This window comes from Achromobacter sp. RTa (assembly GCF_000757485.1).
In the GTDB taxonomy this organism is placed as follows: Bacteria; Pseudomonadota; Gammaproteobacteria; order Burkholderiales; family Burkholderiaceae_B; genus Achromobacter.
In genome coordinates, this window is record NZ_JPYO01000036.1 from 114225 (window position 1) to 156630 (window position 42406).

The window sequence follows — 42406 nt, forward strand, 5'->3', positions numbered from 1 at the left end:
GCGGGCTGACGGAGCCGGCCATCCGGCGTATCATGGCGGCACAGGCTGCGCGGGCAAGCCGGCTGGAAGTCGCGGACGACGTCATCATCAACGACGGCGCGACGTCGCCGGAACAATTGCGCGCGCAGGCGAAGACCCTGCATGAACGCTGGCTGGCGCTGGCGAGCACGACGGGCCGGCAAGCCTAGGCCGGCACCCCTGAATAACATTGGCCTGTCGGCCAACCACAGATGGGCCTGTAAAAAAGCGTGATTGTTTACGAATACCCCTTCAATGAGCGCATCCGCGCTTATCTGCGGCTGGAATTCCTGTTCGACAGGTTGTTTTTCTTTGCTCGCGAAGGGGATTCACGCCAACACCAGGTTGCGGTCACCTCCCTGTTCGATCTGCTCGACGCCTGCGAGCGCACCGACGTCAAGGGCGCGCTCCTGCAGGATCTCGAGCGCCAGCGGCTGGCGCTGGTCGGACTGCGGGATCATCCCGGCGTGGCGCAGGACGCGCTGGAAGCGATGCTGCGCGAGATGGAAAAGGTGGCCACCGCGCTGGCCGCGCCCGGCAAGACCGGCCAATCCCTGCGTGAAAACGAATGGCTGACCAGCCTGCGCGGGCGCCTGTCCGTGCCGGGCAGCGCAACGCAGGTCGACATGCCCTCGTACTTCGCCTGGCAGAACAAGTCCGAAGCCGCCCGTTGCGCGGACCTGCAATCCTGGGTGGCGCCGTTCATCCCCCTCTACGACGGGCTGACCCTGGCGCTGCGCCTGCTGCGCGAGTCCGGCCGCAAGACCGACATCGTGGCGGAGCAGGGCGCCTACCAGCAGATGCTGGGCGGCAAGCAGTTCCAGCTGCTGCGGGTCTGGCTGGACCCGTCCCAGGGCGTATTTCCAGAGATCAGCGCCAATAAGTACATGATCTGGATACGTTTTTCCACCCAGGACGGCGAATTCAAGCCCCAGCAGGTCGCGCGCGACGTCGCCTTCCAGATGACCCTCTGCAACTCGTAGGATGGGTGTAGCGCGAGGGTTCTTGAGGAAGAACTCAAGTATCGAACGCGCGTAACCCATCAGGCGGCGCGAGCCGCCGTTTTTCGTGGCAAGCGCAAATGCCGGCTTGCGCCGGCCGATAGGTTTCGCGCGTCCAGCAATAGCGTTCTTTGTTAAGAACTCTCGCGCTACACCCATCCTGCTCCTGGCGCGATTCCTGTTGCGGCAAGTTTCAACTGCGGGCCTCGATGCTGGAAACCGGGACGGTCTAGTAGACAATACGGCTTTCCCCGCCAGTGCCAGAACCGTTCCATGCCTGAAAGCCGTCCTGTCTCTCCACCCGCCCGCCGGACCCGCCGCCTAGTCGGCCTGGCGGTGTTGTTGCTTGTCGTGGCGGGCATCGCCTGGCTGGTCCTGCGGCCCTCGGCCAAGCCCGGAGGCGCGGGCGGCCCCGGAGGGCGTCCCGGCGGCAGGCCGCCGGCGGGGGCCATGGCCAGCATGGCGGTGCCGGTGCGCGTCGCCACGGCCACCCAACAGGACATCGACATCTACCTGAAATCGCTGGGCACCGTCACCGCGTACAACACGGTCACCGTCCGCAGCCGGGTCAGCGGAGAGCTGGTCGAGGTCGCCTTCCAGGAAGGCCAGCGCGTGAAGGCGGGCGACCTGCTGGCGCAGGTGGATCCGCGCGCCTTCCAGGTGGCCCTGGACCAGGCGCGCGGCACGCAGATGCAGAACCTGGCCCAGCTGGAGAACGCGCGCCGCGACCTGCAACGCTACCAGGCCCTGTTCAAGCAGGATTCGATCGCAAAGCAGCAGGTCGATACGCAGGCTGCGCTGGTGCGCCAGTACGAGGGCACCGTCAAGAGCGATCAGGCCAATGTGGATAACGCCCGCCTGCAGCTGGACTACGCGCGCATCACGGCCCCCATCAGCGGCCGCCTGGGCTTGCGCCAGGTGGACCGGGGCAACCTGGTGTCCAGCTCGGACACCAACGGGCTGGTGGTGATCACCCAGACCCAGCCGATTTCGGTCGTGTTCACGCTGCCCGAGACCCAGCTGCCCGAAGTGCGCGCCGAGATCGCAGCGGGCAAGACGCTGGCCGTCGACGCCTACGACCGCGCCGACACCCGGCGCATCGCCACGGGCCAGCTTGAAACGCTGGACAACCAGATCGACGTGACGACCGGCACCCTGAAGCTGAAGGCTCGGTTCGACAACGCGGACGACGCGCTCTTCCCGAACCAGTTCGTCAACGTGCGCCTGCACGTGCTGACGCGCAAGGACGTCACGGCCATCCCCACCGCCGCCATCCAGCAGGGCTCGGCCGGCGCCTTCGTGTTCCTGGTGCAGCCGGACGACACGGTCCAGGTGCGCCAGGTGAAGCTGGGCGCGATCAACAATGGCATGGTGGCGGTCAACGAAGGCCTGCAACCCGGCGATCGGGTGGTCGTCGAAGGCACCGACCGCTTGCGCGCGGGCGCCAAAGTGGAAGTGGTGGGCGACGCGGGCGTGATCCCGGCCACCCGCGACAAGACGCTCGGCGCAGGCGCCCCGGCCGGCACCACGCCGCCGTCCAAGTAAGCCAGGAATCGCCGTGAGTCCGTCGCGCCTGTTCATCCTGCGTCCGGTGGCCACCACCCTGTCCATGGTGGCCATCCTGATCGCGGGCTTCATCGCCTACCGGCTGCTGCCCGTTTCGGCCCTGCCGGAAGTGGACTATCCGACGATCCAGGTGGTGACGCTGTATCCCGGTGCCAGTCCCGACGTGATGACCTCGCTGGTCACGTCTCCGCTGGAGCGGCAGTTCGGGCAGATGCCGGGCCTGAACCAGATGTCGTCCACCAGTTCGGGCGGCGCGTCGGTCATCACGCTGCAGTTCAACCTCAGCCTGCCGCTGGACGTGGCCGAGCAGCAGGTCCAGGCGGCCATCAACGCCGCGTCGAACCTGCTGCCCAGCGACCTGCCGGTGCCGCCCACGTACAACAAGGTGAATCCGGCGGACGCGGCCGTCCTGACCCTGGCGATCACCTCGCCGACCATGCCGCTGCCGCAGGTGCGGGACCTGGTCGACACGCGGGTGGCGCAGAAGCTGTCGCAGATTCCCGGCGTGGGCCTGGTCAGCGTGGCCGGCGGGCAGCGCCCCGCGGTGCGGGTGCAGGTGAATCCGCAGGCGCTGGCGGCCAATGGCCTGTCGCTGTCCGACCTGCGCACCGCCATCGTCGGCGCCAACGTCAACCAGCCCAAGGGCAACCTGGACGGTCCGCAGCGTTCCACCACCATCAACGCCAACGACCAGCTCAAGACGCCCACCGACTACAACGACCTGATCATCGCGTACAAGAACAACGCGCCTCTGCGCCTGTCCGACGTGGCGCGCGCAGTGGAAGGCGCCGAGGACACGCGGCAGGCGGCCTGGGCCGGCGACAAGCCCGCCATCCTGCTCAATATCCAGCGCCAGCCGGGCGCCAACGTGATCGACGTGGTCAACCGGATCCAGGCGCTATTGCCGCAGCTGCGCGCCGCCTTGCCGGCCACGCTGGACGTGACCGTGGTGTCCGACCGCACCCAGACCATCCGCGATTCGGTCGCCGACGTGCAGTTCGAAATGCTGCTAGCCGTGGCGCTGGTGGTCATGGTGACCTTCGTGTTCCTGCGCAGCCTGACGGCCACCCTGATCCCCAGCGTGGTCGTGCCGCTGTCGCTGGTGGGAACCTTCGGCATCATGTACCTGGCCGGCTTCTCCATCAACAACCTGACCCTGATGGCGCTGACGATCGCCACCGGCTTCGTGGTGGACGACGCCATCGTCATGATCGAGAACATCGCCCGCCACATCGAAGAGGGCGAAACGCCCTTGCAGGCGGCGCTGAAGGGCGCCGCGCAGATCGGCTTCACCCTGATCTCGCTGACGTTCTCGCTGATCGCCGTGCTGATCCCGCTGCTCTTCATGACGGAGGTGGTGGGGCGGCTGTTCCGCGAGTTCGCGATCACGCTGGCCGTGTCCATCCTGATCTCCCTGGTGGTGTCGCTGACCTTGACGCCCATGATGTGCGCGCGCCTGCTGCGCGCCGAGTCCGAGCAGAAGCACGGCCGCTTCCACCAGGCCACCGGCGCCTTCATCGACCGCGTCATCGCCGGCTACGACCGCTGGCTGCAGGTCGTGCTGCGCCATCAGCCGCTGACGCTGCTGGTGGCGCTGGCTACGTTTGCGCTGACCGCGCTGCTGTACCTGGCGATACCCAAGGGTTTTTTCCCGCAGCAGGACACCGGCCTGATCCAGGCGATCACCCAGGCGCCGCAATCCATTTCGTTCAAGGCGATGGCCGAGCGCCAGCAGGCGGCGGCGCGCCTGGTGCTGGAGGATCCCGACGTGCAGGCCGTGTCCTCCTTCATCGGGGTGGACGGCAGCAACGCCACGCTCAGCGCGGGGCGGCTGCAGATCGCGCTCAAGCCGCAGGCCGAGCGCGACGGGGACCTGCGCACCGTGATGGCGCGGCTGGACGAGGCCCTGGCCAAGCAGGACGGCCTCACGGTCTACATGCAGCCGGTCCAGGACCTGACCATCGAAGACCGCGTGAGCCGCACGCAGTATCAGATGACCCTGTCCAATCCCGACCTTAAGGTGCTGAGCGAATGGACGCCCAAGCTGGTGGAGCGCCTGCGCCAGGTGCCCGGCCTGAAGGACGTGACCGACGACCTGCAGGACGACGGGCTCCAGACCTGGGTCGAGATCGATCGCGACGCGGCCTCGCGGCTGGGCATCACGGCGGCGGTGATCGACGAAGCGCTCTACAACGCCTTCGGCCAGCGGCTGATCTCTACCATTTTCACGCAGTCCAACCAGTACCGCGTGGTGCTGGAAGTGCAGCCGCAATTCCAGATGACGCCGGCCTCGCTGGGGCAGATCCACGTGCCCACCTCGGCGGGCGGCCAGGTGCCGCTGTCGTCCGTGGCGCATATCTCGGAAGGCAAGACCGTGCTGGCCGTGAACCGGCTGGACCAGTTCCCTATGGTGACGGTGTCGTTCAACCTGGCGCCGGGCGCATCCCTGTCCGGCGCGGTCGAGGCGATCACGGCGGCCGAGGCCGAGATCGGGCTGCCCGCGGGCGTCGAGACGCGATTCCAGGGCGCGGCGCTGGCATTCCAGAATTCGCTGTCCAGTACGCTGTGGCTGATTCTGGCGGCGGTGGTCACGATGTACATCGTGCTGGGCGTGCTGTACGAAAGCTATATCCATCCGATCACCATCTTGTCGACCCTGCCCTCGGCCGGGGTCGGCGCGCTGCTGGCGCTGCTGATCAGCGGCACCGAGCTCGACATGATCGGCATCATCGGGATCATCCTGCTGATCGGCATCGTGAAGAAGAACGCGATCATGATGATCGACTTCGCGCTGGACGCGGAGCGCAAGCGCGGCCTGAGCCCGCGCGCGGCCATCCATGAAGCGGCGCTGCTGCGCTTCCGCCCGATCCTGATGACGACGCTGGCCGCCCTGTTCGGCGCGCTGCCGCTGATGCTGTCCACCGGCACGGGCGCGGAGCTGCGCCAGCCGCTGGGCCTGGTGATGGTGGGCGGGCTGCTGTTGTCGCAAGTGCTGACGCTGTTCACCACGCCGGTCATCTACCTGATGTTCGACCGCCTGTCGCACCGCTGGCGCGGCGCGCGCGCCTCTTCGGCGGAGGATGCGTCATGATCCTGTCGGCGCCATTCATCGTCCGGCCGGTGGCGACCACGCTGCTGAGCCTGGCGGTCGTGCTGGCAGGCCTGCTGTCTTTCTTCCTGCTGCCCGTGGCGCCGCTGCCGCAGGTGGACATTCCCACCATTTCGGTCTCGGCCAGCCTGCCCGGCGCCAGCCCGGAGACCATGGCGTCCAGCGTGGCCACGCCGCTGGAACGGTCGCTCGGCAGCATTGCCGGCGTCACCGAAATGACGTCCAACAGTTCGCAGGGCTCCACCCGCATCACGCTGCAGTTCGACCTTTCCCGCGACATCAACGGCGCCGCGCGCGACGTGCAGGCGGCGATCAACGCGGCGCGCTCGCTGCTGCCGACCGGGTTGCGCAGCAACCCCACGTATCACAAGTCCAACCCCTCGGATGCGCCTATCATGACGCTGGCGCTGACTTCCGACACGCTCAGCCAGGGCCAGCTCTACGACATCGCTTCCACCATCGTGGCGCAGAAGCTGTCGCAGGTGGATGGAGTGGGCGAGGTGACGGTGGGCGGCAGCTCGCTGCCCGCCGTGCGCGTCACCGTGCTGCCTGGCGCCCTGGCCAACCGCGGCGTGTCGCTCGACGAGTTGCGCGCGACGCTGGCCAACGCCAACGCCAACCGCCCCAAGGGCGTGCTGGAGAACGACCGCTACCACTGGCAGATCATGGTCAGCGACCAGCTCAGCCGCGCGGAGCAGTACCGGCCGCTGATCGTGGCCTGGCGCGACGGCGCGCCCGTGCGGGTGTCGGACGTGGCCAAGGTGGAGGACTCGGTCGAGGATCTCTACCAGACCGGTTTCTTCAACGACCGCAAGGCCATCCTGATGATCGTGCGGCGCCAGGCCGACGCCAACATCATCGAGGCGGTGGACGCGGTGCGCGCGCAGCTGCCCGTGCTGCAGGCCCTGATGCCGGCGGATGTGAACATGACCGTGGCGCAGGACCGCACGCCCAGCATCCGGGCGTCGCTGCACGAGGCGGAGCTGACGCTGATCATCGCGGTGGGCCTGGTGGTGCTGGTGGTACTGCTGTTCCTGCGGCGCTGGCGCGCGGCCATCATTCCCAGCGTGGCGGTGCCGGTGTCGCTCATCGGCACCTTCTGCATCATGTATCTGTGCGGCTTCACGCTGAACACCATTTCGCTGATGGCGCTGATCGTGGCGACGGGATTCGTGGTGGACGACGCCATCGTGGTGCTCGAGAACATCATGCGCCATGTCGAGCGTGGCATGTCGCCCATGCGCGCTGCCCTGCGCGGCTCGCGCGAGGTGGGGTTCACGGTGCTGTCGATGAGCCTGTCGCTCGTCGCGGTGTTCATTCCGATCCTGCTGATGGGCGGCGTGGTCGGGCGCCTGTTCCGGGAGTTCGCGGTCACCCTGTCGGCCGCGATCCTGGTGTCGCTGGTGGTGTCCCTGACCCTGACGCCCATGATGTGCGCGCGCCTGCTGCGCAACGAGCCCGAGGAAGAGCGGCCGCCCGGCAGGCTGGCGCGCTGGTCGGAACGCGGCTTCGAGGCCATGCTGGGCGGCTATCGCCGCTCGCTGCGCTGGGCGCTGGAGCACGGCCGGCTGATGATGCTGACGCTGGCGATCGCCGTCGGGCTCAACGTCTATCTCTACACGGTCGTGCCCAAGGGCTTCTTCCCGCAGCAGGACACCGGCCAGTTGCTGGGCTTTTTCCGCGTGGACCAGGGCACCTCGTTCCAGGCCACCGTGCCCAAGCTGGACGCGCTGCGCAAGGTGGTGCTGGCGGATCCGGCGGTGCAGAGCATGACGGGCTATGCCGGCGGGCGCGGCGGCAGCAACAGCAGCTTCATGCAGATCCAGCTAAAGCCCCTGGAAGAGCGCAAGGTGTCGGCGGAAGTGGTCATCAACCGCCTGCGCGGCAAGCTGCAGAACATGCCGGGCGCGCGCATGTTCCTGGTGTCGCAGCAGGACATCCGGATCGGAGGGCGCCAGAGCCAGGGCTCGTACGACTACACGCTGATGTCGGGCGACCTGCAATTGCTGCGCACCTGGATGCCGAAGGTGCAGCAGGCCATGGCGAAGATTCCCGAGATCACGGACGTGGATACGGACGTCGAGGATAAGGGCCGCCAGATCAACCTGGTGATCGACCGCGAGGCGGCGACACGGCTGGGCGTGAGCATGTCCACCATCTCCACCGTGCTGAACAACTCGTTCAGCCAGCGCCAGGTGTCGGTGATGTACGGGCCGCTGAACCAGTACCACGTGGTGCTGGGCGTGGACCCGAAGTTCGCGCAGGACATCGAGTCGCTGCGGCAGGTCGAGGTCATCACGGCGGCGGGCGCGCGCGTGCCGCTGTCGGCGTTCACGCGCCTGGAGAATGGGAACGCGCCGCTCAGCGTGCAGCACCAGGGCCTGTTCGTGGCCGACACCGTTTCGTTCAGCCTGGCGCCCGGCGTGTCGCTGGGCCAGGCCACCAGCGCGATCGACGCCGCGGTGGCGCGCATCGGCCTGCCATCCGACCAGATCCAGGCGGGCTTCCAGGGCACGGCCGCGGCCTTGCAGCAGACCCTGGCGCAGCAGCCCTGGCTGATCCTGGCGGCGCTGGTCACCATGTATATCGTGCTGGGCATCCTCTACGAGAGCTTCGTGCATCCGCTGACCATTCTGTCCACCCTGCCGTCGGCCGGGCTGGGCGCGCTGCTGGCGCTGCTGCTGGTGCGCTACGACTTCACGCTGATCGCGCTGATCGGGGTTTTCCTGCTGATCGGCATCGTCAAGAAGAACGCCATCATGATGGTGGACTTCGCGCTGGAGGCCGAGCGGGGCCAGGGCATGAGCCCGCGCGAAGCCATCTTCCAGGCCTGCCTGACGCGCTTCCGTCCGATCATGATGACGACCATGGCCGCCATCTTCGGCGCGCTGCCGCTGGTGCTGGCTTCCGGCGCCGGCGTCGAGATGCGCCAGCCGCTCGGCATTACCATCGTGGGCGGCCTGGTCCTGAGCCAGATCCTCACGCTGTACACCACGCCCGTGGTTTATCTTTACCTGGACCGATTCCGCCTGTGGGCCGAGCGCGGGCGCGCCCGCAGGAACGGATCCGCCGCTTCCATAGAACAATCATGATGCGCAACGCCAAGCTTTTTCCGTATGCCTTTCTGCCCCGCGGCCTTGCCGCCGCGGCGCTGTGCGCGCTGTTGGGCGCCTGCGCGGTCGGGCCCGACTACCAGCGGCCCGCGCTGGACATGGGCGCCGCCTACAAGGAGGGGCAGGGCGAGGTCGAAGGCTGGAAGCCCGCCCGACCGCAGGATGAGGCCGATCGCGGCGAGTGGTGGCGGGTCTATGACGACGCCACGCTGGACGGTCTGGTGGCGCGCCTGAACGCCTCGAACCAGACCATTGCGCAAGCCGAGGCCAACTACCGCCAGGCATTGGGGCTGGTGCGCGGCGCCCGCGCCGGCTTCTTCCCGACAGTGAGCGCGGGCGCGGGCATGACGCGCGCGGGCAGCGGCAGCGGCCAGGGAGGCTCGTCTTCCGCGTCCGGCAGCACGGTGTCGAACCAGTATTCGCTGACGGGCAGCGTCAGCTGGGAAGTGGACTTGTGGGGCCGCGTGCGGCGCAGTGTGGAATCCTCCGAGGCCAGCGCCGCGGCCAGCCTGGCCGACCTGGGCGCCACGCGCCTGAGCGCGCAGGCCGCGCTGGTGCAGTCCTATCTGCAATTGCGGGTGCTGGACGAACAGAAGCGCCTGCTGGACGCCACGGTGGCGGCATACGAGAAGTCCTTGCAGTTGACGCAGAACCGTTATGCCGTGGGCGTGGCGGGCCAGGCCGACGTGGCGGTGGCGCGCACGCAGCTGGAAAGCACGCGCGCGCAGTCCATAGACCTCGATTGGCAGCGCGGGCAGCTCGAGCACGCCATCGCCGTGCTCATGGGCCAGGCGCCCTCCCAATTCAGCCTGCCGCCCACGGTGTTCGCGCTGCGCCTGCCCCAGATCCCGGTAGGCCTGCCCTCCGAGCTGCTCGAGCGCCGTCCCGACGTGGCGGCGGCGGAACGCCGCGCGGCGGCGGCCAACGCGCAGATCGGCGTGGCCCAGGCCGCTTGGTTTCCGAGCCTGATCCTGTCCGCCGACGGCGGATTCCGCAACGGCCAGTTCGCCGAGCTGCTGACCGCGCCGGCCCGCTTCTGGTCGCTGGGACCGGCGCTGGCCATGACGATATTCGACGGCGGCGCGCGCGCGGCCCAGGTCGAGCAGGCTCGCGCGTCCTACGATGCGCAGGCCGCGGCGTACCGCCAGGCGGCGCTGATCGGGCTGCGTGAAGTCGAGGATTACCTGATCCAGCTGCGCGTGATGGAAAACGAACAGGTCGTGCAGCGGCGCGCGCTCGAGTCCGCGCGCGAATCGCTGCGGCTGATCCAGAACCAGTACAAGGCTGGCCTGGTCGACTACCTGAGCGTGGCCGTCGTGGACGCCACGGCGCTCAGCAGTGAGCGCAATGCGCTGAGCCTGCTGGGCAATCGCCTGACCGCCAGCGTGAACTTGATCGTGGCGCTGGGCGGGGGCTGGGATGGGCGCTCCCCCGCGGTGGCGCAGGCGAGCGCGGACAAGCAGGCTCCGGCCGCAGGCGCTGCGCCCACGCAGCCCTGACGCGCCGTCCCGCGGATGCGCAGCGGCGCTGGCGCAGCGCATGCCCGCCGCGCTTCAGCCGCGCGGCAGGAGGGCGATGAGCAGCCAGGCCGCCGCCGCGGGCACCGCGAACACCAGCAGCAGAATCGGCAGTTCCTCGCGCACCGTGTAGCCGGCGCGCGTGACCCCGACCCACATGTTGACGATGGCCATCAGCAGCCAGGCCGGCAGGAACAGCTTGGCGGCGGCAATCGAGCCGGCCGCGTCGCCGCCCCATTGCTTGCCGAACAGCGCGAACACGGCCAGCAGGAGCAGGCCGCCGACGATGGTCAACAGCACGTGCATGGCGCCGCTCCTACTTGGTGGTGTAGCCGCCGTTGATCAGCAGCGTCTGTCCGGTGATCCACCAGCCGTCCGACACCAGGAACCGGATGAACGGCACCACGTCCTCGATGTCGGTCAGCCCGGTCTTGGAAAACGGCGACAGCGCGGCGGCGGTCTTGTGGTACGCCACGGCGTCGGCGCCTTCGGCAGGATAGAAGAAGGGCGTGTCCATGGGGCCCGGGCCCACCGCCGTCACGGAAATGCCGCGGGCGCCGTACTCCTTGGACGCGGCGCGGGTGTAGTGTTCGACCGGCGCCTTGGTGCCCGCGTAGGCTGCGTAGAACGGGGTGTAGGCGCCCAGCAGCGAGGTCACCAGCGTGCAGATCTTGCCGTTGTCGTTGACGTGCCGGCCCGCCTCGCGCAGGAAGAAGAAGGCGGACTTGGAGTTCACGGCGGCCATCTCGTCGTACTCGGCCTCGGTGATCTCGGTGAAGGGCTTCTTGAGTACCTTGCCGACGGTATTGATCGCGATGTCGGGCCTGCCCACCGCGGCGACCGCATCCGCAAAAAGCCGTTCCATCGCGCCTGCCGTGCTCAGGTCGGCCTGCAGCGCCACCGCTTGCGCGCCCGCGTCCTTGACCGCCGCGACGGTGGCCTCGGCGTCCGCCTGGCTGCCGGGGCTGTTGTAGTGGATAGCCACCGCCTTGGCGCCTTGCTGCGCGAGGTCCCGCGCAATCAGGCCGCCCAGGTTCTTCGCGCCGCCCGCAATGATGACGGTTTTGCCTTTGATGCCATGGTCTGCCATGTTCTTCTCCACTGTCCGGGCCGCCGGATGCGGACCCTTCTTCGGACGATGATATATTCCAAAAAAACAGGATAAAACCTGGATTTCTGGTATCTATATCCAGAAATCACGAACAATAGAATTCCCCTTCCCAGTCAGCGCCGGAGGCCATCCACATGGATCGCATCGATCTGTTCCGCGTCTATGCCCGCGTCGTCGAATGCGCGAATTTCTCGCGCGCGGCGGACACGCTGGGCCTGCCGCGCTCCACTGTGTCCGCCGCAGTCCAGGAGCTGGAGGGCCGGCTGGGCGCGCGGCTGCTCAACCGCACCACGCGGCAGGTAGCGCCAACGCAGGAGGGCGCGGCGTTCTACGAGCGCTGCCTGCGCCTGGTGGCCGACATGGAGGAAGCCGAGAACCTTTTCCGCCATGCCGCGGGCGGGCCCAGCGGCTCCTTGAAGGTCGATGTCCCGGGGCGCGTGGGCCGCCTGATCGTGGCGCCGGCGTTGCCGGATTTCCTCCGGGCCTATCCACAGATCGACGTGACCCTTGGCGTCACGGACCGGGCCGTCAACCTGATCGAGGAAGGGGTGGATTGCGTGCTGAGAGTCGGCGCCTTGCCCGATTCCGGACTGGTGGCGAGGCCGTTCGGCGTGCTGCCGCTGATCAATGTCGCCAGCCCGGCCTATCTGGCGCGCCATGGCGTGCCCATGGCGCCGGCCGACCTGGCGCGTCATAGTTGCGTGAACTATGCCTCGCCGTCCACCGGCCGGCTGGCTCCCTGGGAATGGCTGGACGGCGGGGTGCCGCGCAGCCAGCCGATGCGCGGCCGCGTCACCGTCAACAGCGCGGAAGCCTATATCGCCTGTTGCGTGGCGGGGCTGGGCCTGATCCAGATTCCCGCGTACGACGTGCAGCCGCAGATCGCCGCGGGCGAGCTGGTCGAAGTGATGCCGGACCACCGGCCGGCGCCCATGCCCATGACGCTGCTCTACCCGCATAGGCGGTCGCCGTCACGCCGCGTGCAGGTATTCGCCGACTGGCTGGAGGCGCTGTTGAAGCCGGCCTGCGGCTTGCGCTGAAGCCGCGCGGGCCAGGCCCTCGCTCGGTGGGGGCGCCTTGAGTATTGCCCGGCCATCGCTTACCATCGCAAATAATTCTTATTTATATTTAAAAGTTCACGTCGGCAATGCCGGGGCGATGGGCAGTGACTGAGCAATCCTCTTCTTCGATCGTCGAAACGCTGTATTCCAACCACCACGGGTGGCTGCAGGGCTGGCTGCGCCGCAAGCTGGGCGATGCCCCGGAAGCCGCCGACCTGGCGCACGATACATTCGTCAGGATCCTGGGCAAGCGCCAGCGCGATCCTATCCACGAGCCGCGCGCCTATCTGGCGACCATCGCCAACGGGCTGGTCGTGAGCCACTGGCGGCGCCGGACGCTGGAGCAGGCCTGGCTTGATGCGCTGAAGGCGCAGCCAGAGCCGCTGGCGCCATCTCCCGAGGAGCGCGCGCTGATCCTCGAAACGCTGGAAGAGATCGCCCGCCTGATCGACGGCCTGCCCGCGCGCGTCCGGGAGATCTTCCTGTATTCCCAGATCGAGGGCTTCACGTATCCGCAGATCGCCGAAAAGCTGGCACTGAGCGTGAACGTGGTGCAGAAGGCGATGACGCGGGCGGTGGCGCACTGCTACAAGGCGCTGTATGCGTAGGGCCACGGTCGATTGCCCGCCATGCGGGCCCGCCGCGGCGTGAGCGCTTCTTCCCTGCCGCCGGACGAATCTCCCATCCCCGCTCATGTGGTGGACGCGGCCATCCATTGGTACGTGGTGCTGGCATCCGGCACGGCCACCGCGCAGGACCACGCGGCGTTTGCCTGCTGGCGCTCGGAAAGCTCCGCGCATGCCGCGGCATGGTCGCGGTTCGAAGCCATGGGAGGCAGGCTGCAAGGCGGACCGGCCCGCCTGGCACCGGCGGCGACGCACGCCGCGCTGACAAAAGCCGTATCCGCTTCCGGCCGGCGGCGCGCGCTCAAGACGCTGGCCTGGGGCGGGCTGGGCGGCACCGCCTTCTATCTGGCGCAAGCGCAACTGCCGTGGCGCGGCCAGCTCGCCAGCGTGCTGGCCGACGTGCGCACTCGCGCAGGCGAACGCCGCGATCTGGTCCTGGAAGACGGCACCCGCCTGAGGCTGAACACGGCCACGGCCGTCGACCTGCGATTCAGCGATTCCGAGCGGCGCATCGTGCTGCGCGAAGGAGAGATCCTGGTGGAGACCGGGGCCGACGCCAGCGGGCGCCCGCTGGTGGTCGAGAGCCCGGCGGGCACGCTTCAGCCCGTCGGCACGCGCTTCATCGTGCGCCATGTCGCCGACGAGACGGACTGCGCTCCAACGCAACTGGCCGTCCTGGAGGGCGCCGTCCGCATCCATGCGGACGGCCGGCCCGATGGCGAGACGGCGCTGCTGACGGCAGGCCAGCAGGCCCGGTTCACGCGCAGGCGCATCGAGGCGCCCGTCCCTCTGGACGAGCCCAGCCACGGCTGGATCGCGGGCACGTTCAGCGCCGAGGGCATGCGGTTGGCGGACCTGCTGTCCGATCTGGGCCGCTACAGGCCCGGGGCCCTGCATTGCGCGCCCGAAGTCGCGGAACTGCGCATTACGGGCGCCTGGCCGCTGGACGGCCCTGACGCCACGGACCGCATCCTGGATACGCTGGAACGCCGGCTGCCGGTGCGCATCCGGCGCTACACGCGCTACTGGGTCACCGTCGGGCCGCGATGAGTGGCGCTGTCCCTTTTGATTTATTTAGTAACAAAATAACCGGCAGGTTTTCCGGTCTGCTGCGGCCTCCCTTGTAGAAGCCGAGCCTGACTGCGCCTCGTACGGGAATGTTCTGCGGTGCTTCTGACCATCAACAAGCATCTGCAAGGAATCCGTATATGGCTTTGGGTCATGTTTTCGCTCCCGCCGTGCTGTGCGCCGTCATCGGCGTCGCGGCGGCCACGCCGGCCTGGGCGCAGGGCGCGGAAGCCGCGGCGTCCGCGCCGCGCAGTTTCGACATCCCGGCGGGCACGCTCGACCAGGCGCTGAGCCGCTACGGGCGCCAGGCCGGCGTGTCGATCTCCGTGAACGCCAGCCTGACCGCCGGCCTGCGCAGCGCCGGCGTCAGCGGCAGACATGCCCCGGCCGAGGCGCTGGACCTGCTGCTGGCGGGAACCGGCTTGCAGGCCGTGCGCGACGGGCACGGCGAATACACGCTGCGCCGGATCCCGGATGCGCAGCGCGAGGAGCCCGGCGTCGCGGCGCTGCCGGCGATCACCGTAACGGGCCATGGCGCGGGCGAGCTGCCGCCGGTCTATGCCGGCGGCCAGGTAGCCACCGGCGGCCGCGTAGGCATGCTGGGCGAGAAGGACTTCATGGAAACGCCCTTCAGCACCATCGTCTACACCGATACCTACATCCAGGACATCCAGGCGCAGGACGTCTACCGCGTGATCGGGCTGACCGACCCTTCCGTGTACCTCAATGGCAGCAGCGGAATGATCACCGAGTACTTCAACCTGCGCGGCTTCGGCGTCTCGGCGAACGATCTGGCGTACAACGGCCTGTACGGCATGATCCCGTACTACCGCGCCACGGCCGAACTGGCCGAACGCATCGAAGTCCTCAAGGGGCCTTCAGCCCTGTTGAACGGCATGCCGCCGGGCGGGTCGGTCGGCGGCAGCATCAACGTCGTGCCCAAACGGGCCGGCGACAAGCCGCTGGCCCGCGTCACGGGCACCTACGCGTCCGATTCGCAGTTCGGCGTGCACGTGGACGTGGGGCAGCGCTTCGGCGACGAAAAACTGTTCGGCATCCGCTTCAACGGCGTCTACCGTGACGGAGACACCGCGGTGAACGATCAATCGAAGCGGACCAAGCTGGCCGCGCTGGCCCTGGACTGGAGATCGCAGCGCGCCAGGCTGTCCGCCGATTTCTACACCAGCGAGGACCACCTGAACGGATTGAACCGCGGCGTATCGCTTGCGCGCGGAATCGGCGTGCCCAAGCCGCCCAAGCCCGATACCCTGCTGGCGCCCGACTGGACGTTCACCAACACCAAGGACGAGGCTGTCCTGCTGCGCGCGGAGGTCGATATCGCCGACAACCTCACCGCCTATGCGGCCTGGGGGAACAGCGAAACCGATTTCAATTCGCTGGCCTCCTCGACCAACACGATCTTCAACGACAGCGGAGACTACCGCAACAACTTCTCTTTCCAGCGCATCCAGATCGCCAAGAACTCCGCCGAGATCGGCACCCGCGCGCGCTTCAATACGCTGGGCGTGGGGCACGAACTGGCGCTGACCGGAACCTACTATCAGCACGACTACAAGTTCGGCTTCATGCGCAACATGCTTGCGAAGGACTGGATCACCAATATCTATGACCCGGTCTGGGGCCCCTCCGTGGACACCAGTTTCAGGCACGCCGCGCTGCCCAAGACGGCCGCGCTGCGCACCACCAGCTACGGCATCGCCGACACCCTGTCGTTCGCCGACGGCCGCGTCCTGTTCACCGCGGGCGTGCGCCGCCAGAACGTGGTCAGCGACACCTTCAGCCCCGTAACCGGCGAGCGCACCGCGCGCTACGATGCCGGCGCCAATACGCCCGCGTTCGCGCTGCTCGTCAAGGCGACGGACAGGCTCTCGCTCTACGGCAACTACATCGAAGGCCTGAGCCAGGGCGCGATCGCGCCGGTGGCGGCGGCCAACGCGGGGCAGGTGTTCCCTCCCTACAAGACCAAGCAGCGCGAGGTCGGCTTCAAGGTCGACCTGGGCAGCTTCGCCGGCACCTTCAGCGCATTCCAGATCGAACGGCCCAGCGCCTATACGGATCCGTTCACCAATGTCTATTCCTTTGGCGGGCGGCAACGCAATCGCGGGCTGGAGTTCGGCTTCTTCGGGGAGCTCGCGCCCGACCTGCGGCTGTTGGGCGGCATTTCCTATACGCAGGCCAAGCTGACCAAAACCGCGGGAGGCGTCAACCAGGGACTGTCGGCCACCGGCGTGCCCGCCTGGCAGGGCAAGCTGGGCGTGGAATGGGACGTGCCCGGGCTGCAGGGCCTGACGCTTACCGGCAACGTCGTCTCGATGTCCAAGCAGTACATAAGCGCCGACAACACGCTGTCGGTGCCCGGGCACACGGTCTACGACGTCGGCGCGCGCTACCGCGCGACCATCGTGGATCACCCCGTCACGCTGCGGGCGAACGTGCTGAACCTGACCAACAAGGCGTACTGGGCCGGCAACCTCGGCAACGGCCTGGGCGCGCCGCGCACATTCCTCCTGTCCGCAAGCGTCGAATTCTGATTTTTCCCCCTCGTCTGGAGATGTGCATGAAGAAAACCCTTACCTTGATCGCCGCCACGCTGTGCCTGGCTGCAACGGCCCAGGCGCATCAGGCCTGGCTGGAGCAGGCCGATGACGGCAAGGCCGTAGTGCTGCGTTTCGGCGAGTTTGCGGAGAACCTGCGCGAAGCGTCGCCCGGCCTGTTGGATCTTTTCGGCAAGCCCTCCGCCACCCTGATTTCGGCCAAGGGAGAATCGCCGCTGGCCGTGACCAAGACCGCCGCCGGCTTCGCGCTGTCCGCGGGCGCGGGCAAGGGGCAGAGCATCGCGGCCGAGGACCCCGCTTTTCCGCTGCGCACGTTCAAGCAGGGCGACAAGGAGATCAACAGCTGGATCTGGCCGGGCGCCCGCTACGTCACGAGCCTGGCCGCGCAAGCGCCCAAGCTTGCCCTGGACGTGGTGCCCACCGGCCAGGCCGGCGAGTTCCAGGTGGTGCTGAAGGGGCAGGCGCTGCCCAAGGCCAAGGTCGTCATCGCCGTGCAATCGGGCTGGAGCAAGGAAGCGCATGCCGACGAGCAGGGCAAAGTGCGTTTCGATCTGCCGTGGAAAGGGCAGTACGTCATCGAGGCCAGCCACATCGATCGCAACCCCGGCGAACGTCCCGGCGCGGCCGGTCCCGAGAAGTACGACGGCATCAACTACGTGACCACGCTGAGCTTCGTCAAGGCCGACGGCGCGGCGCCGTTCCCTGCCGGCCCCGCCGCCGCGCCCAGCAAGTAAGAGGCGCGGCGCGGGACGGATTTGCGGGTTCCGCTTGGCGAACCCGCGCGGCGGCGGGACGCTACAGGCCGATCGCCGCCAGTCCGGGCCGCCGCAGGTGCCAGTCCGTCGCCGCCTGGAACGCCATGCCGATGCGGCCCAGCGCGGCTTCCCCGCCCGGCTTGCCCAGCAGCTGCACGCCGATGGGCAGGTTTTCCGCGGTGAACCCGGCGGGCAGCGCCAGCCCCGACGCGTTCACGTAATTGCCCGGCCGGGTGAAAGCCGCCAGCGGCGTGGCAGCCTCGTCCACTTCTTCGAGCGGGCAGGCGGCGAAGGGCAGGCAGGGCGCCAGCACCGCATCGAAATCGCGCATCCAGTCCTGCCAGGCCTCGCGTGCGAGGGCATGGGCCTGTAGGGCCCGGATGTAGTCGGCGGCGCCCACGCTCTTGCCGCCCAGCACGCGGGAGCGCACGTAGCGGCCCAGGGGCAGGCTTTCGTCCTCGATGTAGTCGCGGTGCTGGGCATAGGCCTCGGCCGCGATGATCAGGCCGTTGCGCAGCATCATGTCGTGGAAATCGAAGGGGAAGGGCGCCTCGATGAAGTCCGCGCCCAGCTCCGCCAGCGCGCGCCGCGTATCGTCCAGCGCGCCCTGCACGGCGGCGTCCACGGCAATGGGGTACTGCGCTTCAGGCATGAGGGCGATGCGCATGCCGCGCAGCGGCTTGGGGCCGGCGTTCGGCTCGCGGAAGCGGAAGGCGGTCACGCCCTGCGTCACCGGATCGCGCGGATCGGGCCCGGACAGGGCTTCCGTCAACAGCAGCGAGTCGCGCGTGTCGCGGGTGAGCGGGCCGATGGAGTCCAGCGTGTGCGACAGCGCCACGGAGCCATGCAGGCTGATGAGGCCGCGCGAGGTCTTCAGGCCGGTGATGCCATTCAGCGCTGCCGGAATCCGCACCGAGCCGCCCGTGTCGGAGCCCAGCGCGGCGGGCGCGAGGCCTGCGGCCACCGCCACGCCGGATCCGCTGGACGAGCCGCCCGGGATGCGCGCGCGGACCAGGTCCCAGGGGTTGCGCGGCGTTCCCATCACGGGATTCGTGCCCCAGCCCCCGAACGCGAACTCCACCATGTGCGTCTTGCCGAGCACCACCATGCCGGCGTCGAGCAGGCGGGTCACCGCCGTGGCGGTGAGTTCGCTGCGGCGCTTCCGCCAGGCTTGCGAGCCTGCCGTGGTGACCTGGCCCTGGATGTCGCACAGATCCTTGACGGCCACGGGCAGGCCGTCCAGCGGCCCGAGCAGGCCATAGCCAGCGCGGCGGCGCGCGTCGGCGGCCTCGGCCAGTTTCAGCGCGCCCTCGTGGTCGACGCTGACGTAGGCGCCCAGCGCGGGGTTGGCCCGGTCTATGCGGTCCAGGTAGTGCCGCGCGAGTTCGACCGAACTGTAGCGGCCGCTGGCCAGGCCCTGCGCCAGTTCTCCCAGCGTGGCAAATGCAATGTCAGACATGTTTTCCTCGGTTGATGTACGAGCGGCACGGATTGCCGTGCCGCCTGCAGGGGCATTCCGGCGCGGATCAGCGCTTGTTCCAGTCGGGGGTCGGATACACCGGCTTCTGCGTGGCCACGTCCTCGGGCCACACGGGCACCATGCCCTTGCCGGGCAGGAGCTGCACGACGGGGAAGGGCATCAGCAGCTGCTTGCCCGTTTCGTCGATGGCGTAGGGGCCGGCCATGACGGTCAGCTTGCCGGACAGGTCCAGCGAGGCCTTTTTCAGCGCGGCCGCGTCGGTGTTGCCTGCCTTTTTCACGATCTCTTCGGTCAGCGCGCCGGCGCCATAGGCCAGCGCGGTCTGGAAGTCGGGCGGAAACTCGGCCTTGGGGAACTGGCGGTCATAGGCGGCGGCGAATTGCTCGCGCGTCATGCCGGCGTTGACCTTCCAGTTGATCGCGGGGGGTAGTTGGTGTGGCTGTAGATGTAGTTCGCGTCCGCGCCGATGGCCTGGAACTGCGGCGTCGAGGCATACACCATGAAGACATAGGGGAAGTTGATGTCGAGCTGCTTCATCTGGCGCGTCATGCTGATCAGGTCGCCCTCGTACGAGGTCGGCACCAGCGCTTCGGCGCCCGCGGCGCGCGCCTTCTGCAAGATCGTGCTGAAGTCCTTCTGGCCCTTCGGGTATTTTTCGAACAGCACCACCTGCATGCCGTTCTTGGTGGCCTGCTCGCGTCCGCCCTCGGCCAGGCCCGCGGGGAACGGTTCGTCCGAGTACAGCAGCGCCACCTTCTTCACGCCTTGCTTGGCGGCCAGCTCCATGTTGGCGCGCAGCATGGCCGACACCGGCATCTGCGTGCCCGAGACCATGTTCTTGAAACCCTGCTTGTACAGATCGTCGCTGGCGGCGGACCAGACCATCATGTACTTGCCCAGGCGTTCCGTCACGGTCGCGGCCGCGGCGGTCAGCGTGGAGCCGAAGGGCGCGAACACCAGATCCACTTTTTCATCGACAATCAGGCGTTCGTAAACGCGGGTCACCATCTGCTTGTCGCTGCGGTCATCCAGCTTGACCAGCTCGACCGGGTATTTCTTGCCGTTGACTTCGATGCCGCCGCGGCGGTTGACGTCGTCTACCCACAGCTCTACGCCGCGCACGCCGGACTGCGATGCCAGCGCGAAACTGCCGGTGGATGAAACGGTCATGCCCACCCGGATCTTGTCCGAGCTCTGGGCGGAGGCGGCGGATGGAGTGAGGGCGGCCATGGCCAGGGCCAGCGCCGGTAAGCGGAACAGCCAGGATTTCGCGAACATGGGTTGTCTCCTATCGTTTTTGGATGTGGGGCCCTTCCTCCCGCGGAGCTTGAGTCCAAGGCCCGATATTGGGCAATAATTGCCCAATACGTGAGAAAGCGTATAACAAATAGGCATGGAGTGCACGCCTTGAATAAATTGAACTACCGACAGACCGAAATGCTTTGGGCCATCGTGATGGCCGGATCGATCAGCGGCGCCGCCCGCCTGTTGAATATCTCTCAGCCCGCGGTCAGCCGGATGCTGGCGCAGACCGAGAAATCCATGGGTCTGACGCTGTTCGAGCGGGTGCGCGGGCGGCTGCGGCCCACGCCGCAAGTGCACAGCCTGTTTGAGGAAATCGAAAAAACCCAGCGCATGATGCAGCGCGTCAATGATCTTGCGGACGCGCTGTCGGAGCACGGTACGGGAGTGTTGCGGCTGGCCTCCATCCCGAGTCTGGCGCAGTTCCTGGTGCCGCGCGCGGTGGCGCGCTTCCAGCGGCGCCATCCTGAGCTGCTGTTGCGGCTGAACACCAGCGCGCTGCCCAATCTCATCACCGAGGTGCTGCAGGGCGAGGCGGAGCTCGGGTTGGTGGTCATGCAGGCGGATCACCCATTCCTGACGTCGGAGCTTCTGCATGTGGGGCGCATGGTGGCGGCCATCCCGAAGTCGCACCCGCTGGCGGACCGGGGCCAGGTCAGCCTGGCCGACCTGTCTCCGCATCCGCACATCGTGGTGGGCACGCGCATGCCCTTCGGCATGCTGGTGCTGGGGGCGTTCGAGCAGGCCGGGCTGCCCTGCCGGATGTGCGCCGATGTGCCCTGGAGCCAGTTGGCCTGCGCGCTGGTCAATGCCGGCGTCGGGATCGCCATCGTGGACGAATTCACCGTCATGCAGAACACCATGCCCGATGTCGTGATCGTGCCGCTGGCCGAGCGCATTCCCCTGAACATTTCGGCGGTCTACGCCGGCGGCCGGGAGCCTTCGCAGATCGCCGTCCAGTTCATCAAGGAGCTGCGCCTAGTGTTGGCGGAGGCGTTTCCGGCTCCCGCTCAGGGTTAATACTTAACCTGAAGTTATGGTTTTATCGGTCATAATCGCCTCCAAATAAATCGGCCGTCCAATCCGGACAGGCCTGGAGGAAGACACCATGAGCAGCAGTCCCGCCCTGGCGGCGGGCGCGGCTTCGCATCGCGCGCAGGATCAGCGCGCGGTGCGATTGCGCACCCGCATCGCAATGACCGTCTTTGTCGCGCTGACGGCCGTCCTGGCCGCGATTCCGTTGGCAACCTCGAATATCTCGTTCGCGTTCTACCTGATGCTGTGGATCACCATGGCCAGCGCCATGAACATCTGCGTGGGCTTTACCGGCTACCTGCCGTTCGGCTACGTGGTGTTCTACGGCGTGGGCTCCTACGCCACCGGCATCTGCTACAAGATCCTGGGCTGGCCCATCCTGCCTTCACTGCTGGCCGCGGGTTGCGTGGGGGTGATCATCGCGCTGTTGCTGGCGCCCACGCTGCGCCTGCGCGGGGTGTATTTCGGCATCGTCAGCCTGGCGCTGGCCACCATCGTCAAGCTGGTCATTTCCAATCTGCCCCAGTCCTTTACCGGCGGCAGCATGGGCATCATCCTGTCCAGCGCCAACAATCCGTCGCACAGCTACTACGCCATGCTGATCGTGATGGGCGCCACGCTGGCCACCGTTACCTGGCTGTCGGTGTCGCGCCTGGGACGCGCCCTGAAGGCCATCCGCGACGACGACGGCGCGGCCGCATGCGTGGGCATCCACGTTCCCAACACCCGGCTGAAGGCGTGGCTGCTGGCGGCGCTGTTCCCTGCACTGGCCGGGGGCATCGAGGCCTGGTACACCAACGTGGTGGATCCGGAATACGCCTTCCATGTGCTGATCACGGCCAAGAGCATCATCTACGCGATGGCGGGCGGATTCGGCACCATCCTCGGGCCGGTGGCCGGCACGCTGGCGCTCCTGGGCATCGACCACGTGATCTGGCAGAAATTCCCGGTCGTGAACCTGCTGCTGCTGGGCCTGATCATCGTGCTGCTGATGTTGTTCCTGCCGCGCGGGATCGTCGGCAGCCTGATCAAGCGCAAGCCGCAATTGCGCCGCTACATTGCCTGAGGACGAGTCATGACCGGACTGATTATCCAAGGCCTGATCAACGGCCTGATCCTGGGCGCCATCTATGGACTGATAGGCGTGGGGCTGAACGTGGTGTTCGGCGTGCTGCGGGTGGTGAATTTCGCGCACGGCGAGTTCCTGGTGCTGGGGGCGTATTTCGCGTTCTACCTGATGGAGTACGCGGGCATCAATCCGCTGCTGGCGCTGCCGCTGGCCTTCGCGGCCTTCTTCCTGGCGGGCTACCTGCTGTACTTCGTGCTGATTCCGCGGCTGAACAGGGCGGACGATCCCGAGATCAGTTCGCTGCTGCTGATGTTCGGCGTGTCCATCATGCTGGGCGCGCTGATGCTGCTGGCGTTCGACGCCGACGCCCGTTCGCTGCCGTACGAGATCGAGCCGGTGTTCCTGAAGTTCGGCCCCGTCCTGATTCCGACGGTGCGCCTGCTGGCGCTGGCCATCGCGCTTGCCATCATCGGCGCGCTGACGTTGTTCCTGTACCGCAGCCAGGTGGGCAAGGCGCTGCGCGCCATCATCATGAACCGCGATGCGGTGCGCATCGTGGGGATCAACGCCGAACGCCTGTCGGCGGTGGCGTTCGGCCTGGGCGTGGGGCTGGCGGCGGCCAGTGGCGTGCTGGTGGCGATGGTGTTTCCGGCATTCTCGCCCTTCATGGGCAACGATTACACGCTGATCGGCTTCATCGTCATCGTGCTCGGCGGCCTGGGCCATCCGGTGGGAGCGCTGGTCGGGGCGTTGCTGTACGGCGTCACCGAACAGGTGTCGGTGGTGTTCTTCAATCCGTCGATCGCCACCATCTGCGGTTTCGCGCTGATGGTGGCGATGATCTTCGTCAAGCCCAGCGGCCTGTTCGGCCGCCAGGCGCTGCGCTGAACGGGAGCCGGACATGTTGAAAGTCACGAATCTCAAGAAGCGCTTCGGCGGGCTGGTAGCCCTGCAAGGGGTCGACCTGGAGGTGCCGCGCGGCTCCATCCTGGGCGTCATCGGCATGAACGGCTCGGGCAAGACCACCATGCTCAATTGCATCAACGGCATCTATACGCCGGACGAGGGCCGCATCGAGCTGGACGGCCGCGACATCGCGGGCCGCCAGATCCACGAGGTGGCCCGGCTGGGCGTGGGGCGCACCTTCCAGGTGCCCCGCATCTTTCCCCATCTGAGCCTGCTGGACAACCTGGACGTGGCCCAGCAGCAGGCGGGCCGCAGCGCCGATGAGCGCTACGCGCAATCGGAATACTGGCTGCACAAGGTTGAACTGCACCGCCTGCGGCACAACTATGCCGAGGAACTGTCGGGAGGGCAGCAGAAACTGGTGGAGCTGGCGCGCATCATGGTGGCGCGGCCCAAGGTTGTGCTGTTGGATGAACCCTTCGCGGGCGTCAATCCGGCGCTGGCGCAGTTGCTGATCTCGGTGATCCGCGAACTGCCCACCGAGCACGACTGCTCGGTGGTGCTCGTGTCGCACGACCTGACGTCCATCTACCAGCTGTCGCACCACATTATCGTGATGAACGAGGGCGCGATCCTGTGCGAAGGCGACGCCGACCGCGTGCGCGCCGATCCGCGGGTGGTCGAAGCCTATCTTGGAGCCTGACATGAGCACGCCAACCATCGCGCTGGAGGATGTGACGGTCGCCTATCACGGCGACATCACCATCCTGAACCGCATCAACGTCCAGGCGCGCGCGGGCAAGGTCACCGGCGTGATCGGGCCCAACGGCGCCGGCAAGTCCACGGTGCTCAAGACGCTGTTCGGATTCCTGCCGCCGCGCACCGGCCGCATCACGCTGCGCGGGCAGGACATCAGCGCGCAGCCCTCGCACGAACGCGCCAGCCACGGCGTCGCGTTCGTGCCGCAGCATCGCAGCCTGTTCGGCGAATTGTCGGTGCACGACAACCTGCTCCTGGGCTGCTGGCCGTTCCGCGGCGACAAGGCGCGGGTGCGGCAGCGCATCGATTCCGTCTACGACCGCTTTCCCATCCTGGCTCAGAAGCGCAACGACCCCGTGTCCAGCATGAGCGGCGGACAGCAGCGCTTCGTGGAGTTCGGGCGCGCCTTGCTCATCGAGCCTTCCGTGATCCTGCTGGACGAGCCGACCGCGATGCTGGCGCCCAAGATATCCAAGGAAATCTACGGCCTGATCCGCGGATTCGCCGACGAGGGCATGACGGTGGTGCTGGTGGACCAGAACGTGCGCCGCTGCGCCGAGGTGTCCGACTACATGTACATCCTGGAGCTGGGCCGCAACAAGGCCGAGGGAGGCCGCGAGTCCTTCGAGGACGGCGGCGGGTTACGCGAGATGGTGGCGTCCTGGATGGATTACAAGATCGATTGACTGCGGTTTGTTGGCCGGCCGCCTGCGTCCCGGCTTGTTGCGCTGCCGGGGCCGTGCCGCAGGTGTCAGACACCTTGCGGCAGGGCGTGCAGGCTTGAAGCAGCGCTTCCGGGTGTCTGACACCATCGGCGATGGCAAGACCTTACCGTCACGGTTGGTGTCTGACACCCGGAAGCGCTGCTTCGAGCCGAGGCGTCATCTCGTGGGGTGTCAGACACTGAGGCGTCGGACGCTGGCGTTCAGAGCAAGCCGCGTATCCCGGCAATCCCATGCGCGCCATGGCGCAGCGCAGCCGACATCGTGCTGGAGGATTGGCCGCCCAGCGCGAAGACGGGAATGCCCGCATCGCGGTTGCCCTCGACGAAGCCTTCCCAGCCCAGCGTGGGGGCGCCGGGGTGCGAAGCTGTTTCCAGCACGGGGCCCAGCACGGCGAAATCCGCTCCGATCTCGCGCGCGTGCACGACTTCGGCGTTGTCGTGGGCGGATACGCCCACCAGCGCGCCGGCGGGCAGGGCAGGGCGGGCGCTCAGGCGGGCCGCGTCGGCGGTGCGCAAATGCACGCCGTCGGCTTCCTTCCACCAGGCCGCAGGGTGGACGCTGTTGACCAGCAGGCGGGCGCCGGCGGCGCGGCAGCGCTTGAGCACGCCCTGCATCACTTCATGCAGGGAACTTGCGCCCACGCCGTCCGGCCATTGCGGTTCGCGCAGCTGCACCAGTTTCACGCCGCGCGCCAGCGCCGCTTCCAGCCGGCCCAGGAACGCCGGCACGCCGGCCCGCGAGCCGATGCCGCTGATGCCGTAGGCGGTGGGCAGCTGCAGCCATCGCAGCGGAGGCAGCGTGGCGGGGAGCAGGTCGCCCACCGACGCCGCCTTGGCCGGGTCCACCCATTCCAGGCGCTGGTTTTCCAGGCTGCGCGGTTCGCCTTCCCAGCCCGTGACGTGGCAGAAGGCCAGGCGCACCGTGGTGTGCGGGTAGGCATGCACGTAGGTGACCCAGGGGCGGGACTGCGTGACGCGGATGCCGATTTCTTCCTGGAGTTCGCGCGCCAGCGCTTCCAGCACGGTTTCGCCGGGTTCAAGTTTGCCGCCCGGCAGTTCCCACCAGCCCGCCCAGGGCTTGCCTTCCGGACGCTGGCCCAGCAGCAGCATGCCGTCCGGGCGCAGGATCAGGCCGGCCGCGACGTCGACGATCTTCTCAGACATGCCGGGCCGCCCAATCGCGCGCGAATTGGTAGGCCACGCGGCCCGAGCGCGAGCCGCGCTCGATCGTCCATTGCAGGGCCTCCGTGCGCGACGGCTCGATCTGCGCTTCCGGGCAGCCGAGTTCGCGCAGCCAGTGATAGACGATGTCCAGGTAGTCGTCCTGCTTGAAGGGATAGAACGACAGCCACAGGCCGAAGCGCTCGGACAGCGAGATCTTTTCCTCGACCGTTTCGCCGGGGTGGATCTCGCCATCGGGCTGGTGCTTGGCCGCCAGGTTCTCGCTCATGTATTCCGGCATCAGGTGGCGCCGGTTGGAGGTGGCGTAGATCAGCACGTTGTCGCCCGAGGCGGAAACGGAGCCGTCCAGCACCGACTTCAATGCCTTGTAGCCGGCTTCGCCTTCCTCGAAGGACAGGTCGTCGCAGAATACGATGAAGCGCTCGGGTCGCGAGGCCACCAGCTCGACGATATCGGCCAGGTCGCCCAGGTCGGATTTGTCCACTTCGATCAGGCGCAGGCCCCGGTCGCCGTAGGCGGCCAGCATGGCCTTGACCAGCGAGCTCTTGCCGGTGCCGCGGGCCCCGGTCATGAGCACGTTGTTGGCGGGCTTCTTGTCGATGAACTGCTGCGTGTTGCGGTCGATGATGGCCTTCTGCCGCTCGATGTGCTGGAGGTCTTCCAGGTCGATGCGCGCCACATGGCGCACGGCGTCCAGCCAGCCGCGCGAGCCGCGCTTGCGCCAGCGGAAGGCGTGGGCGCTCCAGTCGATTTCGGGCGGAGCGGGAGGAAGCCAGGCTTCCAGCTGCGCCAGCACGCGCTCGGCGCGCTGGATGAGGGTGGAAAACTCGGTTGCGGTCACGTCTGCATCCTGGGGAGGGGGTGTCTGACACCCGATGAGATACCCGTCGAGCCCGAAGCTCATTTACGAGGGCGCCAGACAGCTGTTCATCTTATGAGCGGTAGTCGGCGTTGATCGACACGTATTCGTGGGAGAAGTCGCAGGTGTAGACAGTGTCAGCCACCTGGCCGCGGCCCAGCGCGATGCGCACCAGGATTTCGGCTTGCTTCATCACGCGCTGGCCGTCGGCTTCCTGGTAGGCGGGGTTGCGGCCGCCGTCCTTGGCCACCAGCACGTCGTCCAGCCACAGGCGGATCTTGGAGACGTCCAGATCGTCGATGCCGGCATAGCCTACCGCGGCCAGGATGCGGCCCAGGTTGGGGTCCGACGCGAAGAAGGCGGTCTTGACCAGCGGCGAGTGCGCCACGGCGTACGCCACCTTCAACGCTTCCTCGGTGTTGCCGGCCTCTTCGACGCGGATCGTCATGAATTTGGTGGCGCCTTCGGCATCGCGCACGATCTTGGTGGCAAGCTCCAGCGCGGCGGCCGTCAGGGCCTCGCGCACCGCGGCGTAGGCGGCGTCGGACTCGCTATTGATATTGACGCCCGATTTGCCGGTGGCGGCGATGATGAAGGAGTCATTGGTGGATGTGTCGCCGTCCACCGTGATGCGGTTGAACGAGGCATCCGCGATCTCGACGGCCAGCTTGGCGAGCAGGGGCTGGGCGATGCCGGCGTCCGTGGCCAGGAAGCTGAGCATGGTGGCCATGTTGGGGCGGATCATGCCCGCGCCCTTGCTGATGCCGGTGAAGGTGACGGTCTTGCCCTCGATCTGGACCTGGGCCGAGGAGATCTTCGGCAGGGTGTCGGTCGTCATGATGCCGTGGGCGGCGCTGGACCAGCGGTCGGCGCCGAGGTCGGCGATGGCGCGGGGCAGGCCGGCGACCAGGCGGTCCAGCGGCAGCGGCTCCAGGATGACGCCGGTGGAGAAGGGCAGGATCTGGGCCGCGGGCACGCCCAGCAACTGGCCCAGCGCGGCGCAGGTGTCCTGCGCCTTCTTCAGGCCTTCCTCGCCGGTGCCGGCGTTGGCGTTGCCCGTATTGATGACCAGCGCGCTGATGGGGCCGCCGGCGGCCAGGTGGGCCTGGCAGACCTGCACGGGGGCCGCGCAGAAGCGGTTGCGCGTGAACACGCCTGCCACGCTCGTGCCTTCGGCCAGGCGGAATACCGTCAGGTCGCGTCGGTTGGCTTTGCGGATGCCGGCCTCGGCGACGCCGATTTCAACGCCGGCAACAGGAAAAATTTCGGACTCGGAGGGGATCTGCAGGTTAACGGCCATGACTTCGTCTCATGAATGAGCAGGACGGAATCGCCGCCAGATGGGGCGGCGCGCGGGGGAAAGCTTCGTATTATCCCACCGGTTCGGGGCAGGGGCTGTGACGGGGCGGCCCGTCAGGGGCCGATCCGCATGGCGGCCACGTCCAGCACGCCTGCCTCGCGGTTGGCGAGCACGCCGCGCACCGTGCCGTCGGGGGCCTGCAGCACCGAGCTGCCGGCGGGCACGTCGTCGCCGCCGGCGCGGCGCGCCGAACGGCCCCGCGAAGGGGAGAACAGCAGGTCGCCCGCCTGGGCGCCGGGCAGCCCGGCATTGGCGGCCAGCACCCGGGTGCCCGGGGGGTAGGTCATGTCGCCCAGGACGGTTTCGCGCGCCAGCAGGCCCTCGAAGCCCAGCATGCGGCGCTGGCCGTCCAGCTGCATGTCCACCTTGAGCAGCGGCAGGCGGGCCACGTCCAGGGCGTCGCTGCCCTCGGTGCGCAGCAGCCAGCGCGGCGTGTCCGCAGCCGCGCCGGGCGCGGCGGCCCCGGCGATGACTTTCAGCCAGGCGCCCGCCGGCACGGGCTGCTGGTCCAGGGTATTGCCGATAGCCAGATGGCAGCTGGAGAAACGGGGATGGCCGTCGCGCAACACGAATTCGATCCGGTGGCCGTGCGCGCACAGCCAGCCGTCCAGCGCCTGGTCGCGCTCGATCTCCACCGACAGGGTTTCTGCCTGCTTGCCGTTGGCGGGGTAGCGGAACAGCCGGGTAGCGGTAACGCCCTGGATGGGGGCGGGGTGCGCCTCGGGGAAGACGGCGCGCTCGAACGAGCCCAGGTCGCCCGGCGCGGCCAGGCGGAGCTCGGTGCCCGCAGGCATTTCCACGCCGGCCAGCATCGTGGGCTGGGCCAGGACGGTCTTGCGGCCGGCGTCCGCCTGCGCGTCGCGCTGGGCGGCGAACCACAGGCTGAACTGCTGGTAGGGAAAGATGGCTCCGACGACGGCGAGAAACGCCATCAGGACGGTGCCGATGCGGCGGTGGCCGCCCAGCCAGTGCCGGGCGCTACGGGTGGTGGCCAGAACGGCCAGCCAGGTCAGCAGCGTGGAGAGGCAGGCCAGCGAAACCGCCATCAACACGTAGAAATTGCCGCCAGGAAGGGAAACCGGAATCATGGCGGCAATTATGCGCCAAACCGGCAGACGGTTTCAGCGCGGATGGCGCTTCAGGCCTTGGCCGACGCGGATCGGGTGGCCACCACCTGGAGCTTGAGTTCGCCCAGGGCCTGGAACAGCGCGTTGCGAGTGGCCTCGGGCAGGTCGCCGAACATGGACTTGACCCAGGTTTCGTGGGCCCGGGCCATGCGGGCGAAGCTCTTCCTGCCCAGCGGCGTGAGCTTGATGAGCGAGCTGCGGCGGTCGGATTCGACCTTGGTGCGCACGACCAGCCCTTCCTTTTCGAGCTGGTCGGTGATGCCCGTGATGTTCCCGTTGGTGACCATCATGTGGCGCGACAGCTCGCCCATCTTCATGCCCTTGGGCGCGCGCTGCAATTGCGCCATCAGGTCGAAGCGGGGCAGTGTCGTATCGAACTCGTTGCGCAGGCGGCTGCGGATCTCGCTTTCGACGAGATTGGCGCAAGTCAGCATGCGCAACCACAAACGCAGCGCATGGTGGTCGTCCGGCGCGGCGCGGGATTCCAGGTCGGGGGCGTTGATCATGGCGGGTTACCGGGAATGAGGGGCGGGCGCCAGACCCATCTGCTCGAAGATGGCGCGGGTCAGCGGGCTGTGGGGATCGTTGAGGCTCAAGACGATGTCGTAATGGTTCGTGCCGGGCATCGGCACGTAGCGCCCCGGAAAGCCGCGTTCGAGCCAGGCGGCGAGGTAATCGTCGCTTTGGCGCTTGAACTCGGCGGTCTCGGTTTCGCCGTAGCTGACCACCAGGGGGCAGCCCGCTTGCGGCAGCTGCAGGGCGGGGCTGTTGCGGATCGCGTCTGCCTCGTTCATGCGCATCCACTCGTTCACATGGGTGTGCACCAGCGGGCGCAGGTCGAACAGGCCGGACAGCGGGGCCGCGCCGCGGACCACATCGGGCGGAACCTCGTAGCCGGCATGCCAGCCGCTGGCCAGTAGCGCGCCGACCAGGTGCCCGCCGGCGGAGCTGCCGCAGATATGGATGCGCGCCGGATCGCCGCCGTATTCGGCGATGTGGCGGTGGATCCAGGCCAGGGCGCGCCGGTTCTGGTCCACGATGCGGTCCAGCGTGACGGCGGGCGCGAGCGAGTAGTTCACCGCCACGACCACGGCGCCGGCCTGCGTGAACGCGGGCGCCATGCAGCTGGAGTCGCTCTTGGACAGCAGGCGCCAGTAGCCGCCGTGGATGAACACGAACACAGGCGCCTTGCGCGCGCCGCCGGCGGCGGGGAAGATGTCCAGCAATTCGTCGGCGTGGTCGCCGAAGGGCACGTCCAGCGCGCAGTCCAGCGTGCGCCGCGCCTCGGCGCTGCCTTCGGCGTACTTCTTGAGTATCGGCTGGATGTCGGGTACTGTCGCGCGAGCGTTGTACTGGATGTCCAGCGCGGCGCGGTCATAATTCCGGTAAAGGGCGGGGTGGAGGGTGGCCATGGCAGTTGCTATCGGGAAACCCGTTGGTAAAAACCCTAGACTTGTTTTGGTGGATACTTTAAACCTAAACTATGAACCACGCCAGCTTTCCCTATGCTCTGCAAGGGGATCGGGGTGGCTCAGGACGGCGGCGCCGCGGCGTCGGCGGGCCGGGCGCAAGAAGTCCTTCGAATCGCACCTTCAATAAGAACACCCTCTGCGCGGCTCGCGCACGGAGCACACCACCATGCGTTTGATCACTTCCCTTCTGGCCGCCGCCGCCCTGGTTCCGGCATTGGCCAGCGCCGACACCATCAAGGTCGGCATCGCCAACGACATTTCCGGCCCCTTTGCTGCCCTGGGCGCCGAAGCCCGCGACGGCTTCAACCTGGCGATCAAGCAGCTGGGCAGCAAGCTGGGCGGACAGCCCGCCGAATTCGTGCAGACCGACATGGGCGGCAACCCCGACCAGGCCCGCCAACTGGTTACGCGCTACATCCAGCGCGACAAGATCGATTTCTTCACTGGCCCGATCGGCTCGAACGTGGCGCTGGCCGTCGGCCCCGCGCTGTTCGCCGCCAAGGTTCCCTACCTGTCGAACAACCCCGGCCCCAGCCAGTTCGCCGGCGCGCAATGCAACGCCTACTGGTTCGGCACGTCCTACCAGAACGACGCCTTCCATGAAGCGGCCGGCAAGGTCGCGGCGGACCGCGGCTTCAAGAAGATGTTCATCATGGCCCCCGACTATCCGGCGGGCAAGGACGCGCTGGCAGGCTTCAAGCGCGGCTACAAGACCCCGCCCGGCGACGAGGTCTACACCAAGCTCGGCCAGATCGACTACGCCGCCGAGCTGGCGCAGATCCGCGCGGCCAAGCCCGATGCCGTCTATATCTTCCTGCCGGGCGGCATGGGCATCAACTTCGTCAAGCAGTTCGTGTCCACCGGCCTGTCGCAAAGCGTCAAGCTGATCGGCCCGGGCTTTTCGGCCGACGAAGACGTGATCCAGGCCGTGGGCGATCCCATGCTGGGCATGTACAACACGGCGCAGTGGGCGCACGACCTGGACGTGCCGCAGAACAAGGCATTCGTCGAAGCTTTCCGCAAGGAATACAACGGCCGCTATCCCTCGGTCTACGCCGCCCAGTCCTATGACGTGATCATGGCCATGGACGCCGCCGTCAAGCAGGCCGGCGGCAAGGCTTCCGACCGCGCCGCCATCATCAAGGCGCTCGAAAAGGCGGACTACCCCTCGGTGCGCGGCAGCTACACCTACGGCAAGAACCACTATCCCATCCAGGCCTACTACCTGCGCGTCGTCGAGAAGGACGGCAGCGGCCGCGTCACCAACAAGCTGGTGGGCAAGGTCTTCGACAAGTACCAGGACGTCTACGTCGGCGACTGCAAGCTGTAGGGGGAAGCCCACCCCCGAAGCGCTGCGCGCTTCCCCCTCAAGGGGGCATGCCTGCGGACCGGCGGAGCCGGATCCGCGGCATCCGGATCGGGTGACACCGCTGCACGCGCGGCGCCGGGGGGCGCCGGCGCGATACACAATCAGGGTGGCTTTGGTGATTTGGCCGCGCGCGAGGCTGTCGGCAACGCGCTGCAAGGGGAAGTTCTTATGACGTTTACGCTGATCGTCGAGCAATTGCTGAACGGTCTGCAGTTTGGGTTGATGTTGTTTCTGATCGCGGCCGGGCTGACCCTGGTGTTCGGCATCATGGACATCATGAATCTGGCTCACGGCTCGCTCTACATGGCCGGCGCCTATGTGGCCGCCGAAACCATGCAGCGCACGGGTTCATTCACCGCCGCCGTCCTGGTGGCGGCCGTCGCCACCGGCCTGGTCGGCGTGTTCCTGGAACTCGTGCTGATCCGACGCCTGGCGCTGCGCGATCACCTGGCCCAGGTCCTGGGCACCTACGCCATCATTCTCATCGCCAACGACCTGGTCAAGATGATCTGGGGTCCCGCTCCGGTGATGCTGAACATGCCGGCCGCGTTGTCCGGGCCCGTGCGCCTGCTGCCCGACCTGCTGTACCCCGCCTATCGCCTCATGATCATCGTGTTCGGCGTCGCCGCCGCGGCCGGGCTGTACTGGTTCGTGACTCGCACCCGCGCCGGAGTCCTGGTGCGGGCCGGCGCGTCCAACCGCCAGATGGCCACGCTGATGGGCGTGCGCGTGCCGCTGCTGTTCCTGGGCGTGTTCGCGTTGGGCGCCATGCTGGCCGCGGCGGCCGGCGCCCTGCTGGGCCCGATCACCTCGGTGCAGGTGGGCATGGGCGAGGAAATCCTGATCCTGGTGCTGGTCTGCATCGTCATCGGCGGCATCGGTTCGATACGCGGGGCCTTCGTCGGTGCGCTGCTGGTGGGCATGGTGGACACGGCTGGGCGGGCCTTCCTGCCCATGCTGCTGCGCCAGGTCTTTTCGCCGGCCGTGGCGTCCAGCGTCGGGCCGACGCTGGCGGCCATCGCCATTTACGTATTGATGGCGGCAGTGCTGGTGTTCCGGCCCTCCGGCTTGTTTCCGGCGAGAGGGTGAGCATGAAATCCACGATCTGGACCGTGATCCTGCTGGCCGCGCTGGCGGCATTCCCCCTGGTGGCGCCCGCCCTGGGCCTGGATTTCTACATCTCCTTCGTGCGGCGAGTGCTGATCTACGCGCTGGCCGCGACCAGCCTGAACCTGATCCTGGGCTACGGCGGCATGGTGGCGCTGGGGCACGCGGCCTTTTTCGGCGCCGGCGCCTACGCCGTGGGCATCCTGGCCATGTCGGGAGTCACCTCGGCGCTGGTGGTCTGGCCGGCGGCCATGCTGCTGGCCGCGGTGCTGGCGTGCATCACCGGGGCGATCTCGCTGCGCACGCGGGGCGTGTACTTCATCATGATCACGCTGGCGTTCGCGCAGATGCTGTTCTACATCTTCATCTCGCTGCGTCAGTACGGCGGGGAAGACGGGCTGAACCTGCCCGGCTATTCCAGCCTGCCGGGCATCGACCTGGCCAGTGACGTCAGCTTCTATTACCTGGTGCTGGCCCTGTTCGTGCTGATCATGTGGGTGTTCGGGCGGGTGGTGGCCTCGCGCTTCGGCACGGCCCTGCAAGGCATACGCGAGAACGAGTCGCGCATGGAGTCCATGGGCTACCCGGTCTACCGGATCAAGCTGACGGCCTTCACGCTGAGCGGCGCCGTGGCCGGCCTGGCCGGCGCGCTGCTGGCGAACCACAACCTCTTCATCTCGCCCAGCCTGATGCACTGGACCCAGTCGGCCAACCTGCTGATCATGGTGCTGGTGGGCGGCATCGGCCTGCGCTATGGCGGGGTGGCGGGCGCCGTGGTGATGCTGACCCTGGAGGAAGTGTTGCGGCTGTGGACGGAATACTGGCACCTGCCCCTGGGTGTGCTGCTGCTGTGCGTGGTGTTCGGCGCGCCGCGCGGCCTGGTCGGGCTGTTCGGCCCGCTGTTCGGCGGCCGCGCCGCTCCGCAATCCGGCAAGGTGGGATCATGAACGCTGCCGCAACCCCCGCCCTGCAGGCATCCGGGCTGGTGCGCCGCTTCGGCGCGCTGGTCGCCACCGACAATGTGTCGCTGTCGCTGAACCCGGGCGAGATCCATGCCCTGATCGGTCCCAACGGCGCGGGCAAGTCCACCCTGATACATCTGCTGTCGGGCACGCTGTCGGCGGATTCTGGCACGCTGACCGTGGGCGGCCGCGACGTCACAGGCATGAATGCGCACCAGCGCGTGTCTGCGGGACTGTCGCGGTCCTATCAGATCACCAATATCTTCAAGCAGTCCAACGTGCTGGACAACCTGGTGCTTGCGGTGCAGGCGCACGCCGGCGGCAGTTTCCGTTTCTGGAAGCCGCGGGCGGCCGAGTCCGCGCTGTACGAGCAGGCGCGCGAACTGGCGCGGGAATGCGCCATCGACGCCAGCCTGCTGGAGCGTCCGGCGGGCACCCTGCCGCACGGCGAGCAGCGCAAAGTGGAATTCGCGCTGGCGCTGGCCGCAAGGCCCAGCGTGCTGCTGCTGGACGAGCCCATGGCCGGCATGGGTCCGGACGAAACCGTCCGCCTGACCGAATTGATCGAATCGATGCGGGGACGCGCCGCCATGCTGCTGGTCGAACACGATATGCAGGCGGTGTTCCGCCTGGCCGACCGCCTGTCGGTGCTGGTCTACGGCCGCGTCATCGCCACGGGCGCGCCGGACGAGATCCGGGCCAACCCCGAAGTGCGCCAGGCCTACCTGGGCGACGAGGAGACTGCGTAATGCTGAGCATCGAATCGGCCAAGAGCGGCTACGGCGCAAGCCAGGTGCTGTTCGGCGTGGACCTGCAGATCGGCGCGGGCCAGGTCGTGACCCTCCTGGGGCGCAACGGCATGGGCAAGACCACGCTCTTGCGCACCCTGTTCGGCCAGCTCCCGCTGCGCGGCGGCAAGATCCATTTCGCGGGGCAGGACATCAGCGGCTGGAGCCCGGACCGCATCGCGCGGGCCGGCATGGCCATCGTGCCGGAAGGCCGGCAGTGCTTTCCCAACCTGACGGTGCGCGAGCATCTGACGGCCTTCGTGGCGGCGCGCAATCCGGACATCGGCGCCCCCGGGACGCCCGAGCGGGTGTTCGAACTCTTTCCCCGCCTGCACGAGCGCGCCCGCAACATGGGCAACCAGCTCTCCGGCGGCGAGCAGCAGATGCTGGCGATCGGCCGCGCCCTGGTCACCAATCCCCGGCTCCTCATCCTGGACGAGGCCACCGAGGGCCTGGCACCCAAGATCCGCGAGGAAATCTGGAACTGCCTGGCACGGCTGCGCCAGGCAGGGCAGACCATCCTGGTCATCGACAAGTACGTCGAGCGGCTGCTCGCCCTGGCCGACCGGCACGTGATCCTGGAGCGCGGCAAGGTGGTGTGGACGGGCGACTCGCAAGCCCTGGACGCCGATCGGGGCCTCTGGGAGCGCTACCTCGGCGTGTAGCGAGAAAGCCGCAATCCCGGCCGGAACGCGCAGCCCGCGTTGATATAAATCGCAATAAACCGGTATTTACATTGCCGCGATGAAACTTATGGCGGATCGGGTGTTTACACTCGCTTTCGCCAGTTTCAATTGGATCCACTGTTATCTACACTTGTCGCGCCGGGCGTGTCGCGCCGGTGCGTCCGGTACGGGCGCGCGTCACGTCTTATTAAAGTTGTCAGGAAAACTTCGCATGGCGAAATGGGGTTTGCGCAGAAAATCATTGATGGCGCTGTTACTGGCGTGCGTAGTGGCCTTGGCGCCGGCGGCCCTGATCGGATGGCAGGTGCTGGATGGGGTCAGGGAGCACTTCGGGCGTGCTTTTGCCGACAACTTCACGCAATTGAACCGCCAACGCATCCTGGCGCCCGTATCGCGCGAACTTGCCCTGTCCTTGCGGCTGGCCGACAGCGAAGTCACCCGGCGCTGGCTGCGCCATGAGAGCGACGCCGCCGCGCGCGAGCTGTTCTTCCGCGAGGCCGACGGCTACCGGCGGGATCTGCTGGGGCGTGCCTACTTCATCGCCAGCGCGGCCTCCGGCAATTACTACTTCAACGACGAGCAGCCCCTGTCCGAATCGCCGCGCTACACGCTGAGCCGGACGGCGGCCGACGACGGCTGGTTCTATCTGACGTTGAAGTCCCCCGAAAAATACAACATCAACGTCAATCCGGACCTGAAACTGAAGACCACGAAGGTCTGGATCAACGTCCAGGTGCGCGACGGCGACCGGGTCCTGGGGCTGACGGGGTCGGCCCTGGACGTCGGCGGCTTCCTGCGCGACTTCGTCAACAGCGGCCAGCCAGGCGTCACCCCCATCATCGTCGACACGGAAGGCGCCATCCAGGCCCACATGGACGCCTCGCTCATCGCCTACAACTCGGGTGCGGGCGGCGCGGGCAACGGCCGTGGAAGGGTGTTCAACCTGCTGGACGGCGGGGAAGGGCGGGACGAACTGGCCGCCGCCATGAAGGCGGCCCAGGCCGACCCCCAGTCGGTGCAGTCCGCCTGGGTGACGATGGACGGCGTACGGCAACTGGTGTCCGTGGCCTATATGCCCGAACTCCGGTGGCACGTGCTGACCGTGGTGGACCTGGGCGCGGCGCGCGTGCTGGACACGGATTGGCTCTGGCCGGCGGCGATCGGCCTGGTGGTGCTCTTCGCGGCGATGCTCCTGTGCTTCGGGTACGCCATCGAGCGCCTGATGCTGCGGCCGTTGCGCCGCCTGCAGCAGTCGGCGCGGGCCATCGCCGACGGCAGCTACGACGTGCGCCTGCCGCCGGGCGGCCAGGACGAGATCGGCGACCTCAGCCGCGCCTTTGGGGTCATGGCCGACAAGGTGCGCCAGCACACGGCCGAACTGGAAACCAAGGTGCGCGAGCGCACGTCCGAACTCGAGGACGCCAACCGCGCCATGGCCGCCGCCCACAAGAAAATCGACGATTCCATCGACTACGCCAGCTTGATCCAGCGCGCCATCCTGCCGGACCGCCAGTTGACCCAGTCGCTGGGCGCGCACCATTTCGTGCTGTGGAAGCCGCGCGACGTGGTGGGGGGCGATTTCTACGTGTTCCGCTCGGACGGCGCCAACTGCCTGCTGGGCATCATGGATTGCGCCGGCCACGGTGTGCCCGGGGCCCTGATGACCATGCTGGCTCGCGCCGCCATCGACCTGGCGATCACCGAGGCCGGGCCGGCCGATCCCGCCGCCATCCTGGGCCGCACGGACAGCGCGATCCGCGCCATGCTTGCGGACGCGCAATTGCCTCGGGCGTTGGCCACCAATACGGACGCGGGGCTGGTATATATTGACCGCCAGGCCGGCCGGCTGGTGTACGCCGGCGCCAAGATCAACCTGTACGCAAGCAACGGCGAGATCCTGCGCGAGGTGCCCGGAGGCAAGCGCGCGCTGGGAGACAAGCGTACAGAGACATACCAGAACATCGAGTTGAAACTGGAACCCGGCTGGACCTATTACCTGGCCACGGACGGGTTCCTGGACCAGGCCGGCGGCGAGCATGGTTTCGGTTTTGGCAATACGCGTTTCGCCGGAATGCTCAAGAGGCACGCGCGCCAGCCGTTAACCGAACAGGCGGCCGCATTTACCCAGGCCCTGGCTGAGTACCAGGGCGGACGGCCACAGCGTGACGACATCACCTTGCTGTCGTTCCGTTTCGAATAAACGTTATCAGGGCGTAACCTCCATGAATGCCTCCGATCTCTACGCATTGGGCGAACGATTCAACCAGAATCGCACCCTGCTGTGCTTCAACGGACCGATTTCCCGCAGCCTGATCGAGGAAATCGGCAACGCGCTCAAGAACTACCTGAACGCCGAGCATGCCCGGCCGGCGGAAGCCATGGATGTGTTCTCGGTCTATATCGAAATGATCCAGAACATCCGCCAGTACGCGGCGCTGAACGGCGACGTGGACGCATCGGCCACCGTGGTGATCGGCCGCCGCGACGACAGCCGCTACGTGGTGTCCGCGGGCAACCTGGTCAAGGCCGAGGACGGCGAGCTGCTGGTCGCGCGCATCCAGGAGCTGGCGGCGCTGGACAAGCCCGCCCTGAAAGCCGAATACAAGCAGCAGCTGCACAAGCCGCGCGCCCAGGGCGTTGCCTCGGGCGCGGGCCTGGGGCTGATCGACATCGCCCGCCGCGCCGGCGCTCCGCTGGATGCCAGCCTGACCCCCGCCACGGGCGCGGGTCAGGCGTTCTTCAGCCTGAGCGTCGTGATTTGAAGGCGAGCGCACCCAAGCAATATTTTCGGAGCAATTGATGAAAGACCTGAACATTCCCGGGACGCAGTCCACGCCCGCCATCGACGCCGATGCCGCAGCTGGCGTGCTGGCGATGCGCGGCGACTCCTATCCCGAGAATTCCTTTGAGCTTTTCGGCCCGGTCATCGAGTGGGTGGAGGCCTATCTGCTGGGCGGCACGGCGCCCCTGAAACTGGAATTGGAGCTGCTGTACCTGAACACCAGCAGCATCAAGTCCGTCATGGATATTTTCGACCTGCTGGAGGCCGCGCACGGCAAGGGCCGCGAGGTCAGCGTGACCTGGTACTACGACATGCGCAACGAGCGGGTGGGCGAGCTGGCCGAGGAATTCAAGGAAGACTGCACCTTCCCCTTTTCGGTCATCGGCCGCCAATGAAACCCGACGCCGCCCAGCTGGACAAGCGCATCTCCGCGCTGCTGGCCGACCCGGCCTACGAGGGACATCCCCTGCGCGAGGCACTGGAAGCGCTGTGGCGGCATACCGCGGAACAGATGGCGCGCATCGAACGCGTGACCCAGCTGTCCGACGCCTACCAGAGCATGGCGCACGAGCGCGAACTGGGCCTGTGCGACCGTTTCGACCGGCAGTTGCGTCGGCTGACCCGCATCGCGCGGATTTCGGACCACTACCAGAGCATGATGCGCGACCTGAACGTCGCGCTGCTGGAAACTTCCAACCGCGATCCGCTGACCGGGCTGCTGAACCGGCGCGCGCTGATGGAGATGATCAAGCAGGAGGTCCAGCGCGCCGCCCGCGGAGGCGAGAGCTTCGTGGTGGCCATGCTGGACGTCGACCACTTCAAGTCGGTCAACGACCGCTACGGCCACGAAACGGGCGACCGCGCGCTGGTCGAGCTGGCCGGGGTGCTGGGCAAGAATCTGCGCGAGTACGACCTGTGCGGCCGCTGGGGCGGAGAGGAGTTTCTGGTGCTGCTGCCCAGCACGCAGTCCGAAGCGGCCCAGCGGGTCATGGACCGGCTGGTCGGCGCGGTGCGGGCCCTCACGATCGCGGCCGGCGATGGCGTGTTGAGGCTCACTATCAGCATAGGCATGGCGTACCACCAACTGGGAGAGACGTTTTCGGAGACGCTCAGCCGCGCGGACCAGGCGCTGTACCTGGCCAAGCAAGACGGCCGCGACCGTGTCGCCCTGGGTTTTCCCAAGCGCTGAATGAAACCGGATCTGCTGTTATCCGGCATGGAGCCCCATATGCTTGATTCTCATCCAGGCGCTTTCGCCGCGGGGCCCCAAGGCGCCGCTTGGAGCGCGGGCAATTACCTGACGGCGATGGATCGGGCGCTGCTGCTGTTCGATTTCGACGCCGCCGGCTCCCTGGTGCGCGCCAATGAAAACTTCCTGGCCGCCGTGGCGTACCCGCGCGAGGAAGCCCTGGCCCTGCGCCACGACATGCTGTGCGACAGCCTGGACGAAGGCAAGGGCATCGTAGGCGGGGAACAGATCTGGACACGCCTGCTGGGCGGCAGGCACTTCTCGGGCACCTGCCGCTATCGCAGGAAGGGCGGAAGTTTCCTGTGGATCGAAGCGACTTACGTCCCGATCCTCGACGAAGACGGAGAAGTGACGCGCATTACGGTCATTTCACGGCGATCCATCGCCGACGCCGAGCGTCAGGAAGAGATCCGCCTGCTGCTGCTGGGCATCAACGAAACCGGCAACGCCGTTGCCGTGTCGGGCCAGGACGGGCGCATCGTCTACGTGAACGACGGCTTCAAGCGCATGCTGGGATTCTCCCGCGGCGACGCCGTGGACCAGGAGCTGGGCGAACTGCTGTCCGGAGGCAGGCAGGACGGCGGCACGCGCGAGGAATTGGCGCGCCGCATCGCCTGCCGCGAGGGCTATCACAAGGACGTGCTGGTCTACGACCGGGCCGGGCGGCCGCTGTGGGTGTCGGTGATGGCCAATTCCGTGTTCGACGATCGCGGCGCCCTGGTCAACATCGTGGACGTGCTGACGGACATCACCCCAACCAAGGTGCACGAAGTGCTGCAGCGCCGCGTGCTGCAGGCCATGGTCAACGAGGCTTCGGTTGTCGAGGTCATGAACATGGTGTGCCGCGAGGTGGAGCGCCTGGCGCCCGAGGTGGCGGCCAGCGTGCTGCGGGTGGACGACGCGGGCCTGTTGCGCCCGCTGGCCGCGCCCAGCCTGCCCGCCGTCTATGCCGACGCGCTGGACGGCGCGGCCATCGGCCCGCAGGCGGGAGCCTGCGGCACGTCGGCCTTCCTCGGCAGGCCGGTCATCGTGCCCGACATCGCCACCGATCCGCTGTGGGACGGCTACCGCGACATGCCGTTGCCGGAAGACATCAAGGCGTGCTGGTCCTCGCCCATCAAGTCCAGCGACGGCCGGGTGATCGGAACCTTCGCCTTCTATTTCCGCGAGCGTCGCCTGCCCGACGACTTCCACCACCGGCTGGTGGACGTATGCGTCTACCTCTGCGCCCTGGCGCTGGAGCGCGAAGAGGCCCGCGCCCGCATCCGCCAGCTGGCGTTCTACGATGAACTGACGGGCCTGCCGAACCGCAACCTGCTGCTGGCGCAGGCCGAGCAGGCCATCGCCCGCGCCGAGCCGGAGCGCAAGCGCGTCGCGGTGCTGTTCCTGGACCTGGACCGTTTCAAGCAGGTCAACGACACGCTGGGCCATCCCATCGGCGACGCCTTGCTGCGCGACGTCGCCCAGCGCCTGCGCCGGCTGGCGCGGGCAAGCGATATCGTCGGCCGGCTGTCGGGCGATGAATTCGTGATGCTGATGCCGGATTTCGAGCATGGCCGCCTGACCGCCGCGGCCGAGCACGTCCTGGTGGCGCTCGCCCAGCCCTTCTCGGTGGGCGGCATCACCCTGAACCCGTCCGTCAGCATCGGCATTAGCGTGTTCCCCGAGAACGGGCGCGACATGGACACGCTGCTGCGCCACGCCGACATGGCGATGTACCAGGCCAAGACGGCCGGACGCAACCGCATTTCCTTCTTCAGCGCCGAAATGAACCGGCAGGCGCAGGAAAGACTGGCGCTGGAGGCCGCGCTGCGCGACGCGCTGGAGGAAAAGGCGCTGCGCCTGCATTACCAGCCCCAGGTCGGCCTGGAGAACGGCGCCCTGTACGGGGTGGAGGCGCTGGCGCGCTGGCGGCATCCGACCCTGGGCGATATTTCCCCCGCGCGCTTCGTGCCCTTGGCCGAGGAGTGCGGGCTGATCGGGGACCTGGGCGATTGGGCCCTGCGCGAGGCATGTTCGCAGCTGGCGGTCTGGCGCGGCAAGGGCCTGCGGGTGCCGTCGGTGTCGGTGAACCTGTCGGCGACCAATTTCCACAATCTGAACCTGCCGCGGATGATCGAGGCCATCCTGTCCGAGTTCGATCTGGCGCCGGCGGATCTGATGCTGGAAATCACCGAGGGCGTGGTGCTGGACGCCACGGCAGGCACGCTGCGCACCATCGCCGAGCTGCACCGGCTGGGAGTGCGCCTGTCGATGGACGATTTCGGCACGGGGTATTCCAGCCTGGGGCACTTGCGCCGCCTGATCGTGGACGAACTGAAGCTGGACCGCAGTTTCGTGCAGGGCCTGGAGAGCGACGACGCGGCCCGCGCGCTGACCAGCGCCGTCATCCGCATCGGCGAGAGCCTGAGTTTGCCGGTGGTGGCAGAGGGCGTCGAAAACGAAGAGCAGCGGCGTTTCCTGATCGAACAGGGATGCGCGGCGGGGCAGGGTTTCCTGTTTTCTCCGCCGCTGCCGGCCGAGGATCTCGAAGAGTGGCTGCGGGGTAGGCCTTAGTTTTTTTCGGATCGAGTGTTGGGGTCTTGGGGGCTTGGGGTCTTGGGGGCTTGCGAGGGGTTGGGTTCTTTAGGCGCCCGTCGCGTCGGGGGCCGGGGGCGCGCGGGTCAA

At 67.4% G+C, this 42406-nt stretch carries 35 protein-coding genes and 1 pseudogene (1 of these 36 running past the window's edge); 26 read left to right on the forward strand and 10 right to left on the reverse strand.

What is annotated here, in order from left to right; genetic code table 11:
* The 6 genes from coaE to JL37_RS13795 all read left to right on the forward strand — a co-directional run.
* Positions 1–188: the 3' end of a dephospho-CoA kinase gene (coaE, locus tag JL37_RS13770; RefSeq protein WP_043544692.1), read on the forward strand. The gene continues 436 nt to the left of window position 1, outside the view; 188 of the gene's 624 nt are visible here — the last part of the coding sequence; its start codon lies off the left edge, out of view; the stop codon is at positions 186–188.
* 60 nt (positions 189–248) lie between these two features.
* Positions 249–1001, forward strand: a complete 753-nt coding sequence (zapD, locus tag JL37_RS13775; RefSeq protein ID WP_043544694.1) for a cell division protein ZapD — start codon at positions 249–251, stop codon at positions 999–1001.
* A 291-nt stretch (positions 1002–1292) separates the two neighbouring features.
* Complete coding sequence (locus tag JL37_RS13780) at positions 1293–2564, forward strand: MdtA/MuxA family multidrug efflux RND transporter periplasmic adaptor subunit (RefSeq protein ID WP_043544695.1); 1272 nt, start codon at positions 1293–1295, stop codon at positions 2562–2564.
* Between the two features lie 13 nt (positions 2565–2577).
* Positions 2578–5676 (forward strand): MdtB/MuxB family multidrug efflux RND transporter permease subunit, encoded by a 3099-nt coding sequence (locus JL37_RS13785; RefSeq protein ID WP_043544696.1) that lies wholly within the window; start codon positions 2578–2580, stop codon positions 5674–5676.
* Entirely contained in the window at positions 5673–8786 is a 3114-nt protein-coding gene (locus JL37_RS13790; RefSeq protein WP_043544697.1) for a multidrug efflux RND transporter permease subunit, read from the forward strand. The genes JL37_RS13785 and JL37_RS13790 overlap by 4 nt, the downstream gene beginning before the upstream one ends.
* On the forward strand, positions 8783–10306 hold the full coding sequence (locus JL37_RS13795) for an efflux transporter outer membrane subunit (RefSeq protein WP_197064607.1): 1524 nt from the start codon (positions 8783–8785) through the stop codon (positions 10304–10306). The genes JL37_RS13790 and JL37_RS13795 overlap by 4 nt, the downstream gene beginning before the upstream one ends.
* Before the next feature lie 54 nt (positions 10307–10360).
* On the opposite strand, the gene JL37_RS13800 is transcribed toward JL37_RS13795, so the two are convergent.
* Entirely contained in the window at positions 10361–10630 is a 270-nt protein-coding gene (locus tag JL37_RS13800; RefSeq protein WP_043544698.1) for a hypothetical protein, read from the reverse strand.
* 10 nt (positions 10631–10640) lie between these two features.
* Positions 10641–11414, reverse strand: a complete 774-nt coding sequence (locus JL37_RS13805; RefSeq protein ID WP_043544700.1) for an SDR family oxidoreductase — start codon at positions 11412–11414, stop codon at positions 10641–10643.
* Between the two features lie 155 nt (positions 11415–11569).
* On the opposite strand from JL37_RS13805, the gene JL37_RS13810 reads away from it, so the two are divergent.
* The 5 genes from JL37_RS13810 to JL37_RS13830 all read left to right on the forward strand — a co-directional run bounded on the left by JL37_RS13810 (position 11570) and on the right by JL37_RS13830 (position 17500).
* Positions 11570–12475 carry a LysR family transcriptional regulator gene (locus JL37_RS13810; RefSeq protein ID WP_043544701.1) on the forward strand — a complete coding sequence of 302 codons (906 nt, stop codon included), beginning with the start codon at positions 11570–11572 and terminating at the stop codon, positions 12473–12475.
* Between the two features lie 125 nt (positions 12476–12600).
* On the forward strand, positions 12601–13104 hold the full coding sequence (locus JL37_RS13815; RefSeq protein ID WP_043544702.1) for a sigma-70 family RNA polymerase sigma factor: 504 nt from the start codon (positions 12601–12603) through the stop codon (positions 13102–13104).
* A gap of 39 nt (positions 13105–13143) precedes the next feature.
* Positions 13144–14172 (forward strand): FecR domain-containing protein, encoded by a 1029-nt coding sequence (locus JL37_RS13820; RefSeq protein WP_043544978.1) that lies wholly within the window; start codon positions 13144–13146, stop codon positions 14170–14172.
* A 158-nt stretch (positions 14173–14330) separates the two neighbouring features.
* Positions 14331–16742 (forward strand): TonB-dependent receptor, encoded by a 2412-nt coding sequence (locus JL37_RS13825; protein WP_052097197.1) that lies wholly within the window; start codon positions 14331–14333, stop codon positions 16740–16742.
* A 26-nt stretch (positions 16743–16768) separates the two neighbouring features.
* Positions 16769–17500, forward strand: a complete 732-nt coding sequence (locus JL37_RS13830) for a DUF4198 domain-containing protein (protein ID WP_043544703.1) — start codon at positions 16769–16771, stop codon at positions 17498–17500.
* Between the two features lie 61 nt (positions 17501–17561).
* On the opposite strand, the gene JL37_RS13835 is transcribed toward JL37_RS13830, so the two are convergent.
* Entirely contained in the window at positions 17562–18980 is a 1419-nt protein-coding gene (locus JL37_RS13835; RefSeq protein WP_043544704.1) for an amidase, read from the reverse strand.
* A 67-nt stretch (positions 18981–19047) separates the two neighbouring features.
* Positions 19048–20279, reverse strand: a pseudogene (locus JL37_RS13840) (amino acid ABC transporter substrate-binding protein).
* Positions 20280–20399: 120 nt separating this feature from the next.
* Between JL37_RS13840 and JL37_RS13845 the strand changes: the two are divergent.
* The 5 genes from JL37_RS13845 (at position 20400) to JL37_RS13865 (ending at position 24758) form a co-directional block, all read left to right on the forward strand.
* On the forward strand, positions 20400–21323 hold the full coding sequence (locus JL37_RS13845) for a LysR family transcriptional regulator (RefSeq protein WP_043544705.1): 924 nt from the start codon (positions 20400–20402) through the stop codon (positions 21321–21323).
* 88 nt (positions 21324–21411) lie between these two features.
* Positions 21412–22404 (forward strand): branched-chain amino acid ABC transporter permease, encoded by a 993-nt coding sequence (locus JL37_RS13850; RefSeq protein WP_043544706.1) that lies wholly within the window; start codon positions 21412–21414, stop codon positions 22402–22404.
* 9 nt (positions 22405–22413) lie between these two features.
* Positions 22414–23295 (forward strand): branched-chain amino acid ABC transporter permease, encoded by an 882-nt coding sequence (locus JL37_RS13855; protein ID WP_043544708.1) that lies wholly within the window; start codon positions 22414–22416, stop codon positions 23293–23295.
* Positions 23296–23308: 13 nt separating this feature from the next.
* The gene (locus JL37_RS13860; protein ID WP_043544709.1) at positions 23309–24016 is read left to right on the forward strand and encodes an ABC transporter ATP-binding protein; all 708 of its coding nucleotides are present in this window, start codon (positions 23309–23311) and stop codon (positions 24014–24016) included.
* A 1-nt stretch (position 24017) separates the two neighbouring features.
* The gene (locus tag JL37_RS13865) at positions 24018–24758 is read left to right on the forward strand and encodes an ABC transporter ATP-binding protein (RefSeq protein ID WP_043544710.1); all 741 of its coding nucleotides are present in this window, start codon (positions 24018–24020) and stop codon (positions 24756–24758) included.
* Positions 24759–24997: 239 nt separating this feature from the next.
* Here JL37_RS13865 and JL37_RS13870 read toward each other — a convergent pair whose 3' ends face one another.
* The 6 genes from JL37_RS13870 to JL37_RS13895 all read right to left on the reverse strand — a co-directional run bounded on the left by JL37_RS13870 (position 24998) and on the right by JL37_RS13895 (position 30736).
* Positions 24998–25960 carry a Nudix family hydrolase gene (locus JL37_RS13870; RefSeq protein WP_043544711.1) on the reverse strand — a complete coding sequence of 321 codons (963 nt, stop codon included), beginning with the start codon at positions 25958–25960 and terminating at the stop codon, positions 24998–25000.
* The gene (locus JL37_RS13875) at positions 25953–26819 is read right to left on the reverse strand and encodes an ATP-binding protein (protein WP_043544713.1); all 867 of its coding nucleotides are present in this window, start codon (positions 26817–26819) and stop codon (positions 25953–25955) included. The genes JL37_RS13870 and JL37_RS13875 overlap by 8 nt, the downstream gene beginning before the upstream one ends.
* 91 nt (positions 26820–26910) lie before the next feature.
* Positions 26911–28137: a bifunctional glutamate N-acetyltransferase/amino-acid acetyltransferase ArgJ gene (gene argJ, locus JL37_RS13880; RefSeq protein ID WP_043544714.1), complete on the reverse strand. Its 1227-nt coding sequence runs from the start codon at positions 28135–28137 to the stop codon at positions 26911–26913.
* 113 nt (positions 28138–28250) lie between these two features.
* Entirely contained in the window at positions 28251–29285 is a 1035-nt protein-coding gene (locus JL37_RS13885; RefSeq protein ID WP_043544715.1) for a hypothetical protein, read from the reverse strand.
* 50 nt (positions 29286–29335) lie between these two features.
* The gene (locus JL37_RS13890) at positions 29336–29830 is read right to left on the reverse strand and encodes a MarR family winged helix-turn-helix transcriptional regulator (protein WP_043544717.1); all 495 of its coding nucleotides are present in this window, start codon (positions 29828–29830) and stop codon (positions 29336–29338) included.
* Positions 29831–29836: 6 nt separating this feature from the next.
* Positions 29837–30736 (reverse strand): alpha/beta hydrolase, encoded by a 900-nt coding sequence (locus JL37_RS13895; protein WP_043544718.1) that lies wholly within the window; start codon positions 30734–30736, stop codon positions 29837–29839.
* A gap of 226 nt (positions 30737–30962) precedes the next feature.
* On the opposite strand from JL37_RS13895, the gene JL37_RS13900 reads away from it, so the two are divergent.
* The 10 genes from JL37_RS13900 (at position 30963) to JL37_RS13945 (ending at position 42295) form a co-directional block, all read left to right on the forward strand.
* Positions 30963–32126, forward strand: coding sequence for an ABC transporter substrate-binding protein (locus JL37_RS13900; protein WP_043544719.1), 1164 nt, complete (start codon positions 30963–30965; stop codon positions 32124–32126).
* Between the two features lie 207 nt (positions 32127–32333).
* On the forward strand, positions 32334–33254 hold the full coding sequence (locus tag JL37_RS13905; RefSeq protein ID WP_043544720.1) for a branched-chain amino acid ABC transporter permease: 921 nt from the start codon (positions 32334–32336) through the stop codon (positions 33252–33254).
* A 2-nt stretch (positions 33255–33256) separates the two neighbouring features.
* Positions 33257–34219: a branched-chain amino acid ABC transporter permease gene (locus JL37_RS13910; protein ID WP_043544721.1), complete on the forward strand. Its 963-nt coding sequence runs from the start codon at positions 33257–33259 to the stop codon at positions 34217–34219.
* The gene (locus JL37_RS13915; RefSeq protein WP_043544722.1) at positions 34216–34983 is read left to right on the forward strand and encodes an ABC transporter ATP-binding protein; all 768 of its coding nucleotides are present in this window, start codon (positions 34216–34218) and stop codon (positions 34981–34983) included. Before JL37_RS13910 ends, JL37_RS13915 begins: the two co-directional genes overlap by 4 nt.
* A complete protein-coding gene (locus JL37_RS13920; RefSeq protein ID WP_043544723.1) occupies positions 34983–35687 on the forward strand; it encodes an ABC transporter ATP-binding protein in 705 nt (234 codons plus the stop codon). Before JL37_RS13915 ends, JL37_RS13920 begins: the two co-directional genes overlap by 1 nt.
* A 232-nt stretch (positions 35688–35919) precedes the next feature.
* Complete coding sequence (siaA, locus tag JL37_RS13925; RefSeq protein WP_197064608.1) at positions 35920–37908, forward strand: biofilm regulation protein phosphatase SiaA; 1989 nt, start codon at positions 35920–35922, stop codon at positions 37906–37908.
* Between the two features lie 22 nt (positions 37909–37930).
* On the forward strand, positions 37931–38470 hold the full coding sequence (gene siaB / locus JL37_RS13930; protein WP_043544725.1) for a biofilm regulation protein kinase SiaB: 540 nt from the start codon (positions 37931–37933) through the stop codon (positions 38468–38470).
* A 37-nt stretch (positions 38471–38507) separates the two neighbouring features.
* Positions 38508–38885: a biofilm regulation phosphoprotein SiaC gene (gene siaC, locus JL37_RS13935; RefSeq protein WP_043544726.1), complete on the forward strand. Its 378-nt coding sequence runs from the start codon at positions 38508–38510 to the stop codon at positions 38883–38885.
* Positions 38882–39679 (forward strand): biofilm regulation diguanylate cyclase SiaD, encoded by a 798-nt coding sequence (gene siaD / locus JL37_RS13940; protein WP_043544727.1) that lies wholly within the window; start codon positions 38882–38884, stop codon positions 39677–39679. The genes siaC and siaD overlap by 4 nt, the downstream gene beginning before the upstream one ends.
* 39 nt (positions 39680–39718) lie before the next feature.
* Entirely contained in the window at positions 39719–42295 is a 2577-nt protein-coding gene (locus tag JL37_RS13945; protein WP_231570344.1) for an EAL domain-containing protein, read from the forward strand.
* The last annotated feature ends 111 nt before the right edge of the window (positions 42296–42406 follow it).

Coding starts and splice junctions, on each gene's coding strand:
- JL37_RS13855 (WP_043544708.1), top strand. CDS start 22,414: ATGACCGGACTGATTATCCAAGGCCTGATCAACGGCCTGATCCTGGGC.
- JL37_RS13835 (WP_043544704.1), bottom strand. CDS start 18,980: ATGTCTGACATTGCATTTGCCACGCTGGGAGAACTGGCGCAGGGCCTG.
- JL37_RS13790 (WP_043544697.1), top strand. CDS start 5,673: ATGATCCTGTCGGCGCCATTCATCGTCCGGCCGGTGGCGACCACGCTG.
- siaD (WP_043544727.1), top strand. CDS start 38,882: ATGAAACCCGACGCCGCCCAGCTGGACAAGCGCATCTCCGCGCTGCTG.
- JL37_RS13870 (WP_043544711.1), bottom strand. CDS start 25,960: ATGTCTGAGAAGATCGTCGACGTCGCGGCCGGCCTGATCCTGCGCCCG.
- JL37_RS13825 (WP_052097197.1), top strand. CDS start 14,331: ATGGCTTTGGGTCATGTTTTCGCTCCCGCCGTGCTGTGCGCCGTCATC.
- JL37_RS13830 (WP_043544703.1), top strand. CDS start 16,769: ATGAAGAAAACCCTTACCTTGATCGCCGCCACGCTGTGCCTGGCTGCA.
- JL37_RS13865 (WP_043544710.1), top strand. CDS start 24,018: ATGAGCACGCCAACCATCGCGCTGGAGGATGTGACGGTCGCCTATCAC.
- JL37_RS13885 (WP_043544715.1), bottom strand. CDS start 29,285: ATGATTCCGGTTTCCCTTCCTGGCGGCAATTTCTACGTGTTGATGGCG.
- JL37_RS13890 (WP_043544717.1), bottom strand. CDS start 29,830: ATGATCAACGCCCCCGACCTGGAATCCCGCGCCGCGCCGGACGACCAC.
- JL37_RS13900 (WP_043544719.1), top strand. CDS start 30,963: ATGCGTTTGATCACTTCCCTTCTGGCCGCCGCCGCCCTGGTTCCGGCA.
- JL37_RS13945 (WP_231570344.1), top strand. CDS start 39,719: ATGCTTGATTCTCATCCAGGCGCTTTCGCCGCGGGGCCCCAAGGCGCC.
- JL37_RS13920 (WP_043544723.1), top strand. CDS start 34,983: ATGCTGAGCATCGAATCGGCCAAGAGCGGCTACGGCGCAAGCCAGGTG.
- JL37_RS13910 (WP_043544721.1), top strand. CDS start 33,257: ATGAAATCCACGATCTGGACCGTGATCCTGCTGGCCGCGCTGGCGGCA.
- siaA (WP_197064608.1), top strand. CDS start 35,920: ATGGCGAAATGGGGTTTGCGCAGAAAATCATTGATGGCGCTGTTACTG.
- JL37_RS13860 (WP_043544709.1), top strand. CDS start 23,309: ATGTTGAAAGTCACGAATCTCAAGAAGCGCTTCGGCGGGCTGGTAGCC.
- JL37_RS13915 (WP_043544722.1), top strand. CDS start 34,216: ATGAACGCTGCCGCAACCCCCGCCCTGCAGGCATCCGGGCTGGTGCGC.
- JL37_RS13795 (WP_197064607.1), top strand. CDS start 8,783: ATGATGCGCAACGCCAAGCTTTTTCCGTATGCCTTTCTGCCCCGCGGC.
- JL37_RS13800 (WP_043544698.1), bottom strand. CDS start 10,630: ATGCACGTGCTGTTGACCATCGTCGGCGGCCTGCTCCTGCTGGCCGTG.
- siaC (WP_043544726.1), top strand. CDS start 38,508: ATGAAAGACCTGAACATTCCCGGGACGCAGTCCACGCCCGCCATCGAC.
- JL37_RS13905 (WP_043544720.1), top strand. CDS start 32,334: ATGACGTTTACGCTGATCGTCGAGCAATTGCTGAACGGTCTGCAGTTT.
- JL37_RS13780 (WP_043544695.1), top strand. CDS start 1,293: ATGCCTGAAAGCCGTCCTGTCTCTCCACCCGCCCGCCGGACCCGCCGC.
- JL37_RS13850 (WP_043544706.1), top strand. CDS start 21,412: ATGAGCAGCAGTCCCGCCCTGGCGGCGGGCGCGGCTTCGCATCGCGCG.
- siaB (WP_043544725.1), top strand. CDS start 37,931: ATGAATGCCTCCGATCTCTACGCATTGGGCGAACGATTCAACCAGAAT.
- JL37_RS13895 (WP_043544718.1), bottom strand. CDS start 30,736: ATGGCCACCCTCCACCCCGCCCTTTACCGGAATTATGACCGCGCCGCG.
- JL37_RS13805 (WP_043544700.1), bottom strand. CDS start 11,414: ATGGCAGACCATGGCATCAAAGGCAAAACCGTCATCATTGCGGGCGGC.
- JL37_RS13810 (WP_043544701.1), top strand. CDS start 11,570: ATGGATCGCATCGATCTGTTCCGCGTCTATGCCCGCGTCGTCGAATGC.
- argJ (WP_043544714.1), bottom strand. CDS start 28,137: ATGGCCGTTAACCTGCAGATCCCCTCCGAGTCCGAAATTTTTCCTGTT.